The 56,922-nt window shown below is 70.7% G+C and carries 50 protein-coding genes (2 of these 50 running past the window's edge); 22 read left to right on the top strand and 28 right to left on the bottom strand.

The annotated features are described in order from the left end of the window. Both OG966_RS12165 and OG966_RS12160 read left to right on the top strand, forming a co-directional pair. A protein-coding gene (locus OG966_RS12165) for an alkaline phosphatase D family protein (RefSeq protein ID WP_326649581.1) crosses the window boundary here: on the top strand, positions 1–551 show its 3' end. 1,072 nt of this gene lie to the left of the window's left edge; only the last 551 of its 1,623 coding nucleotides appear in the window; its start codon lies off the left edge, out of view; it ends in the stop codon at positions 549–551. A gap of 87 nt (positions 552–638) precedes the next feature. Beyond that, entirely contained in the window at positions 639–1,946 is a 1,308-nt protein-coding gene (locus OG966_RS12160) for a multidrug effflux MFS transporter (RefSeq protein WP_326649580.1), read from the top strand. A 102-nt stretch (positions 1,947–2,048) separates the two neighbouring features. Here the strand turns inward: OG966_RS12160 and OG966_RS12155 are convergent, their stop codons facing one another. Beyond that, entirely contained in the window at positions 2,049–3,371 is a 1,323-nt protein-coding gene (locus tag OG966_RS12155) for a hypothetical protein (protein WP_326649579.1), read from the bottom strand. Positions 3,372–3,547: 176 nt separating this feature from the next. Here OG966_RS12155 and OG966_RS12150 point away from each other — a divergent pair, with 176 nt between their 5' ends. Next, positions 3,548–4,582 carry a small ribosomal subunit Rsm22 family protein gene (locus tag OG966_RS12150; protein ID WP_326649578.1) on the top strand — a complete coding sequence of 345 codons (1,035 nt, stop codon included), beginning with the start codon at positions 3,548–3,550 and terminating at the stop codon, positions 4,580–4,582. 298 nt (positions 4,583–4,880) lie between these two features. Beyond that, positions 4,881–5,633 carry a bifunctional DNA primase/polymerase gene (locus tag OG966_RS12145; protein ID WP_326649577.1) on the top strand — a complete coding sequence of 251 codons (753 nt, stop codon included), beginning with the start codon at positions 4,881–4,883 and terminating at the stop codon, positions 5,631–5,633. 183 nt (positions 5,634–5,816) lie between these two features. On the opposite strand, the gene OG966_RS12140 is transcribed toward OG966_RS12145, so the two are convergent. From OG966_RS12140 to efeO, 4 genes are read right to left on the bottom strand one after another with little or no spacing between them, the layout of a single operon-like run. Then, positions 5,817–6,770: a hypothetical protein gene (locus tag OG966_RS12140; RefSeq protein ID WP_326655168.1), complete on the bottom strand. Its 954-nt coding sequence runs from the start codon at positions 6,768–6,770 to the stop codon at positions 5,817–5,819. Continuing rightward, positions 6,688–7,647, bottom strand: coding sequence for an iron uptake transporter permease EfeU (gene efeU, locus OG966_RS12135; protein WP_326649575.1), 960 nt, complete (start codon positions 7,645–7,647; stop codon positions 6,688–6,690). The genes OG966_RS12140 and efeU overlap by 83 nt, the downstream gene beginning before the upstream one ends. Before the next feature lie 15 nt (positions 7,648–7,662). Further along, positions 7,663–8,910: an iron uptake transporter deferrochelatase/peroxidase subunit gene (gene efeB / locus OG966_RS12130; protein ID WP_326649574.1), complete on the bottom strand. Its 1,248-nt coding sequence runs from the start codon at positions 8,908–8,910 to the stop codon at positions 7,663–7,665. Positions 8,911–8,925: 15 nt separating this feature from the next. Next, on the bottom strand, positions 8,926–10,065 hold the full coding sequence (efeO, locus tag OG966_RS12125; protein ID WP_326649573.1) for an iron uptake system protein EfeO: 1,140 nt from the start codon (positions 10,063–10,065) through the stop codon (positions 8,926–8,928). Between the two features lie 289 nt (positions 10,066–10,354). Here efeO and OG966_RS12120 point away from each other — a divergent pair, with 289 nt between their 5' ends. Next, positions 10,355–11,026: a PhzF family phenazine biosynthesis protein gene (locus tag OG966_RS12120; protein ID WP_326649572.1), complete on the top strand. Its 672-nt coding sequence runs from the start codon at positions 10,355–10,357 to the stop codon at positions 11,024–11,026. Here the strand turns inward: OG966_RS12120 and OG966_RS12115 are convergent. Both OG966_RS12115 and map read right to left on the bottom strand, forming a co-directional pair. After that, complete coding sequence (locus OG966_RS12115; protein WP_442806686.1) at positions 11,016–11,759, bottom strand: heme oxygenase (biliverdin-producing); 744 nt, start codon at positions 11,757–11,759, stop codon at positions 11,016–11,018. The two genes, OG966_RS12120 and OG966_RS12115, sit on opposite strands and share 11 nt — an antisense overlap. Before the next feature lie 77 nt (positions 11,760–11,836). Further along, positions 11,837–12,694, bottom strand: coding sequence for a type I methionyl aminopeptidase (gene map, locus OG966_RS12110; protein WP_326649570.1), 858 nt, complete (start codon positions 12,692–12,694; stop codon positions 11,837–11,839). A gap of 58 nt (positions 12,695–12,752) precedes the next feature. Between map and OG966_RS12105 the strand changes: the two genes are divergently transcribed. Beyond that, positions 12,753–12,986, top strand: a complete 234-nt coding sequence (locus OG966_RS12105) for a hypothetical protein (RefSeq protein ID WP_326649569.1) — start codon at positions 12,753–12,755, stop codon at positions 12,984–12,986. Positions 12,987–13,253: 267 nt separating this feature from the next. Here the strand turns inward: OG966_RS12105 and OG966_RS12100 are convergent, their stop codons facing one another. Further along, positions 13,254–13,859, bottom strand: coding sequence for a hypothetical protein (locus OG966_RS12100; RefSeq protein ID WP_326649568.1), 606 nt, complete (start codon positions 13,857–13,859; stop codon positions 13,254–13,256). A gap of 95 nt (positions 13,860–13,954) precedes the next feature. On the opposite strand from OG966_RS12100, the gene npdG reads away from it, so the two are divergent. Then, a complete protein-coding gene (gene npdG / locus OG966_RS12095) occupies positions 13,955–14,668 on the top strand; it encodes an NADPH-dependent F420 reductase (RefSeq protein WP_326649567.1) in 714 nt (237 codons plus the stop codon). 72 nt (positions 14,669–14,740) lie between these two features. Continuing rightward, positions 14,741–14,965: a hypothetical protein gene (locus tag OG966_RS12090; RefSeq protein ID WP_326649566.1), complete on the top strand. Its 225-nt coding sequence runs from the start codon at positions 14,741–14,743 to the stop codon at positions 14,963–14,965. Here OG966_RS12090 and OG966_RS12085 read toward each other — a convergent pair. After that, positions 14,955–15,761, bottom strand: a complete 807-nt coding sequence (locus OG966_RS12085) for a site-2 protease family protein (protein WP_326649565.1) — start codon at positions 15,759–15,761, stop codon at positions 14,955–14,957. The two genes, OG966_RS12090 and OG966_RS12085, sit on opposite strands and share 11 nt — an antisense overlap. 127 nt (positions 15,762–15,888) lie before the next feature. Here OG966_RS12085 and OG966_RS12080 point away from each other — a divergent pair, with 127 nt between their 5' ends. Continuing rightward, positions 15,889–19,299 (top strand): AfsR/SARP family transcriptional regulator, encoded by a 3,411-nt coding sequence (locus tag OG966_RS12080; protein WP_326649564.1) that lies wholly within the window; start codon positions 15,889–15,891, stop codon positions 19,297–19,299. 13 nt (positions 19,300–19,312) lie between these two features. On the opposite strand, the gene OG966_RS12075 is transcribed toward OG966_RS12080, so the two are convergent. The 3 genes from OG966_RS12075 to panB all read right to left on the bottom strand — a co-directional run bounded on the left by OG966_RS12075 (position 19,313) and on the right by panB (position 22,240). Next, on the bottom strand, positions 19,313–20,164 hold the full coding sequence (locus OG966_RS12075; protein ID WP_326649563.1) for an ABC transporter permease: 852 nt from the start codon (positions 20,162–20,164) through the stop codon (positions 19,313–19,315). Further along, a complete protein-coding gene (locus OG966_RS12070; RefSeq protein WP_326649562.1) occupies positions 20,161–21,183 on the bottom strand; it encodes an ATP-binding cassette domain-containing protein in 1,023 nt (340 codons plus the stop codon). The genes OG966_RS12075 and OG966_RS12070 overlap by 4 nt, the downstream gene beginning before the upstream one ends. Before the next feature lie 196 nt (positions 21,184–21,379). Beyond that, positions 21,380–22,240, bottom strand: coding sequence for a 3-methyl-2-oxobutanoate hydroxymethyltransferase (gene panB, locus OG966_RS12065; RefSeq protein ID WP_326649561.1), 861 nt, complete (start codon positions 22,238–22,240; stop codon positions 21,380–21,382). 162 nt (positions 22,241–22,402) lie between these two features. On the opposite strand from panB, the gene OG966_RS12060 reads away from it, so the two are divergent. From OG966_RS12060 to OG966_RS12045, 4 genes are all read left to right on the top strand, one after another. Beyond that, complete coding sequence (locus OG966_RS12060; RefSeq protein WP_326649560.1) at positions 22,403–24,010, top strand: DHA2 family efflux MFS transporter permease subunit; 1,608 nt, start codon at positions 22,403–22,405, stop codon at positions 24,008–24,010. A gap of 191 nt (positions 24,011–24,201) precedes the next feature. After that, the gene (locus tag OG966_RS12055; RefSeq protein ID WP_326655166.1) at positions 24,202–24,828 is read left to right on the top strand and encodes a TetR/AcrR family transcriptional regulator; all 627 of its coding nucleotides are present in this window, start codon (positions 24,202–24,204) and stop codon (positions 24,826–24,828) included. Between the two features lie 205 nt (positions 24,829–25,033). Beyond that, positions 25,034–26,056 (top strand): endonuclease/exonuclease/phosphatase family protein, encoded by a 1,023-nt coding sequence (locus OG966_RS12050; RefSeq protein ID WP_326649559.1) that lies wholly within the window; start codon positions 25,034–25,036, stop codon positions 26,054–26,056. Between the two features lie 151 nt (positions 26,057–26,207). Next, on the top strand, positions 26,208–27,470 hold the full coding sequence (locus OG966_RS12045) for an MFS transporter (protein WP_326649558.1): 1,263 nt from the start codon (positions 26,208–26,210) through the stop codon (positions 27,468–27,470). Here the strand turns inward: OG966_RS12045 and OG966_RS12040 are convergent. From OG966_RS12040 to OG966_RS12030, 3 genes are all read right to left on the bottom strand, one after another. Then, positions 27,436–29,193 carry an NAD+ synthase gene (locus OG966_RS12040; RefSeq protein WP_326649557.1) on the bottom strand — a complete coding sequence of 586 codons (1,758 nt, stop codon included), beginning with the start codon at positions 29,191–29,193 and terminating at the stop codon, positions 27,436–27,438. The genes OG966_RS12045 and OG966_RS12040 overlap by 35 nt on opposite strands. 161 nt (positions 29,194–29,354) lie before the next feature. Continuing rightward, a complete protein-coding gene (locus tag OG966_RS12035; protein WP_326649556.1) occupies positions 29,355–30,959 on the bottom strand; it encodes a multicopper oxidase family protein in 1,605 nt (534 codons plus the stop codon). A gap of 105 nt (positions 30,960–31,064) precedes the next feature. Further along, on the bottom strand, positions 31,065–31,508 hold the full coding sequence (locus OG966_RS12030) for a hypothetical protein (protein ID WP_326649555.1): 444 nt from the start codon (positions 31,506–31,508) through the stop codon (positions 31,065–31,067). Positions 31,509–31,604: 96 nt separating this feature from the next. On the opposite strand from OG966_RS12030, the gene OG966_RS12025 reads away from it, so the two are divergent. The 3 genes from OG966_RS12025 (at position 31,605) to OG966_RS12015 (ending at position 32,923) form a co-directional block, all read left to right on the top strand. Then, positions 31,605–31,802: a hypothetical protein gene (locus tag OG966_RS12025; RefSeq protein ID WP_326649554.1), complete on the top strand. Its 198-nt coding sequence runs from the start codon at positions 31,605–31,607 to the stop codon at positions 31,800–31,802. Then, positions 31,799–32,683 (top strand): alpha/beta fold hydrolase, encoded by an 885-nt coding sequence (locus OG966_RS12020; protein ID WP_326649553.1) that lies wholly within the window; start codon positions 31,799–31,801, stop codon positions 32,681–32,683. The genes OG966_RS12025 and OG966_RS12020 overlap by 4 nt, the downstream gene beginning before the upstream one ends. Before the next feature lie 90 nt (positions 32,684–32,773). After that, positions 32,774–32,923, top strand: coding sequence for a hypothetical protein (locus OG966_RS12015; RefSeq protein ID WP_326649551.1), 150 nt, complete (start codon positions 32,774–32,776; stop codon positions 32,921–32,923). A gap of 71 nt (positions 32,924–32,994) precedes the next feature. On the opposite strand, the gene OG966_RS12010 is transcribed toward OG966_RS12015, so the two are convergent. The 3 genes from OG966_RS12010 to OG966_RS12000 are packed head-to-tail and all read right to left on the bottom strand — an operon-like array spanning position 32,995 to position 34,720. Next, positions 32,995–33,657, bottom strand: coding sequence for a DUF305 domain-containing protein (locus OG966_RS12010; protein WP_326649550.1), 663 nt, complete (start codon positions 33,655–33,657; stop codon positions 32,995–32,997). A 5-nt stretch (positions 33,658–33,662) separates the two neighbouring features. Then, positions 33,663–34,304 (bottom strand): DUF3105 domain-containing protein, encoded by a 642-nt coding sequence (locus tag OG966_RS12005; RefSeq protein ID WP_326649549.1) that lies wholly within the window; start codon positions 34,302–34,304, stop codon positions 33,663–33,665. A 59-nt stretch (positions 34,305–34,363) separates the two neighbouring features. Continuing rightward, on the bottom strand, positions 34,364–34,720 hold the full coding sequence (locus OG966_RS12000; protein WP_326649547.1) for a hypothetical protein: 357 nt from the start codon (positions 34,718–34,720) through the stop codon (positions 34,364–34,366). Positions 34,721–34,985: 265 nt separating this feature from the next. Between OG966_RS12000 and glnA the strand changes: the two genes are divergently transcribed. Further along, positions 34,986–36,347, top strand: coding sequence for a type I glutamate--ammonia ligase (gene glnA, locus OG966_RS11995; RefSeq protein ID WP_326649546.1), 1,362 nt, complete (start codon positions 34,986–34,988; stop codon positions 36,345–36,347). A 332-nt stretch (positions 36,348–36,679) separates the two neighbouring features. Here the strand turns inward: glnA and OG966_RS11990 are convergent, their stop codons facing one another. The 3 genes from OG966_RS11990 to OG966_RS11980 form a co-directional block, all read right to left on the bottom strand. Further along, complete coding sequence (locus tag OG966_RS11990; protein ID WP_326649545.1) at positions 36,680–37,234, bottom strand: NUDIX hydrolase; 555 nt, start codon at positions 37,232–37,234, stop codon at positions 36,680–36,682. Beyond that, complete coding sequence (locus OG966_RS11985) at positions 37,234–38,595, bottom strand: hypothetical protein (RefSeq protein WP_326649543.1); 1,362 nt, start codon at positions 38,593–38,595, stop codon at positions 37,234–37,236. The genes OG966_RS11990 and OG966_RS11985 overlap by 1 nt, the downstream gene beginning before the upstream one ends. A gap of 311 nt (positions 38,596–38,906) precedes the next feature. Beyond that, the gene (locus OG966_RS11980) at positions 38,907–39,476 is read right to left on the bottom strand and encodes a hypothetical protein (RefSeq protein ID WP_326649541.1); all 570 of its coding nucleotides are present in this window, start codon (positions 39,474–39,476) and stop codon (positions 38,907–38,909) included. A 351-nt stretch (positions 39,477–39,827) separates the two neighbouring features. On the opposite strand from OG966_RS11980, the gene OG966_RS11975 reads away from it, so the two are divergent. Together OG966_RS11975 and OG966_RS11970 are read left to right on the top strand one after the other, a co-directional pair. Further along, positions 39,828–40,169, top strand: a complete 342-nt coding sequence (locus OG966_RS11975; RefSeq protein WP_326649540.1) for a hypothetical protein — start codon at positions 39,828–39,830, stop codon at positions 40,167–40,169. A gap of 113 nt (positions 40,170–40,282) precedes the next feature. After that, on the top strand, positions 40,283–41,602 hold the full coding sequence (locus OG966_RS11970; protein WP_326649538.1) for an aldehyde dehydrogenase family protein: 1,320 nt from the start codon (positions 40,283–40,285) through the stop codon (positions 41,600–41,602). Positions 41,603–41,987: 385 nt separating this feature from the next. On the opposite strand, the gene OG966_RS11965 is transcribed toward OG966_RS11970, so the two are convergent. Beyond that, the gene (locus OG966_RS11965; RefSeq protein WP_326649537.1) at positions 41,988–43,262 is read right to left on the bottom strand and encodes a UDP binding domain-containing protein; all 1,275 of its coding nucleotides are present in this window, start codon (positions 43,260–43,262) and stop codon (positions 41,988–41,990) included. 338 nt (positions 43,263–43,600) lie between these two features. Here OG966_RS11965 and OG966_RS11960 point away from each other — a divergent pair, with 338 nt between their 5' ends. Further along, a complete protein-coding gene (locus OG966_RS11960) occupies positions 43,601–44,998 on the top strand; it encodes a sporulation protein (RefSeq protein ID WP_326649536.1) in 1,398 nt (465 codons plus the stop codon). A 332-nt stretch (positions 44,999–45,330) separates the two neighbouring features. Here the strand turns inward: OG966_RS11960 and OG966_RS11955 are convergent, their stop codons facing one another. The 3 genes from OG966_RS11955 to OG966_RS11945 all read right to left on the bottom strand — a co-directional run bounded on the left by OG966_RS11955 (position 45,331) and on the right by OG966_RS11945 (position 48,598). After that, positions 45,331–45,762 (bottom strand): VOC family protein, encoded by a 432-nt coding sequence (locus OG966_RS11955; RefSeq protein ID WP_326649535.1) that lies wholly within the window; start codon positions 45,760–45,762, stop codon positions 45,331–45,333. 48 nt (positions 45,763–45,810) lie between these two features. Beyond that, a complete protein-coding gene (locus OG966_RS11950) occupies positions 45,811–46,362 on the bottom strand; it encodes a pyridoxamine 5'-phosphate oxidase family protein (protein WP_326649534.1) in 552 nt (183 codons plus the stop codon). A gap of 67 nt (positions 46,363–46,429) precedes the next feature. Then, positions 46,430–48,598: a PIG-L family deacetylase gene (locus OG966_RS11945; RefSeq protein ID WP_326649533.1), complete on the bottom strand. Its 2,169-nt coding sequence runs from the start codon at positions 48,596–48,598 to the stop codon at positions 46,430–46,432. 393 nt (positions 48,599–48,991) lie between these two features. On the opposite strand from OG966_RS11945, the gene OG966_RS11940 reads away from it, so the two are divergent. Further along, the gene (locus tag OG966_RS11940) at positions 48,992–51,979 is read left to right on the top strand and encodes a bifunctional [glutamine synthetase] adenylyltransferase/[glutamine synthetase]-adenylyl-L-tyrosine phosphorylase (protein ID WP_326649532.1); all 2,988 of its coding nucleotides are present in this window, start codon (positions 48,992–48,994) and stop codon (positions 51,977–51,979) included. Positions 51,980–52,030: 51 nt separating this feature from the next. On the opposite strand, the gene OG966_RS11935 is transcribed toward OG966_RS11940, so the two are convergent. The 3 genes from OG966_RS11935 to OG966_RS11925 form a co-directional block, all read right to left on the bottom strand. Beyond that, on the bottom strand, positions 52,031–52,915 hold the full coding sequence (locus tag OG966_RS11935; protein WP_326649531.1) for a phosphatase PAP2 family protein: 885 nt from the start codon (positions 52,913–52,915) through the stop codon (positions 52,031–52,033). Positions 52,916–53,000: 85 nt separating this feature from the next. Beyond that, positions 53,001–54,032, bottom strand: a complete 1,032-nt coding sequence (locus OG966_RS11930; RefSeq protein WP_326649530.1) for a LacI family DNA-binding transcriptional regulator — start codon at positions 54,030–54,032, stop codon at positions 53,001–53,003. A gap of 25 nt (positions 54,033–54,057) precedes the next feature. Further along, a complete protein-coding gene (locus OG966_RS11925) occupies positions 54,058–55,695 on the bottom strand; it encodes a glycoside hydrolase family 13 protein (RefSeq protein WP_326649529.1) in 1,638 nt (545 codons plus the stop codon). A 368-nt stretch (positions 55,696–56,063) separates the two neighbouring features. Between OG966_RS11925 and OG966_RS11920 the strand changes: the two genes are divergently transcribed. Further along, positions 56,064–56,922 carry the 5' portion of an extracellular solute-binding protein gene (locus OG966_RS11920; protein ID WP_326649527.1) on the top strand. It continues 413 nt past the right edge of the window, so 859 of the gene's 1,272 nt are visible here — the first part of the coding sequence; its start codon is at positions 56,064–56,066; its stop codon lies beyond the right edge, outside the window.

The following is a 56,922-nucleotide window of genomic DNA, read 5'->3' as shown; positions in this document are numbered from 1 at the left end:
TCACCGGCGCCGAGCAGGAGCGCTGGCTGCTCGACGGGTGGAAGGCCTCGCAAGCACGCTGGAACGTCGTGCCGCAGCAGGTCACCTTCGCGCAACGGCGCGATGTCCCCACCGGCACCTTCAAGTTGAGCATGGACTCCTGGGACGGCTACCCGGCCTCCCGCGACCGCGTCCTGGCCGGCGCGCAGGCGGCCGGTATCGAGAACCTGATGGTCCTCACCGGCGATGTGCACGTCGGATACGGCCTCGATCTGAAGAAGGACTTCAACGACCCCGCGTCCCGCACCGTCGGCACCGAGATCGTCGCCACCTCCGTCAGCAGCGGAAAGAACGGCGCCGAGAAGCCCGCGAACTGGGACAACCTCACCAGGGCCAACCCGCACATGAAGTTCTACAACGGCCGCCGCGGCTATGTGACCGTCACCCTCGGGGAGCAGCGGGCGCGCGCCGACTTCCGGACCGTCGCCTCCGTCACCACACCTGGCGCGCCCGTCACCACGGCCGCGTCCTTCGTGACGGAGGCCGGCGACCCCGGGCTCAAGCCCGTCTAGCTCATCCCGGTCCCGCCCTCAAAAAGGTCTCGACCAGTCCGGACGAGCTGAGAGCATAGGTGCGGATACCAGGAACAGGAGCTGTTGATGGCGGAGAGCGGCCAGAGCACACAAGGACACATACCCTCCGCCGACCCGGCGCCCGCACCGACAGCACCCGTACCCGCGGCTGCCCCCGTCGCCGCGGCCCGCCGCGCCGGCCTCCTGGTCACCCTCGTCCTCGGCGGTCTCACCGCGCTGCCGCCGCTCTCCATGGACATGTACCTTCCGGCGCTGCCCGCCGTCACCGATTCGCTGCGCGCCCCCGCCGCGACAATCCAGCTCACGCTCACCGCCTGCCTCGCGGGCATGGCGTTCGGCCAGCTCGTCGTCGGCCCGATGAGCGACAGGTGGGGGCGCCGCCGCCCGCTGCTCATCGGCATGGTCGTGTACGTCGTCGCCACCGCGATCTGCGCACTGGCGCCGACCGCCGAGCTGCTGACCGGCTTCCGGCTGCTGCAGGGACTGGCGGGCGCGGCCGGCATCGTCATCGCGCGGGCCGTGGTGCGCGATCTCTACGACGGCGTGGAGATGGCCCGGTTCTTCTCCACCCTGATGCTGATCTCCGGTGTCGCGCCGATCATCGCGCCGCTGATCGGCGGCCAGGTGCTGCGGATCACCGACTGGCGCGGCATCTTCGTCGTCCTCACCGCCATCGGCATTCTGCTCACCCTCGTCGTGCTGAAGTGGCTGCACGAGACCCTGCCGCGGGAGAAGCGGCACAGCGGCGGCGTCGGCCAGGCCCTGCGCACCATGCGCGGACTGCTCGCCGACCGGGTCTTCACCGGCTACATGCTCACCGGCGGCCTCGCCTTCGCCGCGCTCTTCGCGTACATCTCCGCCTCGCCGTTCGTGGTGCAGGAGATCTACGGCGCGTCCCCGCAGACCTTCAGCCTGCTCTTCGGCGTCAACTCCGTAGGTCTGATCGCCGTCGGCCAGATCAACGGCAAGGTGCTGGTGGGCCGGGTCAGCCTGGACAAGGCGCTCGGCTTCGGCCTGGCCGTGATCACACTGGCCGCCACCGCGCTGCTGCTGATGACCTCGGGAGTCTTCGGAAAGGTGGGCCTGCTCCCGGTCGCGGCCGGACTCTTCGTACTGATGTCGGCGATGGGTCTGGCGATGCCCAACACCAACGCCCTGGCCCTGATGCGTACCCCGCACGCCGCGGGCTCCGCGTCCGCGCTGATCGGCACGGCGGCCTTCCTGATCGGCGCCGTCGCGTCCCCGCTCGTCGGGATCGCGGGCGAGGCGACGGCGGTGCCGATGGCCGTGGTCCAACTGGCTTCCGCGCTGGCCGCGCTGGGCTGCTTCCTGGTCCTGTGCCGGCCGTGGCAGCGGCGCGCCGAGGCCGTCTGACCGGGGCCGTCCGAGCGGGGGCGTCCGGGCTGGGCCGTCCGGCGCAGCCCGGGGGTCGGCCCTTGAAGCCCGGTGTCACCGCTCGCCGCCCGGGGTCCGGGGTCAGCCCTCGCGGCGCGGGTACCCGATCAGATGCAGCCGGTCCTTCGTGTCCGTCCAGCTGAAGACGCCGACGCCCGCGGTCTCCGCACCCGGCAGCCGGACATTGGGCGAGAGCGCCCTGGGCACCGCGGTGGCCAGGTCCAGCTCGATCGGCGCGCCGCCGCCGGCCAGCGCGTCCGCCGGGCTGCGGGCGCTCGTCGCGCCGTACGCCGTGCCCGAATCGGTCACGGTGGTCAGCGTCAGCGGCTTGGAGCCGTCCGACTCCTCGAAGCAGTACGCCTTGCGCCGCTCCAGGCCGAACGCGAGATTCCCGGCGACGAGATAGCCGCCGTCCGGCGAGAGCATCGCCCGCGGATACTCGCCCGGCTCGATCGCCGGCTTGTGGCACCGCACCTGGACCAGCGGTTTCCCTGCCGTCACCTCATGCACCGCCCAGATGTCGTACGTGCCCGCGTCCTTGCTGCCCTTCGCCGGCTGCCACTTGGCCAGTACATACCCGGGGGCCACCGAGGTCGGCACTCCGGAGGCGGGATCGGTGCGGGCCGGGGCCACGTTCCGGCTGGACCAGCCGCCGCGGACCCAGAAACCGGGGTCCCCGCTCAGCAGCAGCCCCTTCGGGGTCACTCCGCGCACCTCGGTCAGCCGGCGGCAGCCCGTACAGCCCTTGGGGTAGCCGAGCGTGTTCCGCGGGACCCGGGTCACCTCGCCGGAGACCGGGTCGACGACCGCGCTGGCTGTGCCTCCGTCGGAGATGAGGATCCCGGGGCCGGTGCCGGAGACGGTCGGCGCGGTGGGCCACGGGATCTCGACCCGCTGCCGGGCGCCGTCCGCCACGTCGTACAGATCGAGCGCGACAAAGGTGCCGGCCGTGTTCAGCGCGTCCTCGCCCGCCGCACCGAAGGACCAGGTCACGAAGTACTCCCGGCCGTCCTTGGCGACGGAGAGCAGCCGGGGGAACTGGTCCGCGGAGGCCGGCGGATGCCAGGGAGGCCCGGTCCACCCCGGCCTGCCGGTCGCGGCGTCGAGAGTGCGCAGCCGGAACCGGGACTTCTCGACCCGCTCCAGATAGGCGATACGGCCGCTGTCCTGCGCGATGGCGTACTCGGGCGAGACGTTGGAGATCTCCCAGCCCTGCCCGGTGTCGTACGCGGAGGGGACGGTGAGCCGGGTCAGCGGGCCGGCGCTGTGCCGCACGGGCTTGCCGGGCTGGTCGCCGGCGGCCTTGCCCGAGCCCTCACCTCCGCCGCACATGCTCAGCAGGATCAGCAGCGTCAGGACGATCAGCCCGGCCACCAGGGTCACGCGAACGACCCTCTGTCTCATGGTCCCCCCGTGAGCGGTGCGGCACGTAGCGTGTGCGGCGACGGTCGTCAGGGTAGCAACTGCCTTTGTGCCCCCAGCAGTTCGATTTCGTCGCTGTTCCGTGCCGGTGCCCTTCCCGCCGCCGGGGACGACGGCGGGAAGGGCACCGGCACGGCCGGCATGCCTAGAATCTCTCGGTGAACGACACCCTCCCCACCGCGGAAGCCCTGCGCAGCGCCCTCGCCGGGCTACTGGACGGGCTGCCGCCCACGCAGGCGGCGCAGGCCGTCGAGCGGCTGATCGTCAACTACCGGGGGACCACCCCGACCGACGCTCCTGTGCTCCGCGACCGTTCCGATGTCGCCGCGTACGCCGCGTACCGGATGCCCGCGACCTTCGAGGCCGTACGCTCCGCGCTCGCCGCTCTCCGCGCCGCGGCACCCGACTGGTCACCGGCCACGCACACCGACATCGGCGGTGGGACGGGAGCGGCGAGCTGGGCCGTCGCCGAGGCCTGGGAGGAGGACGGTCCGCGCACCACCGTCCTCGACTGGGCCGAGCCCGCCCTCGAGCTGGGCCGCGAGCTGGCCGTCGCGTCCAAAGTGCCCGCGCTGCGCGCCGCCGAGTGGCGGCGCTCGCGGATCAGCGCGGCGCTGCGTATCGAGAGCACTGATCTCGTCACGGTCTCGTACGTGCTCAAGGAGCTCACCGCCGAGGACCGGGCCGCCGTCGTGACCGAGGCCGCCCGCGCGGCCCAGGCAGTCGTGATCGTCGAGCCGGGTACCCCGGACGGCTACGCCCGGATCATCGAGGCCCGCGACCGGCTGATCGAGGCCGGCCTTGAGATCGCCGCGCCCTGCCCGCACAGTGCCGCCTGCCCGATCACCGCGCTCAATGAAGCGGGCGGCTCGGACTGGTGCCATTTCGCCGCGCGGGTCAGCCGCTCCTCGCTGCACCGCCAGGTGAAGGGCGGCTCACTGCCGTACGAGGACGAGAAGTTCAGCTATGTCGCGGCGGTGCGCTTCCCGGCCGCACCGGTGGCCGCACGCGTCACCCGCAAGCCCCAGATCCGCAAGGGCCTGGTCCTGCTGGACCTGTGCACCGAGGAGGAGGAGCTGCGCCGTGAGACGGTCACCAAGCGCCAGGGAACGCTGTACCGCGCGGCGCGCGATGTGGCATGGGGCGACGAATGGCCGCCGCCCCACAGCACCCACGGCGCGTCAGACGCGTAGCGCCTGGGGACAGCACATGCCGGCCGGTCGCCGACGGCAAGAGGCACGCGGTCTGCGTGGGCCCGTGCGACCCGCGGAGCCCGCGCGCTGTGAACCGATCGGGTGGTTCATCCTCCAAGCAGACGATTCACCGCCGGTGACCTCCGGCACCGCCGTCCTCCCCTGCGCCATTCCGCCCGCGGCGGACACGGGAAGGTACCGACCGTTACCCCGGTTGGGAACTGTGTCCACCCGGGGAGCAGGATGGTGGGACGATGGCAGAGTCCGCCGGTGGCGAGCGTGAGGTGTGAGGAGATAGATGGGCGACGGTATCGGCCGCTACCGCGGCACGGAGAACAGGCTCCCCCGGGAGAGCAGGCTGCCCCAGTGGCTGCGCCGGCGCCCGAAGAACACCGACGCCGAGGACTCCCGCCGCGAGACCCTGCTGCTGGCCGCCGCTGCCGCGGGACTGCCGCTGGCACCCGCCGCGTACCCCGTCGCCTACCGGTGTTCCTGTGAGCGCATCGGCTGTCCCACCCCGGGCAGGCACCCGGTCTCCTTCGCCTGGCAGACACAGTCCACGACCGACCCCGGCCAGATCGGGCGCTGGGCCCTGGGCCAGCCGGAGGCCAACTTCATCACCGCGACCGGCATGGTCCACGACGTGCTCGACGTTCCGATGGAAGCCGGCCGCAGCGCTCTTGCGCGGCTGCTCGAGCTGAACATCGACGTCGGCCCGGTGGCCGAGTCCGGCGAGGACCGGATGCTGTTCTTCACCGCCACCCGCGGCACCCCCGAGGACGAGGACGAGTGGTGGCCCTGCGAGCTGGACTGCCATCCCGAGACGATGGACGAGCATCCCGGGCTGCGCTGGCACTGCCGCGGCAGCTACGTCCTCGTACCGCCGGCGCGGCTCCCGGGCGATCTTGAGGTGACCTGGCTGCGTGGGCCGGAGCATCCGCTGCCCGATCCGCTGACGCTGCTGGAGACGCTGACCGACGCGTGTGCGCGGTACGCGGGCGAGAACGAACAACTGGACCAGCACGAGGTGGCCTGGCCGCTCGGCCGCTGACCGGGCGGCCCGGGCCGGCCGACGGACCCCTGGGCCCGCCGACCCGGCCGTCCTGCGGGATGCGCCAATTCCCGTACGGGCACCGCCGATTCGCTCGTAGCGCCACTACGGGACTCGACAGGGCCACGGGACTCCCGTACGGCTGCGCTCCCGTACCGCTACGGGACTCCTGTACCCGTGCCGCTACGAGCCCTTGGCCGCCGTCAGACCCGTCAACCGGCCCAGCACATCGACCTTCCCGGCGTCCGCGCCGCCGCCCGGCGGCACCACGACCGCCTGGCTGGAGACCCGCTCCTTGGTGACCGTGGACTTCACATCCCCCGTCAGCAGCGCCTTGACATCAGGGTGGACCTTCAGCCGCAGCCCCTTGGCGGCCGTCTGCCGCTCGTAGTTGCGCACGGCGAAGAAGACCAGCGCGCCGCCGTCCTCGGTGGTCAGCCCGAGCGGCGCGAAGTCGTCGCTGTCCAGCGGCTGGTCGATGTACTGCGTCGACATCCCCGGCAGATTCGCGTCCTTCTTGCGGGAATCGCGCCAGCCCGAGGTGTGCGGCCCGTCCTTGAAGTGCTCCGGCTTCCCGTTCTGCATGTACGAGGCGTACTCCTCGCTCAGATTGCGGGGAGCGACGGCCAGCGCCGCGCTGTCCGGGGCGACGGGCTCGGCCCAGCCGTCCTTGTCGGTCTTGAACGCCGGAATCCTGCTGGGGGAGAGGATCGTCAGATATGCCGCCTCCCACACCTGGTCCACGCCGTTGCGTACGAAGACCAGCACCCAGCGGTTGTCCAGATTGCCGTTGTCCCGGTCGCGGTTGGAGTCGACATCGGCGACGAACCAGCGCGGCCAGCCGGCCTTCTTCGGGATGGTGTACTTCGCGTCCGTCAGCTCCAGCGGCACATGCTGCGGATTGCCGTCCGGGTAGTTGACGCTGCGCGCCTTCAGCCCGACCTGGTTGATGGCACCGAGGGCACCGGTGACCCGGCCCGCGTCGAGGGCCGGGTCATAGGCCTTGTCGGCCGCGTTGTACGCCTCGGCGAATTCCTTGAGCGCCTGTGCGGCCTCAGCTTTTGTCGCCGACGGAACGACTTCCCGTTCCCCGTGCACCGTCACGCACCCGCTCGCCGTCAGCGACAGCACCGTCATCGCCGCGAGCCCCGCCGTCGCCCGACCCAGCCTTCTCATCGGTTGCCTTCTGCTCCTCGACCCCCACTGACCGTCCGAACCCTACCGGGGCCAGGAACAGCCCGAGCGTCGGGATCAGATACAGCGCCCACACCGTGACCTGGATGACGGTGGGGTCGGGCTGGAAGTTGAAGACACCCTTCAGCAGCGTGCCGTACCAGCTGTCCGGCGGGATCGTCGCGCTGATGTCGAAGGCCTTGTCCGCCAGACCGCCGAGGAAGCGCGCCTCCTGGAGGTCATGGACGCCGTACGCCAGGACGCCTGCCGCCACGATCACCAGCATGCCGCCGGTCCAGGTGAAGAACTTCGCCAGGTTGATCCGCAGCGCGCCCCGGTAGAACAGCCAGCCCAGCACCATCGCGGTGGCGATACCGAGCAGCACACCGGTCAGCGGCCCGGACGAACCGTCGCTGCTGGCCCGAACCGACGCCCAGACGAACAGCGCCGTCTCAAGTCCCTCGCGGCCCACCGCCAGGAAGGCGGTCGCGACGAGCGCGGCCGTGCCCATCTGCAGCGCGGCGTCCAGCTTGCCGTGCAGGTCGGACTTCAGATGCCGCGCGGTGCGCCGCATCCAGAAGACCATCCAGGTCACCAGGCCCACGGCAACGATCGACAGCGAGCCGCCGAGCATCTCCTTCGCCTCGAACGTCAGCTCCTGCGAGCCGAATTCGAGCGCGAAGCCGAAGCCCAGCGAGATGGCGACCGCGACCCCGATGCCGGTCCAGATCGGACGCAGCGCATCGCGCCGCTCCGTCTTGACCAGATACGCGATCAGGATGCAGACGACCAGGCTGGCCTCGAGGCCTTCGCGCAGGCCGATCAGGTAGTTGCCGAACACGTCGGTCCCTTCAGGTCAGGAGAACAGCGCCCGGCCCCACCAGTCGTCCTTGTCCCGGACGCCCGGCGGGACGGCGAACAGCGCCGAACCCACGTGCTGGATGTACTCGTTGAGGGCGTCGTTCGCCGCCAGCGAGCGCTGCACGGGGATGAAGCCCTTGTGGATGTCCCGCTGGTACGCGAGGAAGAACAGGCCCGCGTCCAGGCGGCCCAGGCCGTCCGTGCCGTCCGTGAAGGAGTAGCCGCGGCGAAGGATCTTCGCGCCGCCGTTGGTGTCCGGGTGCGCGAGCCGCACATGCGCGGTCGGCAGCATCGCCTTGAGGAACGGCTCGTCACGCTCCTTGGCCTTGCCGACCGGCGCGCCCTCGCCCTTGTCGCGGCCGAAGATGTCCTCCTGCTCGCTGAGCGGAGTGCGGTCCCAGGTCTCGATGTTCATCCGGATCCGGCGCGCGACCAGATACGAGCCGCCGGCCAGCCAGCCCGAGCCGTCCTTCTCGGACACCCAGACGTGCTTGTCGAGTGCGGCCGAGTCCGTCCCGGCAACGTTCCGGGTGCCGTCCTTGAAGCCCATCATGTTGCGCGGGGTCTGGGCGTCCGGCGTTGTCGACGAGGTCTTTCCGAAGCCGAGCTGCGACCAGCGGACCGCGACCTTGCCGAAGCCGATGCGGGCGAGATTGCGGATCGCGTGCACCGCGACCTGCGGGTCGTCCGCGCATGCCTGCACACACAGATCGCCGTCGCTGCGCGCCGGGTCGAGGTTGTCGCCGGGGAACGCCGGCAGCTCCACCAGGGCCGCCGGGCGCTTGCCCTCAAGTCCGAAGCGGCCCTTGGCGAACAGGGAGGGGCCGAAGCCGATGGTGAGTGTGAGCCGGGACGGCTTGAGGCCGAGCGCCTCGCCGGTGTCGTCCGGCGGCGACTCGGCGAGACCGCCGAACGCGCCTTCGCCGACTGCCTGCCCGGCCGTCATCCGCTCCGCGGCCCGCGTCCAGTCCTTGAGCAGCTGGACCAGCTCGGCGCGGTCCTTCGTCTTCACGTCGAAGGTCGCGAAGTGCAGCCGGTCCTGCACGGCGCTGGCTATGCCGGCCTGGTGCGCGCCGTGGAACGGCACGGCCGCGCCGCTCGCGGCGGCGGGCACGGCGGTGTCCCCGCCGGTCAGGGCGACAGCCGCGCCGCCGGCCGCGGCGGCGCCGAGCGCGAGGCCCGCACCGCCCCAGCCGAGCAGTGAACGACGGGACGGAGCCTGGGCGTCAGTTTCCTCGGACATGTATCGATCCCCCTGTTACTTGACGACCGCGGCCGCGAGCTTGGAGAGGGGCTCGGCGAGCGCGTTGACCGCGTCGGAGAGCTCCTTGCGCTCCGCCTTGCCAACCTTGTCGTACGAGGTGAACTCGTAGGAGGCCGGGCTCTTGCGGTACTTGTCGAGCAGCTTGTTCAGCGCCGCGAACTGCTTGTCCAGCTCGGCGACGAGCTTCGGGTCGTTCTTCGAGGCGACCGGCTTGAGCAGCTCATACGACTTCTGCGCACCCTCGACGTTCGCCTTGAAGTCCACCAGGTCGGTGTGGCTGTAGCGCTCCTCCTCACCGGTGACCTTGCCGGTGGCGACCTCGTCGAGCAGCTCCTTGGCGCCGTTGGCCATGGAGGTCGGGGTGATGTCCGCCTTGCCGACCTTCTTCTGCCAGGCGGTCAGGTCGGTGATGAGGGTGGTGGCGAGGGTCTTCTCCTCGGCGCCGATCTTCTTGTCCTGCCACAGCGCCTTCTCGAGCGTGTGCCAGCCGGTCCACTTCTGGCCCTTCTCCACGCCGTCCTCGCGGAGGTCGACCTTCGGGTCGATGTCCCCGAAGGACTCGGCGACCGGCTCGGTGCGCTCCCAGCCGATACGGGAGTCGGCGTACGCCTTCTTCGCGGCCTCGATGTCGCCCGCCTGCACGGCGTCCGTGAAGGCCTTGACCTTGGGCATGGTCTCGTCGGCCTGCGCCTGCACGTATGTGCGGTACTCGGCGACGGCCTTGTCCATCGCGGGGCTGCGCTTGACGGCCTTGCCGCCGGTGACGGTGACCGTCTGACGGATGCCCTCGCCCTTCATGCCGGGCTTGCAGGCGATCTCGTACGTACCGGCCTTCACCTCGGCGGTGAGTTTGCGCTTCAGGCCGGGGCCGATGTTCTCGAGCTCGGACACGATGCGGTCGTCCGGGAAGAGGAGGTAGACCTCGGTGACCTTGGAGCCCTTGTTCTCGATGTCGAGCTGGACATGCCCGGCCGGGAACTCCTTCTTCGACACCTCGCAGGAGTCATCCTTCGCGGTGACCCGGACGGCGCCGTCGCCACCCTTGGCATCGCTCTTCTCGGCGCAGCCCGTGACGGCGGTCAGGGCTGCCACGGTCGCGGCGGCGGTGACGACGGAGAGACGGACGGGTCGCATACGGACTCCACGATGGAAGAGTTACGGGTGACGGACAGCCGGCCCGGGGGCCGGTGAGGCAGACCTAACTTAACCGAGGCTTACCTGACCGATACCCACCTGTCCAGTGATTCAGCTCTCACCCGCGCGGAGAAACACGGCGAGATCACGGGGTGCTCACGGCACTGGCACGGGGGGGTCAAGTAATGGTCAAGTGGCCTGTTTTGATCGGTGGAGTCGCCGAAGAGGAGCTCGGCGGGCTCGGCGACGGTACGGGCACTCTCGGGGGCTCTGATGCTTGAATGCCGGAGTGAACGAACTCGACGTGCTCGACGTACTCCACGTCTTCTGCGGCGCCGACGGCCGCCACGGCAACGCGCTGGGTGTCGTACGCGACCCCCGCCGCTACCCCGACCAGGCGTCCCGGCAGGCATTCGCCGCCGAACTCGGCTTCAGCGAGACCGTCTTCGTCGACGACCCGGAGCGCGGTGTGGTCGACATCTACACCCCGGGCCTCCGGCTGCCCTTCGCCGGGCATCCCCTCGTCGGTGCCGCCTGGCTGCTGGACCTCGAGGCCGTGAATCCGCCCGCCGGTGAGGTGTGGGTCCGCCAGGACGGGGAGTTCACCTGGATCACCGCGCGCGCCGAGTGGGCGCCGCCGCGCACGCTGCGGCAGTACGGATCGGCTGCCGAGGTCGACGCGCTGGAGGTGCCGCCGCCCGGGGAGTGGATCTACGCCTGGGGGTGGCAGGACGAGGCCGCGGGCCGGGTACGGGCGCGGGCGTTCCCCGGACGTGACGACGGCATCGACGAGGACGAGGCGACCGGGGCCGCGGCCCTGCTGCTCACCGACCGGCTCGGCCGTGCACTGAACATCACGCAGGGCCGGGGGTCGCAGATCCTGACCGCCCCGGGCCCCGACGGCACGATCGAGATCGGCGGCCGCGTACGCCTCGCCATTCCCGTTCCTGCTATGCGCTGAGCGGGAACTCCGCTCCCAGCTCCCGGAACACCGCCCCGTTGAAGTCGAACGCCCGCTTGCACTCGTCGATGATCCGCTGCTTCTCCAGATCGTCCGCGTCCACCGCGTCCAGCAGCGCGCGGTAACGCCGCTTGAACGCCGCCGGGTTGGTGATCTCCTCGAAGACGTAGAACCGCACCCCGTCGCCTCTGCGCGCGAAACCCCACGTCTTCTCCGCCGTGTCGCGGATGACCTGGCCGCCGGAGAGGTCCCCGAGGTAGCGGGTGTAGTGATGCGCGACGTATCCGGGGGGCCAGCTCCGCGCGCATTCCGCGATCCGCTCGGCATACGCGGCGGTGGCGGGCAGCGGGGTGAGCCCGGCGCGCCAGTCGGTCCCCCGCAGATGCGCCAGATCGCGCTCCAGCTCCGCGGTGCGCATCAGCTCCGGCCGGATGAACGGCCCGGCGACCGGGTCGCCCTTCAGTGTCCCCGCCGCCTCCTCCAGCGCCCGGTACACGAACCACAGCTGCTCGGTGTAGCGCGCGAACGCGGCCACGCCCAGCCGGCCGCCGAGCAGATCGCTCATGAAGGCCGAGGTCTCCGCCTCGGTGTGCCGCTCGTGCGAGGCGACACGGATGAGCGTCGAGAAGGGCGTTCCATTGGCGGTGCCGGCGGCGGTGGCGTCCAAGGCGGGCCTCCAGGGACCGGTGGGGACGGGAAAGGAGGCGATGACGGCGGAGACGGTTGCCGGCATCGGTCTTCCTGCTCAGGCTTGCCTGAGCCAATGTGTTCCCGACGTCCTGTCGGTAAAAACCCTACGCCTTGTGACGATCACGGCAAGGTGAGAATTTCCGCCCCGGTCTCCGTCACCACCAGCGTGTGCTCGAACTGCGCCGTGCGCTTGCGGTCCTTCGTCACCACGGTCCAGCCGTCGTCCCACATGTCGTACTCGTGCGTGCCGAGCGTGAGCATCGGCTCGATCGTGAAGGTCATCCCGGGCTGGATGACGGTCGTCGCGTGCGCGGCGTCGTAGTGCGGGATGATCAGCCCGGAGTGGAAGGACGAGTTGATCCCGTGCCCGGTGAAGTCACGGACGACGCCGTAGCCGAAGCGCTTGGCGTACGACTCGATGACCCTGCCGATGACATTGACCTGGCGCCCCGGCTTGACCGCCTTGATGGCGCGGTTGAGGGACTCCCGGGTCCGCTCCACCAGCAGGCGTGACTCCTCGTCCACGTCGCCACAGAGGTAGGTGGCGTTGTTGTCGCCGTGCACGCCGTTGATGTACGCGGTGACGTCGAGGTTCACGATGTCACCGTCGCGCAGCACGGTGGAGTCCGGGATGCCGTGACAGATCACCTCGTTGACCGAGGAGCAGAGCGACTTGGGGAAGCCGCGGTAGCCGAGCGTGGACGGGTAGGCGCCGTGGTCGCACATGAACTCGTGCGCGACCCGGTCCAGTTCGTCCGTGGTCACGCCGGGCGAGATGTGCTTGGCGGCCTCCTCCATCGCCTGCGCGGCGATGCGACCCGCGATGCGCATCCGCTCGACGGTGTCGGGGTCCTGGACCTCCGGCCCGGCGTACGGCGTCGGCGAGGGCTTTCCGACGTACTCGGGGCGCCGGATGTTTCCGGGGACGGAGCGGGTGGGAGAGAGCTCCCCTGGTACGAGCAGCGACTGGCCAGACATGCCAGCGAGTCTAACCAGGGGTGATGGGGCAGCATGGCCCCAGAGGAAGGAGCCGACAATGGCCCTGTTCAAGAAGCGCACGGTCGGAAAGCCGGGCGAGTGGTACTACTGCCTGGAGCACAAGAAGGTCGAAGAGGGCCCGGAGTGCCCGGCGAAGGACCGCTTCGGGCCGTACGCCTCCCGCGAGGAGGCGGAGCACGCGATGGAGAGTGCGCGTGAGCGCAATCTCGAGTGGGAGAACGACCCGAGGTGGCATGACAAGTCCGCGACGTCCGGCGACGACCCCGCGTAGGGGGCGACCGGCCGTCCGGTGCGGCGACGACCCGGCCCAGGGCCCCGGTCCTGGGGCGCGGGCCGCCCGCGATGCTTCCCCCGCCCGCCCGCCCGCCCCGTCCCTGAACCGGGGGCGGGCCCCCGCGTCCACGGACGCCGTCCGGACGAGGCCCCGGGCGCCGGACGGCCATGACGTCAGTCCTCCGGTGTCCGAGGAGCGGTGGTGTCCGAGGACCGGCAGTGTCCGCGGCGCGGGCCGGCCGTGACCGGCTCCGGCGTACCGGCTCTACCAGCGGGCCGGCGGCGGCGCGGTCAGCTGGTCGGCGAGGCGCGAGAGCCGGTCACGGAACCTGCGCCGGCCACGCGGCGCGGGCAGGCTGTTCTCCCCGGTCGCCGCGCTGACCAGGTGCTGCACGGTGTCGATGTCGACCTCGTCGGCCTGGGCGGTCACCGTCAGCACCTCGTGCGCCAGACCGTGCACCTCCGGGTCCCCGCCGTCCAGCGCCAGCACCGTCGCCCCGGCCCGCCGTGCGTCGTGCACCCGCTCGAGCAGCCCGGCGTCCGGCCGTGCGGGCGCCACCACCAGCAGGGTCTCGCCCCGTCGCGCCGCCTCCAGCCTGCCGAGCCCGACGGCCAGCTGCGCCGGGTCCCCGGGCCGCACCCGGTGCCGTACGAGCGTCGGCGCCAGCTCCGGCTGCCCGGACCACGCCGCCTCGTCCACCAGATGGGCGGACAGATGCCACGGCTCGTACTCCTCGGTCCCCACCAGCAGCAGCCCGCCGCCCTGCGGCACCACGGAGGACCGCAGCACTCCCGCGAACCTCCGGGTCGCCGCCGGCCAGTGCGTACCTGCCAGGACTTCGCGCAGCAGCGCGACGCGTACGGCATCCATGCCCCGGCATCCTGCCCCACGGCCCCACCCGGCGGGCCCCGTTTGGCAATGCCTCACCCGATCGGGAGCCGATACCGGCAAGTAAAGTCGGGCCCATGACTTCTACTGACAGTGCAGGCACCGCGCCGAAGGCCCCGGCCAAGGACCCCTGGGACCTTCCCGACGTGTCCGGCCTGGTCGTCGGCGTCCTCGGCGGCACCGGTGACCAGGGGCGCGGGCTCGCGTACCGGCTGGCCAGGGCCGGGCAGAAGGTGATCATCGGGTCCCGGGTCGTGGAGCGCGCCGAGACGGCGGCCACGGAGCTCGGACTCGGCATCGAGGGCGCCGACAACGCCGAGTGCGCGCGGCGCAGCGATGTCGTGATCGTGGCGGTGCCGTGGGACGGGCACGCCAAGACTCTTGAGGCGCTGCAGAAGGAGCTCGCCGGCAAGCTCGTCGTCGACTGTGTCAACCCGCTCGGCTTCGACAAGAAGGGCGCATACGCGCTGAAGCCGGAGGAGGGCAGCGCCGCCGAGCAGGCCGCCGCCCTGCTGCCGGACTCGCGGGTCACCGCGGCCTTCCACCATCTGTCCGCCGTACTGCTCCAGGACGCGTCGATCGAGGAGATCGACACCGATGTGATGGTGCTGGGCGAGACGCGCGCCGACACCGACATCGTGCAGGCGCTGGCGGGCCGTATCCCGGGCATGCGCGGAGTCTTCGCGGGCCGGCTGCGCGGCGCCCACCAGGTGGAGTCGCTGGTCGCCAATCTGATCTCGGTGAACCGCCGCTACAGGGCACACGCGGGTCTGCGCGTCACCGACGTGTAGGCGTCGCCGGGCACGGCGGGGCATGGGGGACACTGGTCGGGACGCACAGCATCCCGACAGGAGCCGTACCCCATGCCCCGCCTCGCTCTGTACTCCCTCATCGTCTGCACCCTCGCCGTGGTCGCGGCCGTGGTGTCCTTCGTGCAGGGCAGCCGGCTCGGGATCGTGTGGGTGCTCGTCGCCGGGCTCGCCTCGAACATGGCCTGGTACTACCTGCGCCGGGCGAGGGCCGGGCGCGCGGCCACCGACCGGAGCTCCGGCGGACCGGGCCGCAGGGCCGACGGGCCTACTGGCTGACGATCGAGGCGCAGACCGGGTTCCGCTCGCTCCAGAAGCGGTAGAAGTCCTGACCGCAGTACGTCTCCGCCTGGCCGACCCCCAGCCCCCGCAGGATCGCGTCGATCGCGTCGAAGAACGCGTGATTCACCTCGGGGATGAACAGGACGCCGAAGACGGCGAGCAGCCCGAAGGGCGCGTACGGCTCGACCTGGCGACGGATCTTGTACGAGAGCCACGGCTCGATCACGCCGTAGCCGTCGAGGCCCGGCACCGGCAGGAAGTTCAGGATCGCGGCGGTGAGCTGCAGCAGCGCGAGGAACGCGAGCGCGAAGCGGAAGACCAGCGGCACCCCGTCCAGTGCGCCCAGCCAGAACGGCGCGGTGCAGACGACCGCGAACAGCGCGTTCGTCAGGGGGCCAGCCGCCGAGATCACACTGTGCTTCCAACGCCCCTTGATCCTGCCGCGCTCGATGAAGACCGCGCCGCCCGGGAGGCCGATACCGCCCATGATCACGAACAGTACGGGCAGCACGATGCTCAGCAACGCATGCGTGTACTTGAGCGGGTTGAGGGTCAGGTAGCCCTTCGTGCCGATGGTGATGTCACCGCCGTGCAGCGCGGTGCGGGCGTGCGCGTACTCGTGCAGACAGAGCGAGACGACCCACGCCGAGGTGACGAAGAGGAAGACGGCCAGACCGGGGCTCGACGCGAAGTCCGTCCACACCGCCCAGCCCGTCACCGCCATCACGGCGACGATCCCGAGGAAGACGGGACTGATCCGCCGGTCGCTGTGGCGGGAGGTGGCGGTGGTCATGGGCGCGGCTCCTGGGGATGTGGCGGGCATGCGGACCGACCGTACCGGTGGCCTGGGGAGAACGACCCGCGCATGCATCCGGGTTCCTGCTGCGCGGACATTGCCGCGCAGCGGTGACAATGGGCGGGTGCATTATCGGGTTCTCGGTACCACTCAGGCACTTCACGACGACGGCACGCCCGTCGCGCTCGGTGGCGCGCGGCTGCGTGCGCTGCTGGCCGTGCTGGCGTTGCGGCCCGGGCGTACGGTCCCGGTCGGCCTCCTGGTCGACGAGGTGTGGGACGGCGACCCGCCGGCCGACGCGGTGGGCGCGGTGCAGGCGCTCGTCGGGCGGCTGCGGCGGGCGCTGGGGCACGCGGCGGTGGCCTCGGCGGAGGGCGGCGGCTACCGGCTGTGCGCGCACGGCGAGGATGTGGACCTGCACCGTTTCGACCGGCTCGCGGGGGAGGGGGCGCGGGCGCTGGAGGAGGGCGACGCGGTGAAGGCGGCGACGCTCCTCGACGACGCGCTCGCTCTCTGGCAGGGGCCGGTGCTCGCCGACCTGCCGGACCGCTCGGCGCAGGCGGCGCGTTGGGAGGCCCGCCGGCTGGACGCCCGCCGCTCGCGTCTGGCGGCCGCGCTCGCACTGGGCCGGGCGGAGGAGGCGCTGCCCGAGCTGGTCGCGCTGTGCGAGGCCCATCCGATGGACGAGCCGCTGCAGGCGCTGCGGATCCGGGCACTGCGGGACGCCGGCCGCGCCGCCGAGGCGCTCGCGGCGTACGAGGGGGTGCGCGCGGATCTCGCGGACAGCCTCGGCGCGGACCCGGGCAGTGAACTGCGGGCGCTGCACGCGGAGTTGCTGCGACCGGATCTTTCCGTAGCCGCGGCGGGGACGTCCTCGCGGCGCGGTCCCTCCCCGGCGCCGCCCCTTCCGGGAACCGGAGCTGCGACCGCCCCGCTCCGGACGCGGCCCGGGACCCCGCCGCTCCGCGAGGACGCGTCCTCGGCCGTCGAGCGGGGGCAGGCCCGTCCCGGCAATCTGCGTGCCCGGCTCACCTCCTTCGTCGGGCGCGAGGCCGATATCGACACCATCCACGGAGACCTCGGCCGCGCCCGCCTCGTCACCCTGCTCGGGCCCGGCGGTGCCGGGAAGACCCGGCTCTCGCAGGAGGCCGCCGAACGGGTCGCGGCCGATGCGCAAAGCCCGTGGCCGGACGGGGTCTGGCTCGCCGAACTCGCGCCCGTGGACGACCCGGAGAACGTCCCCGAGGCCGTCCTCACCGCGCTCGGCGCTCGCGAGACCGTGCTGCGTGGCGCCGGCGCGGAGGAGATGCGGGCCGCCGAGAGGTACGCCGACGACGCCCTCGTACGGCTGGCAGAGCACTGCTCACGCCGGCGCATGCTGCTGCTCCTCGACAACTGCGAGCACGTCGTCGGAGCCGCCGCCACCCTGGCCGAGCGGCTGCTGGAGACCTGCCCCGGCCTCACCGTACTGGCCACCAGCCGGGAACCGCTGGGCGTGCCCGGCGAGTTGGTGCGACCGGTGGACCCGCTGCCCGACCCGATGGCGCTGCGGCTGCTTGCCGAGCGGGGCGCGGCCGCCAGGCCCGGTTTCCGTATCGACGCCGACGAGGCCACCGCCGCCGCGGCCGCCGAGATCTGCCGCCGCCTCGACGGACTCCCGCTCGCGATCGAACTCGCCGCCGCCCGGCTGCGGATGCTCACCCCGCGCCAGATCGCCGACCGCCTGGACGACCGCTTCCGCCTGCTGACCAGCGGCAGCCGCACCGTACTGCCGCGTCAGCAGACACTCCGTGCCGTCGTCGACTGGTCCTGGGACCTCCTGGAGGACCCCGAACGCGCCGTCCTGCGACGGCTGTCGGTCTTCGCGGGCGGCAGCGACCTCCCGGCCGCCGAGGCCGTGTGCGCGGACCCGGGCGGGCTCGACGTCGCCGACGCCCTCGGCTCACTCATCGACAAGTCCCTCGTCGTCGCAGCCCCCGCCCCCGACGGCGAGATGCGCTACCGGCTTCTGGAGACCGTCGGCGAGTACGCCGCCGAACGCCTCGACGAGGCCGGCGAGCGCCCCGCCGTCGAGCGGCAACACCTCGTCCACTACCGGGAGTTCGCCCGCAGAACCGACCCCCTCCTGCGCGGCCACGGGCAGCGCGCCGCCGTCGACCGCTTCCAGCTCGAGTACGAGAACCTGCGCTCCGCGCTCCGCCGCGCCGTCGCCGCCCGCGACGAGCACGAGGCGCTCTGCCTCACCCTCTGCCTGTCCTGGTACTGGCAGATGCGGGACCTGCGCACCGAGGGCCGGCACTGGGCCACGGCCGCGGGCGAGCTCGGCCCCGACCCCTTCGAGCAGCCCGTCGAGCCCGCCCCGCCGATCACCGAACGGTTCACGGACGCGCCGCCGCCCATGTCGCCCGAACTGCTTCAGGAGGCCCGGCGCGGCGCGGCGATGATCCGGATGATCTTCATGGACTACGACATGGACGAATGGACCTCGCCCCAGAAGCTGGACCGGCTGCGCGCGGTCACCCAGGTCTACCGGCCGGGGCTGCCGCAGACCTGCCGGCCTCCGGGCTCGCTCTGGTTCTTCGCCGTTCTGCTGACCGGGGACGGGGATCAGCTCAAGGCCCTGCTCGACGAGACCATCGAGGCCTGCCGCGGGTACGGATACGAGTGGGAGCTCGCCGCAACCCTCCAGGCACGGGCCAATGTCCTCGCCAACCGCAGCGACTGGGCGGCCGAGGCGTCCCGCGACGCGGAAGAGGCCCTGGAGATCTTCACCCGGCTCGGCGATCTCTGGGGCGCTGCAGAGGCCCTGTCCGCGCGTGGTGAGGCGCGGGAGCGCATCGGCGCCTACCCGCTCGCGGCAGAGGACTTCACGGCCGCCATCGAGTACGCGGAGCAGATCGGAGCGCAGGCCCAGACGGCGGTGCTCCGCTCCCGCCTCGCCGGCGTCCTGATGGAAATGGGGGAGGGCGAGCGGGGCGAGGCGCTCGTCCGCGAGGTGCTGGCCGACCACGGGGCCGCGAACAACGAGTCGTCGGCTGTGGCCCGGATGTTCCTCGCCCTGTGGCTGGGCCGCAACGGTCGCGTCCAGGAGGCCCGCGCCGAGATCGAGCTGTTGATGGTGCAGTTCCGTTCCAGAACCCTCGCGATCTTCGAGGGTATGGTGACCGGTTTCCTCGGCTGGCTGGACCTGCTCGACGGCGAGTACGAGCTGGCGCTGGAGAGGGCGCGCTTCGCGCTGGCCAAGGCGCAGGACCCGCTGACCCTGATGGTCGCTCCGCAGATGCGCTCGATTCAGATGGTGACAGTGGCCCAGGCACTGGCCCTGGGCCGGCCGGAGCGCGCGCGCGACGCGGCCCGGATCATCGGGGCGTCCGACGCCCTGGTGCCGCCCGGCCATTTCGCGCCGCGGCACGAGCGGGAGACCCGGGCCGACGCCGAGGCGGCCGTGCGCGCCGTCCTCGGGGACGCGGCGTACGAGTCCGCCTATGCCGAAGGCGGCCGCCTCACCGTCGATGAGGCAGCCGCCCTCGTGTGACCCCATGGCGGGATCAGGTCTTCTTGCGGAATTTGGCGACCGCGAGCGGCGCCGTGACCAGGGTGATCAGCGCCGCCCAGCCGAGCGTCATCCACACGGCGTGGGCGACCGGACCGCCGTTGATCAGACTCCGGGCCGCGTCGGCGAGGTTGGAAAGCGGGTTGTAGTCGGTGAAGCTCTGCAGCCAGCCGGGCATCGTGGTCGGCGGTGCGAAGATCGACGAGCCGAACTGCAGCGGCATCAGTACGAGCATGGCCACTCCTTGGACGGCCTGGGCCGTCTTCATGGTGAGACCGAGCAGGATGAAGATCCACATCAGCGAGGCGCCGAAGACCATGGACAGGCCGACCGCCGCGAACAGTTCGAGGACCGAGGTGTGGATCTCCAGGCCGAGCAGGAAGCCCATGCCGAGCAGAATGGTCGTGGCCACCAGCATCCGGCCGACCTCGACCACGATCTTCGCGATGAGGACGGAGGAGCGGGCGATAGGCATGGACCGGAAACGGTCCATCACGCCCTTCTTGAAGTCGTCGTTGACGCCGGTGCCTACGGCCATGGCGATGTTCATGCCCTGCATCGCCATCAGACCCGGGATCACATAGTTGACGTACTCCTGCTGGTTGCCCTTGCCGGAGATCGCGCCGCCGAAGACGTACACGAACAGCAGCGTGAAGACGATCGGCATCAGTACGGCGTCGAACATCGACTCCGGGTCCTGCTTGATCTGCAGGGCGTTGCGGCGCACCAGCGCGCCGATGTGCCGGAGATTGGCCCGCAGGCCGATCCTGCCCTCGCCGGCCGGCGCGCTCTTCACCGGGGCGGGCGCGGGCGACTGGGCGGTGGTGGTGGCAGTCGCCGTACTCATGCGGCGGCCTCCTCGGGAATCGTGTCGGAGCCCGCTGACAATGGGGCCTTCTCGCCGGTGATGGCCAGGAACACTTCGTCCAGGCTGGGCAGATGCGTGCCGATGTGCGCGATACCGAAGCCGCGCGTGCCCAGCAGTCCGACCACCGCGGTCAGTTGCTCATCGCTGAGGATCGGTACGTACAGCAGGCCGTCGTCGGGCACGACCGTCGCACCGGCGATCCCGTCGAGCCCTGACTCGCCCAGCGCACGGGCCATCGCGGGCAGCTGGGCCGGATCGCTCGGCCGGATCTGCAGGGTGCGGCCGCCGACCTTCGCCTTGAGCTCGTCCACCTTGCCGTTGGCGATGACCCGCCCGCGGTCGATGACGGTGAGCTCGCTCGCGAGCTGCTCGGCCTCTTCCATGTACTGGGTGGTGAGCAGCACGGTCGCCCCCTCCGCGACCATCCGCTGCACCTCGTCCCAGACCTCGTTACGGGTACGGGGGTCGAGGCCCGTCGTCGGCTCGTCCAGATAGAGCACGGCCGGCTGCCCGATCATCGAGGCGGCCAGGTCGAGCCGGCGGCGCATACCGCCGGAGTACTGCAGTGCGGGCCGCTTCGCGGCCTCGGTGAGCGAGAAGCGCTCCAGCATCTCGTCGGCGCGCCTGCGGGCGTCCTTGCGGGACAGATCGAGCAGCCGCCCGATCATGTAGAGGTTCTCCCAGCCCGAGAGCTTCTCGTCGACCGAGGCGTACTGGCCGGTGAGGCCGATGGTGCGGCGCAGCTGCCGCGGCTGCTTCACCACGTCGAAGCCGGCGACCGTGGCATGGCCGGCGTCGGGGGCGACGAGCGTGGAGAGGCAGCGTACGAGAGTGGTCTTGCCGGCGCCGTTGGGGCCGAGGACACCGAGCACGGTGCCTTCGCGCACGTCCAGGTCCACGCCGTCCAGCGCTTTGGTCTCGCCGTAGTGCTTGACCAGCCCCCGCACCTCGACGGCGTTGCCCGTGCCGCCGTCTGGGTTCTTGTCGATTCGCGTCATGCCGTCAACGGTGCCCGGCCTCGCCGACAGGCCGCCGACAAGCTGCCGACGAACCGCCGACACATGGTCGACAAGCCCGCGATGCCTCAGCGGAGGCAGGTCGGAGCCGCGAGCCCGTACGGGGGCGCTGGGGGACTCATGCCGACAGCCCGCCGACGGGGGATGATCGGCGGGCTGTCGTCTGTACCGGAGGTGGTCAGTGGAAGGTGTGCTCCTCCTGCGGGAACGCCCCGCCGGCGACATCCTCGGCGAACTCGCGGGCGGCGTCGCCGAGCGTCCGGCGGAGGTCGGCGTACTGCTTGGTGAAACGCGGCACCTTCCCGCCCGTAAGGCCGGCCATGTCGGTCCAGACGAGGACCTGGGCGTCCGTGTCGGGTCCCGCGCCGATGCCGATGGTCGGGATGTGCAGACTGCGGGTGACCTCGGCGGCCAGCTCGGCCGGTACGAGTTCCAGGACGACCGCGAAGGCGCCCGCGTCCTGTGCCGCCTTGGCGTCACGGAGCAGCCGGTGCGCATCCTCGTCGGCGCGACCCTGCACCCGGTAGCCCATGGTGTTGACGGACTGCGGAGTCAGGCCGAGGTGCGACATGACCGGGATACCGGCCTGCACCAGCAGCTCGGTCTGGCCGAGTGAGCGTTCGCCGCCCTCGAGCTTGACCGCGCCGACGCCCGCGTCCTTGACCAGCCGGGTGGCGTTGCGCAGGGCCTGGACGGGCCCTTCCTGGTACGAGCCGAACGGGAGGTCGCCGACGACGAGGGCGCGCTTGGTGCCCCGTACGACGGCGGCGGACAGGAGGGTCATCTCGTCCATCGTGACAGGCACGGTGGTCTCGTAGCCGAGATGGCAGTTGCCCATGGAATCGCCGACGAGCACGACCGGGATACCGGCCTCGTCGAAGACGGACGCGATCATCGCGTCGTAGGCGGTGAGCATGGGCCACTTCTCACCGCGCTCCTTGGCGGCGGCGATGTCGTGGACGGTGATACGGCGAGTGCCCTTGCCGCCGTACAGCGCCTTGCTGCTGTCGGAGGGCTTCGGGGCAGCCTGAAGCGTCATGGCTCAACGGCTCCTTCGTCATCTCGAGGCGCCCTGACGGCGTCCCCGGATCCCCTACATGGTGGCACCTCGTGCCGCTCCGGCGGAAGAGGACCCGTCCGTTCGGTACTGTGTTTCCTATACGAGACGGTCTCGTATCGGAAAAGGTTCAGGCTGAGGTACATGTCGACAGCGTCCGCCGCACCTGCCGTACCCCGCATACCCGAGGCCGTCCACCGGCGCCGATGGGCGATCCTCACGGTCCTGATGTTCAGCCTGCTCATCGTCGTGCTGGACAACTCGATCCTGAATGTGGCCGTCAAGACGATCGCCGGCCCCGCGCCCACCGGCATCGGCGCCACCCAGAGCCAGCTGGAGTGGGCGATCAACTCCTACACGCTCGTCTTCGCCGGACTTCTCTTCACCGCGGGTCTCCTCGGCGACCGCATCGGCCGCAAGAAGGTGCTGCTCTTCGGCGTCGCCGTCTTCGGCATCGGCTCGGCCTTCGCGGCGTTCTCCGGCTCGCCCGACGAGCTCATCGCGTACCGCGCGGTGATGGGCTTCGGCGGGGCCTTCGTGATGCCGGCGACCCTCGCCGTGGTGATGGACGTGTTCGAGCGCCACGAGCAGCCCAGGGCCATCGGCATCTGGGCGGGCAGCGTCGGCGTCGGCATGGCCATCGGCCCGATCACCGGCGGGCTGCTCATCGAGCACTTCTGGTGGGGCTCGATCTTCCTGATCAACGTGCCGGTCGTGGTCGTCGCGCTGATCGCGATGACGCTGCTCCTGCCGGACTCCCGAGACCCGAACCCCGGGCGTATGGACCCGCTCGGCGTAGTGCTGTCCGTCATCGGGCTGATCCTGCTGGTGTACGGAATCATCCGCGGCGGCGAGCTGGCGGACTTCTCGGCGCCGTCCGTGCTGCTGCCGATGCTGGGCGGTCTGGTGGTACTCGTCTGCTTCGTACTCCACGAGTGGCGCAGCGACCATCCGGCCATCGACATCACGTACTTCAAGAGGCCGGCCTTCGCGGCGGCGGTCACCGCGATCGCGCTGGTCTTCTTCGCGCTGACGGGTGTGACCTTCTTCTCCGCGTTCTATCTGCAGAGCGTGCGCGGCTACGGCCCGCTGGAAGCGGGCCTGCTCATTCTGCCGATGGCCGTGGCGCAGATGGTCGTAGCGCTGCGCGCACGGCTGATCGTCGGCCGGTTCGGGGCGCGGAAGGTGTGCACGGTCGGCATGCTGCTGGTCGCCACGGTGCTGGGCGCTTTCGTGATGTTCGATGCCTCGACCCCGCTGTGGGGGATCGAAGCGGTCCTCCTGGTGCAGGGCACGGCGATGGCGCTCATCACGCCGCCTGTGACGGTCTCGGTGATGCAGTCGCTGCCCCGCGAGAAGGCGGGGTCCGGCTCGGCGGTCAGCAACACCTTCCGCCAGGTCGGTGGGGCACTGGGTGTCGCGGTGCTCGGTTCGCTGCTGTCCACGCAGTACCGGGGGGCGATCGAGGGGCACCTCTCGGCAGTCCCGGGCAGTGCCCGCCATGCCGCGGCCGAATCGATCGAGGCGACGCTCGCGGCAGCGGAGAGACTCGGCCCGGCCGGAAAGGCGCTGATCGTCCCGGCGAACGAGGCGTTCCTGCACGCGATGCATCTGACGGCGCTGGTCTCGACGGGTGTGGCGCTGATCGGCGCGCTGGTGGTGGCGGTCTTCCTGCCGGACGGAGAACCCGAGCCTGAACGGGAGAGCCCCGAAGGCGCTCCGGGGCGGGCGCTGCCCGTCAGCGGACGATGACGAGACGGACGATGACGATGACGAGAGGCGGACCGGACGTGCCGGTGAGCGACCATCAGGACAACCGCGGCCGCAATGCCGGTCCCGCCGCCCGCCGCGAGAGCCCGCCCCGCGGCGCGGGGCGGGCCGCGGCGGCTTCGGCTTCCGGGGTGGCCCCGGTGCCGGGCGTCTCCGGCGCGGCGTCCGCCGCCCTGTCCGGGCCCGGGTCAACCGGCTCCGCCGCATCCTCCGCCGCGGGGCGGCGCGGACGGCCCCGCAGCGAGGCCGCCGAGCGCTCGATCGTCGAGGCCGTCGTGCGCCTCCTCGAAGAGGGCGTACCCCTCTCGGAACTCTCCATCGAGCGCATAGCCCGCACCGCCGGAGTCGGCAAGGCCACCATCTACCGCCGCTGGGAGGGCAAGGAGGCCCTCTTTGTCGATGTCGTCCGCTCGATGGAACCGGTGGACCCGCCGCTGCCCGGCACCTCGGTCCGCGACGATCTCGTCGCGATGCTCGAGATGCTGCGGCAGCGCGGGCTCGCCAAACGCTCCTCGGCCCTGCTGCACAACGTCTTCGCGCAGATGCAGAGTTATCCCAAACTGTGGGACATGTACCACCGCACTTCGGTACTCCCGCGTCGGCAGCGGATGGACGAAGTGCTGCGGCGCGGGATCGCGAACGGCGAAATCCGGGCCGACATCGACTTCGATCTGCTCGGCGATCTCTTCGTCGGCCCGATGCTGGTACGGACCGTGCTGCGGCCGGACGGAACGCCCGGCGAGGGGGCCGCGGAGCGGATCGTCGACGCCGTGCTGGACGGTGTGCGCCCGCCCCTCTGAACAGCCCTTCCGCGCTCTTTTCCCCGCGGTGGGAAGTGTGCGTGTTCTGTCACAGCGTCCCTGCCTGGCCCGTGAGCCGGAACCCCGCGTGCCGCCCTGTCGTCATCGAGGCAGGACGGCCGTCCGGCGACGGCAGGAAAACGCCCGTCATCGCCTAGGGTCAACGGCGAGGGCGGCGTGACGGCAAGGCAGTGAGGACGGCTCCATGGCGCAGGCGGAAATGACGGAAACCGGGAACGGCGGCCCGGCGAACCGGCCTACCGGATCCCGGGTCCGGAGCCTGCTCGACCGCTGGCGCGGCGATCCCGGCATCTGGCGGCGCGGTATCGCCCTCGCGGCCGTCGCCGTACTGCTCGCCCTGCTGATGAGCCTGCACGCGCAGATCCCGAACCGGATCGGCAACCTGGGCAGCCTCACCGAGACGTTTCTGCCGTGGCTGGGGATCTTCATCCCCGTCATCCTCGTCGTGGCGCTGATGCGGCGCTCGGCCACCGCGCTGATCGCGCTGCTGGTGCCGGCCGTCATCTGGCTCAATCTCTTCGGCGGGCTGCACACCGACAAGTCGGGCGGCGGCGGCGATCTGACCGTCGCCACGCACAACGTCAACGCCGACAACCCGGACCCCCAGGGCACGGCCAAGGATGTCGCGGCCTCGGGCGCGGACGTACTCGCGCTGCAGGAACTGCCGGCAGGTCAGGTCTCCACGTATGAAGAGGCCTTGGCCGGGACGTACAAGTACCACTCGGTACAGGGCACGGTCGGGCTGTGGAGCAAGTACCCGATGAGCGACACCCAGCCCGTGAACATCCGGCTGGGCTGGACCCGCGCCATGCGCTCCACGGTGACGACGCCCGTAGGTGAGGTAGAGGTGTACGTGGCCCATATGCCGTCCGTACGCGTCAAGCTCAACTCCGGCTTCACCGCCAACCAGCGGGACAACAGCGCGGACGCGCTCGGCGAGGCGATCGCCCACGAGCAGCACAGCAAGGTCGTGCTGCTCGGTGACCTCAACGGCACGATGAACGACCGCTCGCTGAACGCCGTCACCTCCCAGATGCGCTCCACCCAGGGCGCCGCGGGCAATGGCTTCGGCTTCAGCTGGCCCGCGGCGTTCCCGATGGCGCGCATTGACCAGATCATGGTGAAGGGCATCGAGCCGGTCTCCTCCTGGACCCTGCCGCGAACCGACAGCGACCACTTGCCGATCGCGGCGCGCATCAAGATGTGACCGCCCCGAATTCCGGGCTCACCGGCTTCCTGGCGCGGGGGTCCGGGGGCGCGGCCCCCGGCTATGTGACGGCAACCACCTGTTCATCCGTGGGAACAATCGGCGTGCGAGCATTTGTTTCGAAGGAGAACTAACCTCGGAAGGGCACTCCATGCCGCTCGCGCTGCTCGCGCTCGCCGTATCCGCCTTCGGTATCGGCACCACCGAGTTCGTGATGATGGGCCTGCTGCCCAATGTCGCGGACGACCTCAACACCACCGTCCCCACGGCGGGTTACCTCGTTTCCGCGTACGCGATCGGCGTCGTCATCGGCGCACCGCTGCTCACCGCCCTCGGCTCCCGCATCCCGCGCAAGCGGATGCTCCTGCTGCTGATGGCGCTCTTCGTCGTCGGCAACCTCGCCTCGGCGCTCGCGCCCGGCTTCGGCTGGCTGATCGCCGGTCGCGTGCTCGCCGGGCTGCCGCACGGCGCGTTCTTCGGCGTCGGCGCGGTCGTCGCCGCGCGGCTCGTCGCGGACGGGCGGCAGGCGCGGGCCGTGGCAACGATGTTCCTCGGCCTCACGGTCGCCAATATCGTCGGCGTACCCGCGGCCACCCTGCTCGGCCAGAATCTCGGCTGGCGCGCCACCTTCCTGGTCGTCACCGTGATCGGCCTGGTCGCGATGGCCGCGCTCGCCCGCCTCGTTCCGTACGTACCCGTCGACGCGCACCAGAGCGTGGGCCGCGAGCTGCGCGCACTGGGCAACCGGCAGGTGCTGCTCGGACTGCTCACCGCGGTCTTCGGCTTCGCCGGCGTGTTCGCGGTGTACTCCTACCTCGCCTCGATGACGACCGAGGTGATGGGCTTCGGCGAGTCCTCGGTGACGCTGGTGCTCGCTCTCTTCGGCATCGGCATGACGCTCGGCGCGCTGGCCGCGGGACCGCTGACCGACCGGGCGCTGCGTCCCACGCTGTACGGCTCGCTGACCGCCCTCGCGCTCGTGCTGGTTGCCTTCCGCTTCACCATGCACATCCAGTGGGCTGCCCTGGTCACGGTGGTGGTGCTGGGCGCGGTCGGCTTCATGACCACCACACCGCTGCAGATGCTGGTCATGAAGAAGGCGCAGGACGCGCCGACGCTCGCCTCCGCCTCCAACCACTCGGCGTTCAACCTGGCCAACGCGGGCGGCGCCTGGCTCGGCGGCGCGGCCATCGCGGCGGGCTGGGGCTGGACCTCACCGGCCGTCGTCGGCGCGGTACTCGCCGCCGCCGGTCTGGCGATCGCTGTGACGGCGGGCCTTCTCGACCGGGGCGGCCGGGGTGGCCGGGGCGGCCGGGCCACGACAGAGGGGGCCTCCCGCGTGATCGCCGCAGGAAGCCCCCGTACCGCGGAGCCGGAACTCAGCCGCTCGTCGTCTCCCGCCAGCGGTTCGTGATCGGCAGCCGCCGGTCCTTGCCGAAGCCCTTCGCCGAGATCTTGGTGCCCGGCGGGTACTGGCGCCGCTTGTACTCCGCCGTGTCCACCATCCGCAGCGTCTTCGCCACCAGCTCCTCGTCGAAGCCGGCCGCGACGATCGCGTCCTTGCCCTGGTCCCGGTCGACGTACAGCTCCAGGATCCGGTCCAGTACGTCGTAGTCCGGCAGGGAGTCGGTGTCGACCTGGCCGGGGCGCAGCTCCGCGCTCGGCGGCTTGGTGATGGAGGCCTCCGGGATCGGCGGGGTCTGGCCGCGCTCCTGCGCCGCCCGGTTCCGCCACTTCGCGAGCCGGAAGACCGTCGTCTTGTAGACGTCCTTGATCGGCCCGTACGCGCCGACCGAATCGCCGTACAGCGTCGAATAGCCGACCGCCAGCTCGGACTTGTTGCCCGGTGCGAGCACGATGTGGCCCTCCTGGTTGGAGACGGCCATCAGCATCGTGCCCCGCAGCCGCGACTGGAGGTTCTCCTCGGCGAGACCGGTCAGATGGAGCGCGCCCATGTACGCGTCGAACATCGGCTCGATCGGTACGGTGCGGAAGTTGAGCCCGGTGCGGCGGGCCAGCTCGGCCGCGTCGCCCTTGGAGTGGTCGGACGAGTACTTCGAGGGCATGGAGATGCCGTAGACGTTCTGCGCGCCGAGCGCGTCGCAGGCGATCGCCGCCACCAGCGCCGAGTCGATACCGCCGGACAGCCCGATCAGTACCGACCGGAAGCCGTTCTTGGCCGTGTACGCGCGCAGGCCGACGACCAGCGCGGAGTACACCTCCTCGTCGTCGTCGAGCCGGTCGGCGTAACCGCCGGCGAGCTCCGCCTCGTACGCAGGCAGCGGCTCCTCGGAGAGCACGACATGCTCGATCCGCAGCCCGTCGTCGACCACGCCCGCAGGTATGGCACCGGCGGCGGGCAGCTCCAGATCGAGGACTACGCTGCCCTCCGCGAACTGCGGGGCGCGGGCGACGACTTCGCCGTCCGCGTCGACGACGATCGAGTCGCCGTCGAAGACCAGCTCGTCCTGCCCGCCGATCATGGCGAGATACGCGGTGGTGCAGCCGGCCTCCTGGGCGCGCTTGCGCACCAGCTCGAGCCGGGTGTCGTCCTTGTTCTGCTCGTACGGTGAGGCGTTGACGGAGATCAGCAGCCCGGCCCCGGCGGACCGGGTGGCAGGGACGCGGCCGCCGTCCTGCCAGAGGTCCTCGCAGATCGCGAGCGCCACATCGATGCCGTGCACGCGGATCACCGGCATGGTGTCGCCGGGCACGAAGTAGCGGAACTCGTCGAAGACGCCGTAGTTGGGCAGATGGTGCTTGGCGAAGCTGAGCACGACCTCACCGCGGTGCAGCACGGCGGCCGCGTTCTGCGGTGACCCGGCGGGCTGGCCGTAGCGGGGCTGGGCCCGCTCGGAACGGTCGAGGTAGCCGAGGATGACCGGCAGCTCACCGAAGCCTTCGTCGTCCAGGCGTGCGGCGAGCGCGCGAAGGGCGGCTCGGGACGCTTCGACGAAGGACGACCGCAGGGCCAGGTCCTCGACGGGATAGCCGGTCAGCACCATCTCGGGGAAGGCGACGAGATGCGCCCCCTGCTCGGCGGAGTGCCGGGTCCAGTGCACGACCGCCTCGGCATTGCCGGCGAGATCACCGACGGTCGAGTCGATCTGATTCAGAGCGAGGCGTAGTTGAGGCACGCGGACCAGTGTAATCGTCTTTCTGACGCGATGTCCTGTCGTGTGGTGATTGCCACCCCACGCCCCGCTGCGAGGGTGCCCGGGGGGACCGGGCGCGCCCGGTCCCCCGGGGAGGGGGTCGGGGAGGGGGCCCGGGGAAGGACCCGCCCCTCGCTCCAGGGCTACGCGCGGTAGGCGACGGTCGTCATCATCCCGGACTCCGAGTGGTAGATGTTGTGGCAGTGCAGCATCCACAGGCCCGGATTGTCGGCGTCGAAGTCCACGGTCACTTTGCGGTGCGGCAGAACCGCCGCCGTGTCCTTGCGGGCGCCGGCACCGTTGATGCCCGCCAGGGCGAAGGTGTGGCCGTGCAGATGGATGGGATGCCACATGTCCGTGGCGTTGATGAACACCATGCGGACCCGCTCGCCGGATCGAACCGCATAGAGCCGGTCCGGGGAGTAGGGCTTGTCGTCGAAGGCCCAGTCGTACTTCTCCATGCCTCCGGTCAGCTTGATCCGCATGATGCGGTCCGGCTTGCGCCGGGGCAGTGCCACCGACTCGGCGGGTTCGAGGTCAGCGGCCGACTTCAGCACCACCCCGTCGAGCTCCGCCGGACGCACGGACGGCGCGGGGCGCGCCCCGCCGCCGGTGCGCAGGACGGCCATCGACGAGGCCTTCTTGCCTTCGGCGAGGGCGGTGAGCGGAAAGACCCCGTCCTTGGCGGTGACCAGCACGTCGTACCGCTCGCCCATGCCCACCAGCAGGGCTTCGGTCCTGGTGGGCTGGACGGGGAAGCCGTCGGTGTGGGTGACCGTCAGCGTGTGGCCGCCGAGCGCCACCCGGAAGGCCGTCTCACCGCCGGCGTTGATGATGCGCAGCCGGATGCGGTCGCCGGGCCTGGCGGTGAACTGTGCAGGGTCGTCCGCCGTACGCCCGTTGATCAGGTAGTGCGGGTAGGCGACATCGCCCGCCTCGCCGCCGAGCAGCCGGCTGGTGCCTTTCCTGACCCGCGACGGGCCTTGCGCCTTCCCGGTCGGGGACACCATGGACGGCATGTCCGCGCCCGAGTGCCCGGCCCTGCCGTGGTTCAGCTCCGCCAGGACCGCGTCCGGTGTGGAGCCGTCGACCCCGTCCACCCAGTCGTCCAGGAGGACGACCCACTCCTTGTCGTACGACAGCGGCTCCTTCGGGTCCTCCACGATCAGCGGGGCGTACATACCGCGGTCCAGCTGCACACCCGAGTGCGGATGGAACCAGTACGTCCCCGGGTGGGCGACCACGAAGCGGTACGTGAACTCCGCACCGGGGCGGATCGGCTGCTGTGTCACACCCGGCACCCCGTCCATGTCATTGCGCATCGAGATGCCGTGACAGTGCAGCGAGGTGTCCTGCGGCAGGTTGTTGGCGAGGGAGAGTGAGAGGGTCTCGCCGGCCGTGACACGCACCTCCTTGCCCGGCAGCCGGTCCCCGTACGCCCACGACCTGACCGTCCGGCCACCGCCCAGCTCCAGCCGGGTGGCCGTGGCGGTCAGCTTGAAGGTGCGGACGGCCCCGGAGCCTCGTTCCTTCTCCCGACTGAGGACCTCCGCGCCATTGGCGGTGACATAGCCCTCCGGGGCTTCGGGGGCGACATAGCCCTGCCGCGTCGGCGTCGGAGCGCTGCCCCCGTGGTTCATCGGTCCGTGGCCGGTGCCCGACGAGTCGGAGCAGGCGGCCAGAACTCCCGCACCGGCGGCGGCGATTGCTGCGCCGAGCACGGCACGGCGAGTTTGGTGAGCGCGCATGACTGAGTGCACCTCGTGGTGTGTGGTGATGTGGCAGATGGTCGCGTCTGCTGCTTCTGGTACACCGCTCGGAGCGCGGAGGTTCCCAGGCAGCCGGGCGGACTTCTAGATCCGCAGCACCGACAGCCTGGCGAGGAGGGTCTTGCGGGGAGGCGGGTTGGGCCACAGCGCACGCAGTATCCGGGCGTGCCATGCAGCGAGCAGAGCGACGCGGTCGGTCCGCAACAGCCCCGCGGTCAGCAGGACGAGGGTGAAGGTGTCCAGCACGGCGAGGCACAGGGTCATCAGATCCACGCCTATGCCCGGGAATGCCGGTCCGGCATTCGGCAGGGCCACGGGACCGGCGGTCTGGTGGCGCCCGGCGGGCGTCACGCCCACCGCCGGGGACGAGGCGGTGTACCCCACCGCCGAGGTGGCGACCGTGTGCTCCCGCGCACCGCCGTCCTGCCCCGGCATCGGGCGTCCCACGGTGTGCATCGTGGCGATTCCGAACAGCAGCGCCACGAACAGCAGTAGCTGTCCGAACCGCCCACGCCGACCGATCGCCATGGCCGCACCCTACCCCCACCCGGTATACGTCAACATGCGACCCGCCCTCTCCCCCTCGACTATTAGCCCATAATGTCCGGAAATATTCCGGTGGTTATGTCCATTAGTGTCCTGGTCGTCCTGGCGGGAGCGCTCACCACCGTCCGGACCCGGCCGCCGTCGCCGCCCTCCATGGGGGCCAAGGGGGCCGGGTCCACCGGGGCCTGGCAACGGCTCCACATGCTCTTCGTGGCAGGCTGGCCATCGGTGCCCGCGCTGTCCCTGGCGCGGGAGGGGGCGAAGGAGCGACGGTGACCTTTGTACAGGTGGGAGGCGTGCCGCACCATGTGGTCGTCGAAGGCAGCGGCCCGGTCTGCGTACTGAGCGCGGGTCTCGCGATGAGCTGGTTCGACTGGGACCCGGTCGTGCCGCTGCTCGCACCGCACCGCACCGTCGTCCGTTTCGACCGGCCCGGACACGGGCTGAGCGGCCCGGCCGCCGTGCCGCCGTCCGCCGCCGGTGAGGCTCATCGCATCGCGGGCATCCTTGACGCGCTCGTCCTGGACGGGCCCGGTCAGGACGGACCCGCCACGGTCGTGGGGCACTCGATCGCAGGGTTCCACGCCGAGGCTTTTGCCCGCCTCCACCCCGCCCGTACCGCGGCCGTTGTCCTCGTCGACTCCAGTGTCGAGGAGGACGCGCGCGTGCCGGCCGCGCCCGCGCTGCGCACCGCCGCAGCCCGTACGCTCGGCACCGTGCTCAGCGCCGCCGGAGTGCCCGCGGCCCTCGGACCGCTGACCCGCCGCGCCACGGTCCGCCTCTCCCGCACCGGCGGTGGCGACCCGGCCCCCGCCGCTCTCGTACGCCGCTGCTACGCCACCTCCCGGGTGCTGCAAGGCGCTCTGCTGGAGAACACGCACTACCGAGCCGTGGCCGCCGAACTCCTCGCCCTGCGCGGGCGCCACGCCCTGCCGGACGTCCCGGTCACCGTCCTCGCCGCGACGGACAACGCGACGGCCGGTGGGGCGCGCTGGGTGGAGCGGCAGCGCGCACTGGCCCAGCGGCTCGGTGCCCGCTTCGAGGCGGTCGGACCGGCGGGCCATCTGATGATGCTGGACCGCCCGGACGCGGTGGCCCGGGCCGTACTGGACGGTTACGGTCCGCGTGTACGCGACCTCTGCAGGTCGAACGGGTGAAATGGGACCTCAGGCAGGGCACGGCCGACCCTGCGTATTGAGGGCCATGAGCTGCCCGGCAGTGCCTGCGGCGTATAACGCCACATCCATGTGGGCACACAGCGCGGCCGGGATCCCGACCAGTTGGTGTCCGCCGGCGCGGCCGAGGCGGTCTTCGAGATCCCCGTCGAGGCCGTCACCGCGCCCGATGCCGTCCGTCCGCCCCGGATCGCCCGGCGGCTGCCCGGGACGGACGGCTGAGCACGGCCTGCCGAGCGCACTGCCCGGGCACTCAGGTCTGGCTCCGGGCCCTCAGGTCTCGGCCCGGACCCTCAGGTACGGACTTCGGCACCCCGCTTGTGCAGCAGATCGACCATCAGTCCGACCTCCGAGCGCTGGGCGTCCACCATTCCCTGGGCGAGATTCCGCTCCGTATCCACGGTGCAGAGCTTCACGCAGCCCTCGGCCATCGAGATGCCGCCGTTGTGGTGGATGATCATCAGCTGGAGATACTCGATCTCGGCCTGCTTGCCGCCGGCCCTGCCGAGCCGCCCCAGGTCCGTGTTGGTCGCCATGCCCGGCATCAGCGAGCCGTCCTTGGCCTGATGTCCGGAGTGCGTGGCGTGAGCGCCCTTCATGTCCGGCATCATCCACGCCATCGGCTCGCTGTCCGTGGAGACCTTCGGCAGTCCCCACAGATCCAGCCAGCCCAGCATCATCCCCCGCTGGTTGGCCTGGGTGTTGGCGATGTCGTACGCGAGGCGGCGCACCTCGTCGTCCTTCGTACGGTCCCGGACGATGAAGGACATCTCCACCGCCTGCTGATGATGGACCGACATATCGCGCGCGAATCCGGCGTCCGCAGAAGTCGCCGCCGGTGTACGCAAGTTGGCGCCGTCATTGCCGCTGCCGCCCGCGGAGGCCACCGTGGCGGCCCCCGCGAAGAGCAGCGCGAGCACGACCGCCGTGATGGCCGCCCAGTGCGTACGGGTCATGCGGGTCACTTGGCGCCCAGACCGTTGGTGCACGCCGCGCCCGGCTCGGGCGTCTGCGCGCCCTGGACGTACTTGGTGAAGAACTTGTTCACGCGCGGGTCGTCGGCGCTGTCCACGGTGACCTGCTTGCCCCAGGCGCTGAGCATGATCGCACCGGACTGGTCCTTGACCGGGCTCATCAGCGTGTAAGGGGTCTTCTTGACCTTCTCGCCGAGCTTGGTCACATCGGCCGCGGGAGCCTTGTCGTTGTACGTCACCCAGACCGCGCCGTGCTCCAGCGAGTGCACGGCGTTCATGTCCGGGATCGCCTCCTTGTAGACGTCACCGTTGCAGTTCATCCACACCTGGTTGTGGTCGCCGCCGACCGGCGGCTTCATCGGGTAGGTGACCGTCTTGGTGACATGGGTGCGGCCGAGCTTCTTGGCGTCCCAGGACTTCTCACCGGTGATCGGAGACTTGGCCTCGGCGACCTTCTGCTCCTTCTTGTCCGACTCCTTGTTGAGCGCGAAGACGCCGAAGCCGACGAGACCGGCGACGACGACAGCGCTGACGCTGATCGTGATGATGCGGTTACGGCGCTCGCGGGCCTGCTCGGCGCGGCGCATCTCTTCTATCCGGGTCCGGCGGTCGCTGTTGCGGGAAGCCATGGTGGTGTCGTCCTTCGTGAAGTCTGCGGTGATCAAGGGGCTGGGGGCGGCGGGGCCTGTTACGTCCGCAGCACTTGAAGGACGTGAAGGTCCGGGGCGCGCGGGAGCGCCCCGGACCGGGGCAGCCGGCCGGTGGGAGCCGGCAGGTCGAGATGCGGGGGCTGCGCGCCGGCCTCGAGCGGGGCGGCCGGCGGCGGCGCGGTGAGCACGGCCGGGCCGGCCAGCGGCAGCAGACCGCAGGCGCCGTCGTCGTACGGGCAGGTGTACGCGGTCGGGACGGCCGGCAGGGCATTGTTGTGGTGGGGTGCCGACGGGCTCAGACAGATGAAGAGCGCGCCGAGGAGCGTCGTCACGGCACTCAGCAGTGCCATGGGACGCGCGGTGCGCGCGATGTGGTTGAGCCGTGAACCCCCCATGGCCGCAGATGGTAGTGGGCAGCGGCGCTCCGCACCTCATACGGGGCTGGTAAACAGCCATCCCCACCCGCCGGGAAGGAGCGAAGGGAATCTCAGGGTCGTCGGTGGCCACGTCCTGACCCACAATGGGCTCGGACCCACAATGGGCTCAGTCGGTACAGCGGGCATCGGCGCGCTGCCAGTGGACGGGTCCGCAACGCGCCTGAAACTCTTCGATGGCATGCTCGTGCGGAGCAGGCGGCTTGACCAGCAAGGATGGGTGAAAATGGATAAGCAGCAGGAATTCGTGCTCCGTACGCTCGAGGAGCGCGACATTCGCTTCGTGCGCCTGTGGTTCACCGATGTGCTCGGCTTCCTGAAGTCGGTCGCGGTGGCTCCCGCCGAGCTCGAGCAGGCCTTTGACGAGGGCATCGGCTTCGACGGCTCCGCGATCGAGGGTTTCGCGCGGGTCTACGAGTCCGACATGATCGCCAAGCCGGATCCGAGCACCTTCCAGATCCTGCCGTGGCGCGCCGAGGCCCCCGGCACGGCGCGGATGTTCTGCGACATCCTGATGCCGGACGGCTCCCCGTCCTTCGCCGACCCCCGCTACGTACTGAAACGCATCCTCGCCAAGACCTCCGACCTGGGCTTCACCTTCTACACCCACCCGGAGATCGAGTTCTTCCTGCTGAAGAACAAGCCGCTCGACGGCACCCGCCCCACCCCCGCCGACAACTCCGGCTACTTCGACCACACCCCGCAGAACGTGGGCATGGACTTCCGCCGGCAGGCGATCACCATGCTCGAGTCCATGGGCATCTCGGTGGAGTTCAGCCACCACGAGGGCGCGCCGGGCCAGCAGGAGATCGACCTGCGGTACGCGGACGCGCTGTCCACCGCGGACAACATCATGACCTTCCGCCTGGTCATGAAGCAGGTCGCGCTGGAGCAGGGCGTGCAGGCGACCTTCATGCCGAAGCCGTTCAGCGAGTACCCGGGCTCGGGCATGCACACCCACCTCTCGCTCTTCGAGGGCGACCGGAACGCTTTCTACGAGTCCGGCTCGGAGTACCAGCTCTCCAAGGTCGGCCGCTCCTTCATCGCGGGCCTGCTCAAGCACGCGGCGGAGATCTCGGCCGTGACCAACCAGTGGGTGAATTCCTACAAGCGCATCTGGGGCGGCTCGGCCCGCAGCGCCGGCGCGGGCGGCGAGGCCCCTTCGTACATCTGCTGGGGCCACAACAACCGCTCGGCGCTGATCCGCGTCCCGATGTACAAGCCGGGCAAGACCGGCTCGGCCCGGGTGGAGGTCCGCTCGATCGACTCGGGCGCGAACCCCTATCTGACGTACGCGGTCCTGCTGGCTGCGGGCCTCAAGGGCATCGAGGAGGGCTACGAACTCCCGGCCGGCGCGGACGACGACGTGTGGGCGCTCTCCGACGCGGAGCGCCGGGCGATGGGCATCGAGCCGCTGCCGCAGAACCTCGGCGAGGCGATCACGCTGATGGAGCGCAGCGAGCTGGTCGCCGAGACGCTGGGCGAGCATGTTTTCGACTTCTTCCTGCGCAACAAGAAGCAGGAGTGGGAGGAGTACCGCTCCGAGGTCACGGCCTTCGAGCTGCGCAAGAACCTGCCGGTGCTGTAGCCGCAGGTCAGCGGCGCTCAGCCGACAGAGCAACGATCCGGGCCGGAGGCGTACCGCCGCCGGCCCGGAGCCGTCTCATTCGCTCTGGGCCGTCCGTGGGCCGTAGGACGCGTGAGAGCACGGCCCAGCACGTGTGGATACCAGCACGATGTGAAAAAACGCGGGCGATGCGGAGCCATCCCGAGGCATGGCCCACTGCCTCGTCCGGCACGCCGAAAAGATCTCTCCCCGGCGCGGGCCGCAGCCCTCTCCCGTGTCGGGGACGCAGGGCGCAGGGCGTCGGGTGCCGGTGGCTCGTGGGGGCTCCCCATCGAGGTCCGCCGGACACGTTCCTAGCCCCGGGTCGCGCTGAACGCGCCGAACGCGGCGAGCGTGAAGCCGTCCCGCAGCTCTCCCGCGCGGATCGCCTTCGCGATGTCGTCCGGGCTCCACCACCGCGCGTCGGCGACCTCGCCGCCGCCGGCCGCGTCGGGGTGCAGCGGGGCGTCGGCAGGAACAGTGACCTCGACGACGGCAACCTCGCTCTCCAGCATGCCGGAGTCGACGTCCAGGTACGCCACTACAGCCGCTGCGGACGCCGCCAGTCCCGCTTCCTCGACCAGTTCGCGCAGCGCGTCCGAGACGGGATCGGTCTCGCCGAAGCCGCGCGGCAGTTCCCAGGCCCACCGGCCGATGGCGGGTCGCCACTGGCGGACCATCAGTACGTCGTCACCTCGTCGGGCCAGCACCACGACTCCCGGACGGCTGCCGCCGACGCGGATGCGGTGCCGGACGGCCTCGGTGCCGGACGGCAAGCGGTAGGTGTCGAGGTACACCTCGCACCACCGCCCGCCATCAGCGTCGGTGTAGGCCTTGCGGGTGTGCGTGCGCGGCGCCTGGGTGTCCATCAGACCCTCCTTGTCAGCGCCTCGGGGAGCTCCATCACGTCATACCGCCCCCGGTAGTCGGTCAGGCGGGGCAGCCCGGCGGCCACGGCCGCGACGACGACCGGCGCCAGCGCCCCGCCCGCGCCGGCCGCGAGTGCCGCAGGCGCCCCCTCCCCGAACATATCGGCGGCCAGGCTCAGTCCGCCGCCCGCGGCCATCTGGGCGGTGATCCCGCGCGCGGCCCGTACGACCCGCTGGATCCGGGTGACCGGCACCGCGTCCACGCCACCGGCCGGTGGCTCCTTCGTACGACCCCCGAGCAGGTCGCCCACCTCCTGCAGCGCGGCGAGGTCGTGGCGCTGCCACCAGTTGGCGAGAGCGTCGGCAGCGTCGTCGGTGAAACGCCGCCACTGCTCCCCGCTCATCAGGCCGAGCCGCAGCTCGAACCAGGTCGGGTAGGTCACGACCGGTGTCCGCTCCGCCTGCACCGCTGCCTCCCGGCGGCGGACGCCGCGCCGGGGTGCGGCCAGCCCGAGCAGGCAGCCCTCGCCCGCGGCGATGGCTCGGTAGTACGTCTCGTCGAAGGACTCGCGCAGCGTCTGCGCGTCCGCCCGCGCCGCGGGGTCGGCGGAGCGCAGCAGGGGGGCAAGGCTCTCGTACAGGCGGCTACGGTTGGGCCGGCCGCGTACGTCGAAGTCCCCGCCGGTCCAGGCGGCGAGCACCGCCCGGCCCTGGTCGCCGGCCACGTCCTCAGGCCGCGGCGGGGGCCGCACCGCGTACGCGGTCTCGAAGTCGGCCGGTACCAGGGGGCTGACCTCCAGGAGGCCGCGCTCGGCGGCCTCCAGCCAGTCACCCCAACGGGCGACTGTGCGCCGCCGCAGCGGAGGGTCGAGGACACCGGTCGCTGCCAGCAGCCTGTCCGCCATGACGACCGGCCCCTCTGCGGCGAGGGCCGCGACCGCAGCCTCGCCGTCCGCGCGGGCGGCCAACTCCCGCTGGAGTTCCAGGCATTGTTCGTCGGGGATCGGGAGGGAAGAGAAGAGGAAACCGCTCGAGAGCATCGCGATCAGCTGCCCGGCCAGGTCCGCGCCCTGGGAGTTCACCCGGATCGGCAGCATCGCGCCACCACCGATCGTCCGGATCGCCAACTCGTCGAGGAGTGCGGCGGGCCGGAGCACGGCGAAGGCGGCGCCGTCGAGCAGTTGCGGATAGGACAGGAACAGGGAGCCGCCCTGGATGACCTCCCAGCGCAGCCGCCCGAGTAACTCTGCCCGCCCGAGCGCGGTCAGCCGCTCCACCGGGGTGGCGGCCCCGGCTGCGTGGGTGCTGAGCGTGGCCCGCTGCCGCACGCTGTCCCACCCCGTGCTGAGCACCGCAGTCATGTGCCCGCCCCTTCCTTGGCCCCGTACGGGGCCAGTCCAGCATGTGCCCGTGGGCGGGACAAGAGAGAGCGTGGATCTTGATACGTAGGCGGTCGGTCCCCAGACGGCCACGAGCGCCTCGCCGATCAAGCCGCGTGCGAATCCCGGCCACGGCGCCGAGTTGTGCCCGGGGCTCGATCGCAGCGGCCGGCACATGGTGATCGTCGGGACCGGGACCGGGACCGGGTGACTGCGGCACCCTCTCGAGCGGGGCAGCCGGCCCCGGGCCGGCGGCTGTGTGCCGCGCGGCCCGGGGCCGGATCACCGGACCTCTAGCACGGGGTGACGTGCCAGACCGGGGCCCAGTTGTAGTTGCCGTTGTTGGCGTACGCGCCGGGCGTGGTGTAGATGGTGTTGTAGCCGCGGTCCAGGAACCTGGCCCTGGTGCCCGGGGTCTGGTTGTTGCTCCAGGATCCGGGGCCGTTCCAGTTCGAAAGGTCGTACGTCTGGCACTTCCACAGGTTGAACTGGGTGCCGGTGAAGCTGGTACCGGTCCACATGCAGAAGTTCTCGTACGGACAGGCTGCCTTCGGGCCCGCCGCGCCGGACAGGTCGCGGGCGTAGCGCTCTCCGGGGACGGCGACGACGATCTCGCCCCTGCCCGCCAGTTCGATCTTGTTGGCGGCGACCTGCTTGCCGCCCGCCGTGGTGAGGTAGCCGTCCACCGTGGTCTGGAGTTGTTTCGCCTGGGCGCCGGTCAGCCCCGCATGCTTCGCCTGGGCTGCGAATTCCTGGTGGCTGTTACCGCTTGCGGCGGAGGCCGTACCCGTGAGTCCGATCATTGCTGCGGCGATCAGTGTCATCACCGCGACCACCGGTGTGGTCAGCTTGCGTAACGCCATGTGTGACTCCCCCTACTGGTTGTCGAGCTGCATGCCCGCGCTCTTGCGGCGGGCATGCCAATGAGTCTCTCGGGGGACCGGAGTGGCGGACAACCGTTTTCTATGTGGATGTCCAGAAGACGCCACTCATACTATTGATCACCCAACGGGCTGGAATATGGCCTTGTGTTGGCGTGGCGCTCCGGTGTTCCGGCCGCGGCGGCGCGGCACATCGCTCAGCTGTCCCGGCGGCGGCCCGTGCCGCGGCCTCGGTGGCGTCGTAGCCCGGCCGGCGGCTCACCGGATGCCGCCCGGCCCGGAAACCGGCAGGGTGGCTCCATCAGGACTCTCCCGCACAGACGAGGACCGCCCATGTCCGTGACCGATCACCGGCGTCTCGGCGTCGCCGCCGGGGCCGTGCTCCTGACTGTCGCGGTCACGGGCTGCTCCGCCCTCGGCCGCAACGCGGTGGGCACCATCTCCTACAGCACGGAGAAGGACGCCCTTGTGACGGTGTCGAATCCCCTGGTCACGGGTTGCCACCGGCTGGGGCCCGCCGGTGCGGTCAGGGTCATCAACAACACCATGGTGGACATGATCCTTTATCCGGGCGGGAACTGCTCCGGCGGTACGTCGACGTATGTGGCGACCACGTTGTCCGACAACATCGCCCCCGTGGCCAAGCCGTGGCGGAGCTACTCCCTTGTCCACTGAGGCGCGACGCCACGGGTGCCGAGTCGGCGAGAGCTGCCGAAACACGGCGACGAGGGAAGTGCGGGCCCGTGCCGCATTGCTGGTAGATACACCTACATCCGTATCGAGGAGCCATGGTGCACTCAAACGCTGAACAGCCCGCCGATGTCGTCGCCCGGCTGCGTGCCACCTTCCGCAGCGGGCGTACCAGGCCGCTCTCCTGGCGCAGGGAGCAGCTGACCGGCCTGCGGACCATGCTGACCGAGCGCAGTCAGGAGTTCGTCGCCGCGCTCCGTGCGGACCTCGGCAAGAGTGAGCGCGAGGTGTTCCGTACCGAGATCGGCTCCACCTTGGGCGAGATCGACAACACCCTGGAACACCTGGAGGAGTGGCTGCGGCCCGAGCCCGCCGAGGTTCCCGAACGTCTCCGTACGGCGACCGCGTGGACGGTGCGTGACCCGTTGGGTGTCGTACTGGTCATCGCGCCGTGGAACTATCCGGCGCACCTGCTGCTCGCGCCGGTGGTCGGAGCGCTCGCCGCGGGCAACTGCGTCGTCGCCAAGCCGAGCGAGCTGGCTCCGGCCACCTCCCGGGTCCTCGGCGAGCTGCTGCCGCAGTTCGTCGACACCGATGCGCTGGCCGTGGTGGAAGGTGCCGTCCCGGAGACCACCGCCCTGCTGGAGCAGCACTTCGACCACATCTTCTACACCGGCAACGGAACCGTGGGCCGCATCGTGATGCGCGCGGCCGCCGAGCACCTCACCCCGGTGACTCTGGAACTCGGCGGGAAGTCGCCCGCGTTCGTCGACCAGGGAACGGACCTGCAGACGGTGGCGTCCCGGCTCGTGGCCACGAAGTTCCTCAACGTGGGGCAGACCTGCGTAGCCCCGGACTATGTGCTCACCGACCCGGTGACCGCGAGCAAGCTCGAGGACGCCCTGGAGACGGCGGTGCAGCAGGCGTACGGCGACGATCCGGCCGCCTCGCCCGAATACGGCCGGATCGTCAACGAACGGCACTTCGACCGGCTGACCGGCCTCCTCGGCTCGGGCCGTCCGGTCGTCGGGGGCGAGCACGACCGCGCGATCCGCTACTTCGCCCCGACCGTACTGGCGGGAGTGGCGCCGGACTCCCCGGTCATGTCCGAGGAGATCTTCGGCCCGATCCTGCCGATCGTGGAGGTCGCCGGCCTCGACGAGGCCATCGCGTTCATCAACGAGCGGGACAAGCCGTTGGCGCTGTACGCGTTCACGGAATCAACCACGACCCGCGACCGGCTGCTGGCGGAGACCTCCTCGGGCGGCGTCGGGTTCGGCCTCCCGCTGGCGCATCTCACGGTGTCCGATCTGCCCTTCGGAGGTGTCGGCGAGAGCGGCATGGGCAACTACCACGGCCGCTACTCCCTGGAGACCTTCAGCCACCGAAAGGCCGTGCTGGACATGCCGCTCGGCTGAATCGCCCGGAGCCTGACCGGAGTTCGGCCGCTGCCCGCGCCAGTCGCGGGGGCGCAGCGATGAATGGGTTAGGCGTGAGGTGCAGCTGAACGAGGTCGCTCCCGGCAGCTGGCCGGCTGCCGGGAGCGGTGTGGGGTGTCGCTAGTTGTAAGGCTTGAAGAAACGGGTTGATGCGTAGACCCACTGGGGTGCCGTGTAGGACCAACTGGCCAGCGCCCCGTTGAATTTGGCGTCCTCTGCCCGCGCGGTCCGGGTCCACATCTTCACGGCGCCGTCAGGCTGGTGGTACATGGCGCCGATGTCGTCGAGTCCGTCGCCGTTGTAGTCGCCGATGACGAGCTGGCTGTGTTTGATGTCCCAGCTGTCGGCGTTGTGGGCCTTGGGATCAGGGGCGGCCGAGGGCCCGGTAGGTCCAACCGGCCTGGCGCCAGGTGTCGGGGTTGAGGGCGCCGCGGCCGTCGATGACCAGGGGCTGAGTCGGGCGGTGGGCGAGGCGGTGCGGGTCGATGTGACCGAACTCTGCCCATTCGGTCAGGTGCAGCAGCAGGTCGGCGTCCTGGACGGCGGCGATCGGGTCCTCGACGTAGTCGAGTTCGGGATGGAGTTTGCGGGCGTTGTCCAAGGCCTTGGGGTCGGTGACGGTGACGGTGGCGCCGAGTTCGTGGAGTTTCTGGGCGACGGCGAGGGCGGGCGAGTCGCGGATGTCGTCGGTGTTGGGTTTGAAGGCGGCGCCCCAGACGGTGATCCGCTTGCCCATGAGGTCGCCGCCGAGCTGTTCGCGGGCGAGGTCAATCATGGCCTCGCGGCGGCGGGTGTTGACCGCGTCGGCTTCGCGGAGGATGCCGGTGGCTGCTTCGGCGCCGAGGGCCACGGCCTGGGCGATGAAACCGCGGATGTCCTTGGGCAGGCAGCCGCCGCCGAACCCGAGGCCGGGGCGCATGCCACGCCGGCCGATCCGGGGGTCGTGCCCGAGGACCTCGCCGGCGAACGGCAGCCGGTTCTCCAGCTGCCACCAGGTGTGCTGGTCGAGCGAGCCTGTCACGACGTCGAAGGTCAGCAGGGTGGCGGGGGCCAGCAGCTGGATGCCCTGGAACGGGGTGTCGACGCCGACGGGGGTCTCGATCGCCAGCATCTCCGGGCGGACGATCAGTGGCGCCTGGCCGTATCCGGTCAGGGTGGTGACCTCGGAGGCGAACGTGAGCCGGCCGCCGTCCAGGCGCCAGTAGAGCGGCTTCTCACCGAGCCGGTCGCGGGTCAGGAACAGCTTGCCGCCGCGTGGGTCGTAGACCGCGAGGGCGAACATGCCGTCCAGCCCGTCCAGGCAGGACGGCCCGAGCTTCGTCCATGCCTTGAGGACCAGGTGGGCGTCGGTCTCTTTCTCGCCGAGTTCGATGCCCCAGGCGGCGGCCTGCTGCTGGTAGTTGTAGATCTCGCCGTTGAAGGCCAGCAGCACTCCCGTGGTGCGGTCGAGGTAAGGGCCGGGATGGGCGAGCGGGTCGACGATCAGCAGCGTGTTCATGGCCAGCACCGCCCGCCCGTCGCTGGACGCGGCGTGCGTGGTGCCGTCCGGTCCGCGGTAGTGCTGGGCGGTGCCCATGGCCTTCACCGTCGTCTGGTGCCACTGAGCGTCCGGTCCAGCCAGTCCTGCGATTCCGCACATCTGGTTCACCCCCGAGAGTGAGTGGTGGTGCCCTGTCGGCGGCCACCGCCGGAAGGAGCCTCGTCCAGCTCCGGCGGTGGCCTGGGCCTTCATCACAGCGGTCGGGGACAGGACCGGGGAGGGCTCGCAGGGGGGCTCACAACTCGCGTGCGCGGTTCACTGGGAGCCCGGAAGGCAATACCCTCGGTGACCCAACACACGTAGCGTGTACGACTCTTCGTGCCCAGCGAGGGGTTCGCGTACGACTGAAAATCCTCAGCTCGTCCGCGTGCCACTTTCTGTGCCCAGTCGAGTACGACCTCGTGCGCATCGCTCCAGTACTGGTCAAGGGGGACGTCGTGGCATCGAGCGTCCGTCGGACCCGTCCGCCCAATACGGACCTGGCCCGGCTGATCGAAGCCTCTGGCGCAAGCCACAAGTCCCTGGCTCTGCGCGTGAACCAGCTCGCCCACCAGGCCGGGACAGAGACCGACTACTCGCATACGTCCGTGGCGAACTGGTGCCGGCGCGGGATGATCCCGAAGCCGCCGGTGCCCCGGCTGCTGGCCCAGGCGATCGGGGAACGGCTGGGGCGGCCCGTCAATCTCGCGGAAATCGGTATGGGCGAGGCGGAGACAATCGACGCTTCGGTGGGGTTGGATTTCTCGCGAGATCCCGCCGACGCTGTCCGCGTCGCCACTTCGTTCTGGAGCTCCGTGAACCGCCGCGACTTCCTCAAGGAGACCGGGTCCGGCTTCGCCGTGTCCGCGTTCACCCTCCCCGTCACCCGCTGGCTGGTCAGCCCCGCCGACGAGACCGCCGACCACCGGGGCGGCCAGCAAGTCGGCCGCTCAGACCTGGACGAACTGCGCGAGGCCGCCGACCACGCCCGTCACTGGGACTCGAAGTATGGCGGCGGGAACTGGAAGTCCAGCTCCGTCACCGATTGCCTTGAGCACCGGGCGGCCCCGCTCCTGCAGGGCACCTTCTCCGACGACGTTGGCCGTGAACTCTTCAGCGTGACCGCCGAGTTGTCGCGGCTTGCCGGGTGGACGGCGTTCGACGTCGGGCAGCACGATGCCGCCCAGCGGCACTTCATCCAGGCTCTCCGCCTGGCCCGCGCGGGCGGGGATGTGCAGCTGGGCTGCTATGTCCTGACCACGATGGCCATGCAGTCCCTGATGCGGGGCTTCTCCTCCGAGGCCGTGGACATGGCCCAGGGAGCCTTCGAACGCGCCAAGGGGCAGGCGGCGCCGAGGGTGCTGGCGTTCACCAAGCTGATCGAGGCCCGCGCTCACGCCCGCGAGAACGACCCCCGGGCCGCCTCCCGGGCCCTGGCGGCCTCCGAGGATCTGCTGGTCCGGGCCAAGGCCGACAGCGGCGACGAGCCCGGATGGATCGACTTCTATCACCACGCCCGCCTCTCGGCGGACGCCGCCGAGGTCTTCCGCGACCTGAAGAACCCCAAGGCTGCCCTCGCCTGGAACAAGCAGGCCGTCGCGATGCCGACCGGGGTGTTCACCCGCTCTGTCGGGATGCGGCTCGCGATCGTTGGGACCGCCCATCTGCAGGCCCGCGACCTCGACCACGGTCTCGAGCTCGGCAACCGCTCCGTCGACATCCTCGCCCGCGTTCAGTCCAGCCGGGCCAAGGACTACGTCCGCGAGTTCAACGCGGCCCTGGCGCCCTGGCGGCGCGAGCCAGCCGTCTGCGAGTTCGTCCACCGCACCCGCTCCGAACTCGGCGTCGCCGCCTGAGCAGTGCCCAGCCTGCGCGCCCACGCCCCCCGGCTCCTGCTCTGGCGCGGGACGTCCGCCGCCTCGCCCCTGCCGTGTCCGCCTGGCTGGAACGCGGCATCGAGCCCGGCGCCGTACCCTCACCGCGGCGCTGCCCGCCGACCCGATCCACCACCCGGCGGCCCTCGTCGCCCACCGACTGACGGCGATGCTGCCCCCGCCGCTTCCCGCCGTCGCGGTCACACCCCGCCCCGACCCGCTCCAGAACTGCGACCGCTGCGACCGCGCCTTCCGCGCTCCTGAACCGGGATGCTGCCCCGGCTGCGCCGCACGCGGAGACCCGGCCGACCGAGTCAGCGTTCCGAGAGTGGTGCCGGTGCCTCCTGGACCACCCAGCCGTTGCCGTCCGGGTCCTTGAAGAACATGAACGAGTTCCATTCCTCGCCCGGGCCGTCCTCCCAGCCCCCTCGGCCCACGTGCTGGATCGCGCTGACGGGCACGGACCGTCCGGTCAACGCCGCGTGGGCCGCGGCGATGTCCGTCACGCACAGCTGGAGGCCCTGGAGCGAGCCCGGGGTCATGGCCTGTTGGTCCGGGCGGTCGGGCATGCCGCTGCTCAGCGCGATCGAGCAGCGGGAGCCCGGCGGGGTCAGCTGGATGATGCGGATACCGGGGGCCACCTCCTGGTCGAGGTCGACCTTGAAGCCGCAGCCGTCCTCGTAGAACGTCTTCGACCGGTCGAGATCGGAGGACGGGACCATGATCACTTCAAGCGTCAGTTCCATCGGTGGTGTTCCCCTCGCCGAGATCGGTTGAGTGGAGATCGATTGAGTTCACTGGGCGAACTGCCAGCGGGTCTGGCCGAACGGGTCGCCCTTGCTGAAGCCGAACGCCGTGCGCGGCGCGACCCGGAACACCAGCGCCGGGCCGCCGTCGCCGACGAAGGCGCCGTCGCGGACGTCGAACTTCCAGTCCTCGCCGTACTTGTCGACATACACCGCGGCCAGCGCGCGAAGTCGCGTCTCGTCGCTCACCCGTACCGCCCGGCCCTCGACCACCAGGTCGTAGCCCTCGCTCAGGACGTTGGCGCCGGTGGTGAGGACGACCTCCTGATTGTGGCGGAGGTTCTTGGCTTTGCGCTCGTCCGCGCCGGTGCAGAAATGCAGCCCGCCGTCGTGCCACACGGCGATCAGCGGGGTGACGTGCGGACGGCCGTCGGGCCGCACGGTCGACAGCCAGAAAATCTCGGCGGCGCTCAGGCGCTCGACCGCCCGGGACCAGTCGGCGGTGGTGGCCTTCTCGTCGCTGTAGCGGGCGTCCAGTTCGGCCTGGGGTTCGTCGTCGGGGGCGTTCCCGGGGCTGTTCAGAGGGTCGTTCTCGGGCATGGCGCGGTCCTCTCGCATTCGGGGGTCACCGAATGTGTAGACCGCGCCCGGCGCCTGTATTCATCGGTCAGCCGACCGGGGTCCAGGAAGCCGGCGAACCGCGGGCGTCCGCCTGTGCCCAGTACAGGCGCCCGTCGAGGCCCACCGCGGCCAGACCCGCGCCTTTCGCCCCGCTCGGTACGCCCGCCGGCGCGCCCGCGAACAGCGAACCGGCCGCGCGCCACTGGGCCCGCCCGGTCCGCGCAGACCTACCTGCCGCGCCTGCCTCGCCGGTTCCCGCGACGGCCGGTGCGAGCAGCGCCGTGCCGGGTGTCCCGGTCCTGGAGCGGACCGCGAGCAGGGTGCTGTCCGGACCCGAGACGCCGACCGGACCGAAGCCCGCCGGGCCACCCAGCTCCGTCACCGGTGAGACGCCGGTGCCGGAGAACCGGACCGTTCGGACGTCGCCCGAGCCGGGCTTGCGGAACCAGAGCCGTACGCCGTCGCCGTCACGGCCCGCGCTCAGCGTGAGTGTCGTCGGCGGCACTCCGGTCGCGGTCGGGCCCGTCAGCGGCGCGCCGGGCGCCGGCTGGATGAAGGAGACGACCGAGCGAGCCGTGCCGACGAACACGTACTGGCGGCCCTTCGCGTCCGTCGCGGCGACCGGGTCGCCGTGCACATCCCGGCCGCCCCGCCCCTGCCACGGCGTCCAGGAGCCGTCCGGCCGCCGGGCGGTGGAGCTGAGCGAGTGGCTGCCGTCGCGCAGATAGACAGTCATCAGGCCGGCGCGGTCCACGGTCACCGCCGGGGCGCTGATGTCGGAGGTCCCGGAGGCGTCGTCGCGCTCGGGGGTGCCCAGCGAGCGCCACGGTCCGAACGCGCCGTCCGGCGTGCGCTGCACGGTCGTGACGACGTCCCTGCGATAGTCCTCCGGGCCGTCGCCGAGCGTCGTACGAGTACCGAACACGGCGATCCGCCCATCAGGCAGCTTCACCGAGGTCACTCCGCTGTCGATGCCCTCGCCCGCCAGCAGCCTCGGACCGCTCCACGCGCCGGCCGCGCCGGCGGACCCGGCGGACCCGGTGGCCCCGGCCGCCCTGTGCCAGACCGCCAGCCGAGTGTCGAGCACTGAGAACGCCCACAGCCCGCCGTCCCTGCCCGGCTGCACCCAGGAAGTGGACTCGCCGCGCGTGTAGCGGACGGACTGCGCCCAGCCGTGCCCTCCGGGGCGGGCGGCCACCTTGCGGTCGCCGCAGCCGGCCTCGTCTCCGCAGTGGTTCTCGCCGTCCATCCAGGCGTACGTCTTCAGCGTGCGCAGCTTGGCCGCGGCGGTGGCGGGGTCGAGGGTGCGCGGCAGCCGGCTGGTGAAGTAGCCCAGGTAGTTCTGGACGCTGAAGGCGGGACGGCCCGTTGAGCCCGCGTATCGCGTGAGCGCGGCCTGCACGAACCGTGCGCCGTACATGTGGTCCTGGTGGTCGGTGACCTTGCCCGAGGTGCCGGTCCGGCCCGGCGTCGGGTCCTGCATCCGGACGTGGGTCGGGCGGAACCGCTCGAGGAGGCCGGCGACCGTGTCGACGACCTGCTCCTTGGTGTACGAGAAGCCCTTGGTGACCGGGCTGGAGGAGGCGAGCTGCGAGCCGAGCGTGTCCACCCGGCCGTCCCACAGGCCGTGCAGGCTCTTCGGCCGGTCGCCGGCTATCGACCCGGCCTCGTGCAGCTGCACCCACACCAGGTTGACCTCGGGCCGCGCCTTGAGAGTGTCGAGCTCGGCCGTGCCGCCGCCCGCGGTGGGGATCGTGACGCGCTGCCAGGGGCTGGTGCGGTTGCCGGTGGCCATCTCCGCGTAGGCCGCGCGAATGCCGTTCTGCCTGGCCTCCGCGTAGCGGCCCTTGTCGGCGGCGGGCAGCTCGGCGAGCGCGTCCGCGGACAGCGGGCCGCCGCCCGGAGCGGTCTTGGACGCGTTCACCCCGTCCGCCTCGCCCGCCGTGAGGTACACCGACGTCAGAGCGCGGCCGGAGCCGACCGACTGGCTGGTGTCCGGGTTCATGAAGAACAGATCGTCGTCCGGATGGGCGACGATCTGCATCACGGAAGCGCCCGCGGGACGTGCCGCCGGGATCACGTTCTCCTGGGCGTCGGAGGTGGCTTCCCCGGCGCCGGAGAGGCAGGCGATGCCGACGAGCGGACCCAGGATCAAGGTCGCCGTCAGGCCACGACGGGACAGCGGGGCGAAGCGGCGGGGCCCGGACGACAGCATGCGGTTGAGCCTTCGGTTTTCAAGGGATCAATAGGTCCTGACCAGCAGTGACCGAGAGGGATCAGCGGTGGTCGGCCAAGAAGACGGAAGAATCGCGCACGCGGTTCATTCGCTCCAAAGGTCGAACAACATGGCGTATGTCACGCCATCTGCGACTGTTCGATGGCTCACCGCCCGTCTGCGCGGTGGCTCACCGCTCGTGCGCACGGCGGCTCACCCGTCATCCGCGCGGCGGCTCACCGGAAACGTCCGGAAGGGCCCGCCGATCAGCGGGGTCCCGCGAGCGCCCCTGCGGCTACGCTCGAATCCGGACCTTGATCGGCCGGTACGGGACCGCAGCGCCCGGCCGGAACAGGGCAAGCAGGACAGGCAAGCAGGACGGGAGACGGCGGAATGACGGTGCCGGGGCGCAGGAGCAGTAACTTCACCCGACTGCTGCGGCACGGCTTCACCGATCCCTCCGCCGCCGAACGTCTCCTCGACATCCCCGACATGTCCTCCGCGCGGACGGACCCGGTGCTGCTCGACGCGCTCGGGGCCACCGCCGACCCCGACCTCGCGCTCCGTGGCCTCGTACGGCTGGTGGAGGCGCAGGACCCGGCCGAGCGCCAGAGCCTCCTCGACACCCTGATCACCGCGAAACCGCTCCGTGACCGGTTGCTCGGAGTGCTCGGCGCCTCCGAGGCGCTCGGCGACCACCTGGCCCGCCACCCGCGCGACTGGCAGGCCCTCGTGACGTACGAGGCGACCGATCTGCACCCGGGCGTCGCCGACTTCGAACGCGGCCTCGCCGACGCCACCGACCCGGTCACCCTGCGGGTCGCCTACCGGCGGTGCCTGCTGGCCATAGCCGCCCGCGATGTGTGCGGTACGACCGATGTCGCCGAGACCGCCGCCGAACTGGCCGACCTGGCGACGGCCACACTGCGGGCGGCCCTCGCCATCGCACGCGCCGCCGCGCCCGCCGACGCGGTGCAGTGCCGGCTCGCGGTCGTCGCCATGGGCAAGTGCGGCGGCCATGAACTCAACTACGTCTCCGACGTGGACGTCATCTTCGTCGGTGAACCGGTGGAGGGCGCCGACGAGAGCAAGGCCGTCCAGGCCGCGACCCGGCTGGCCTCCCACCTGATGCGGATCTGCTCCGAGACGACGGTCGAGGGCACCATCTGGCCGGTCGACGCCAATCTGCGGCCCGAGGGGCGCAATGGCCCGCTGGTCCGTACGCTCTCCAGCCATCTCGCGTACTACCAGCGCTGGGCCAAGACCTGGGAGTTCCAGGCGCTGCTCAAGGCCCGTCCGGTCGCCGGTGACCTCGCGCTCGGCGAGGACTACATCGAAGCCGTCGCACCGCTGGTGTGGCAGGCCGCGGAACGCGAGAACTTCGTCGCCGACGTGCAGAAGATGCGCCGTCGCGTCGTCGACAACATCCCGGTCGCCGAGGTGGAGCGCGAGCTCAAGCTCGGCCCCGGAGGCCTGCGGGACGTCGAGTTCGCCGTACAGCTGCTGCAACTGGTGCACGGGCGCAGCGACGCGACGCTGCACAGCGGCACCACACTGGAGGCCCTGCGGGCGCTGGCGCACGGTGGATATGTGGGCCGGGCCGACGCCGCGCAGCTGGACCTGGCGTACCGCTTCCTGCGCGCCATGGAGCACCACATCCAGCTGTACCGGCTGCGGCGTACGCATCTGGTGCCGGAGGACGCGGCCGATCTGCGCCGCCTCGGGCGTTCGCTCGGACTGCGTACGGACCCGGTCGGCGAGCTCAACAAGGAGTGGAAGCGCCACGCGTCTGTGGTGCGACGGCTGCACGAGAAGATCTTCTACCGGCCGCTGCTCGATGCCGTCGCCCAGCTCACCCCCGGCGAGACGCGGCTCAGCCCGAAGGCGGCGCGGCAGCGGCTGGAGGCGCTGGGTTACGCCGATCCCGGCGCCGCCCTGCGCCATCTGGAGGCCCTGTCGTCGGGCGTGACCCGGAAGGCCGCGATCCAGCGCACGCTGCTGCCGGTGCTGCTCGGCTGGTTCGCCGACTCGGCCGACCCGGACGCCGGTCTGCTCGGCTTCCGCAAGGTGTCCGACGCGCTCGGCAAGACACCCTGGTATCTGCGGCTGCTGCGGGACGAGGGCGCGGCCGCGGAGAATCTGGCGCGGGTTCTGTCCGCCGGGCGGCTCGCCCCGGACCTGCTGCTGCGAGCCCCGGAGGCGGTGGCCCTGCTGGGCGACCCGGAGGGTCTCGCACCGCGCTGCAGCGACGCGCTCGAACAGGAGGTTCTGGCAGCCGTCGGACGCGCGGACACGGCGGAGGCCGCGGTCGCCGCGGTCCGTGGCGTACGCCGCCGGGAGCTGTTCCGTACCGCCGCGGCGGATCTGATCGGCTCGTACGGCACCGAGGACAACCCGGCCGAGGCCGACCCGGGCGAGCTCGTGGACCGGGTCGGGAACGCGGTCACGGACCTGAACGCCGCGACGGTCTCGGGCGCGCTGAGGGCCGCCGTGCGCGCGCAGTGGGGCGACACGCTGCCGACGCGGTTCGCGGTCATCGGCATGGGCCGCTTCGGCGGCCGTGAGCAGAGTTACGGCTCCGACGCGGATGTGCTCTTCGTCCACGAACCGCGTGAGGGCGTGGACGAGCAGGAGGCGTCGCGGGCCGCGAACGCGGTCGTCGCGGAGATGCGCAGGCTGCTTCAGCTGCCCACCACGGACCCGCCGCTTCTGATCGACGCGGATCTGCGTCCCGAAGGCAAGAGCGGCCCCGTGGTCCGCACGCTCGCCTCCTACGAGGCCTACTACCGGCGCTGGTCCCTGGTGTGGGAGAGCCAGGCGCTGCTGCGGGCGGAGCCGATGGCCGGCGACGCGGACCTGGGCAGGCGCTTCATCGATCTGATCGACCCCCTGCGCTATCCGGCAGAGGGGCTCGGTGACGACGCGATCCGCGAGATCCGCCGGCTGAAGGCCCGGATGGAGTCCGAACGACTCCCACGCGGCGCGGATCCCACGCTCCACACCAAGCTGGGCCGCGGCGGGCTGAGCGATGTGGAATGGACGGTCCAGCTGTTCCAGATGCGCCACGGCTGGGCGGAACCGGGCCTGCGGACGACCCGCACCCGCGAGGCGCTGGCGGCCACGCACGCGGCGGGCCTCATCTCCACGGAGGACGCGCAGATCCTGGACGAGGCCTGGGTGCTGGCGACCCGGGTGCGCAACGGCGTGATGCTGGTACGCGGCCGGGCAGGTGACACCTTCCCGTCGGACGGCCGCGAACTGGGCGCGGTGGGCCGGTACTTGGGATACGGCCCGGGGCGTGTCGGCGACATGCTGGACGACTACCGCCGGATCACGCGCAGAGCGCGCGCCGTGGTGGAGGAGCTGTTCTACGGCGCGTAGCGGTGCGCAGGCAGCGGGGCGCAGCAGGGTGCGCGCGGCGGCGTCAGGAGGTCAGGACAGCTGCCCGGAGCTGAACCGGGGGAGCGGCCGGCTGGTGCCGTCGCTCTTCTCCACCAGCCGCGGCAGCCGATGCGGCAGCGTCCGGTACCAGGCGTACGAGACGGTGAAGCCGAACGCCAGACACATCATGCCGCCCACCGCGTCCAGCCAGAAGTGGTTCGCCGTGGCCACGATGACGACCAGGGTCGCCGTCGGGTAGAGGATGCCGAGGATCTTCGCCCACGGCGCCGAGGCAACGGCGAAAATGATGAGACCGCACCAGAGCGACCAGCCGATGTGCATCGACGGCATCGCCGCGTACTGGTTCGACATGTTCTTGAGGTTGCCCGAGGCCATGGAACCCCAGGTGTGGTGGACCAGGACCGTGTCGACGAAGTCGTGGCCGTTCATCAACCGGGGCGGTGCGAGCGGGTACAGGTAATAGCCGACCAAAGCCACACCTGTCGTGGCGAAAAGGGCGGAACGGGCAGCCGCGTATCGGCCCGGATGCCACCGGTAGAGCCACACCAGTACGCCGATCGTCACAATGAAGTGCAGGGTGGCGTAGTAGTAGTTCATCGAAACGATCAGCCATGTCACCGAATTCACGGCGTGGTTGACCGTCTGCTCCACCGCGATGCCCAGCCACTGCTCGGCGTCCCAGATCCAGTCGGCGTTGCGCAGTGCCTGCGTCTTCTGCTCCGGCACGGCGTTGCGGACCAGCGAATATGTCCAGTAACTGACCGCGATCAGCAGGACTTCGAACCAGATCCGCGGGCGGCGGGGCGACCGTAGTGTGTGCAGCCGGATGCGCGCGGGCGCGTCGGCGGCCTCGTCCACCGTGGGTGACGGAGCAGCCGTCCGGCTTTCCATGGTCTTCACGGTCGTTTCACCCATAGGACGAGAGTCTGCCAGATGCCGTCCTCCGACCGGTCATCCCAGGGTTGGGTTGCCGACGCATCCGCTACCCCTTGCGGACGACTCACGTACGCCCGGCGGCTCCGGGTCCGGAAGCCGTTGAACCGCGAACCACCAGTTCGGGCATGAAAACGAACTCGCTGTGCGGGGCGGGGGTGCCGCCGATCTCCTCCAGGAGGGTGCGGACGGCCGCCTGACCCATGGCCTGCACCGGCTGCCGGATGGTGGTCAGCGGCGGGTCCGTGAACGCTATGAGCGGAGAGTCGTCGAAGCCCACCACGGATACATCCCGCGGCACCTTCAGACCCAGTCCACGGGCCGCCCGGATCGCGCCGAGCGCCATCATGTCGCTCGCGCAGACCACGGCGGTGCAGCCGAGCCCGATCAGGGCGCTTGCCGCGGCCTGACCGCCTTCCAGCGTGTAGAGGGAGTGCTGTATGAGCTCTTCGGACTCCTCGGGGGCGAGGCCGAGTTGATTCTCCATCGCCTGCTGGAAGCCCTCGATCTTCCGCAGCACGGGAACGAAGCGCTTCGGGCCGACCGCCAGGCCGATCCGGGTGTGGCCGAGCGAGGCGAGATGGGTCACCGCGAGGTGCATCGCGGCCCGGTCGTCGGGCGAGACGAAGGGGGCCTTCACCTTGGACGAGAAGCCGCCCAGCAGGACATAGGGGACACCCTGCCCGCGGAGCTGGTCGTAGCGCTGCATATCGGCCGTGGTGTCGGCGTGCAGGCCCGAGACGAAGATGATTCCGGAGACCCCGCGGTCCACCAGCATTTCGGTGAGCTCGTCCTCGGTGGAGCCGCCCGGGGTCTGGGTGGCCAGGACCGGGGTGTAGCCCTGCCGGGTCAGTGCCTGGCCGATGACCTGGGCGAGTGCCGGGAAGATCGGGTTGTCCAGCTCCGGCGTTATGAGGCCGACCAGGCCGGCGCTGCGCTGCCGCAGGCGCACGGGGCGCTCATATCCGAGCACGTCGAGCGCGGCGAGTACGGATTCGCGGGTTGCCGCGGCCACACCGGGCTTGCCGTTGAGCACGCGGCTGACTGTGGCTTCGCTGACCCCCGCCTGGGCTGCGATGTCGGCAAGCCGTGCGGTCACAGGATTGGACTGTACCGGTCGCACGTCAGATTGCCCACCACGCACAGCAATCAGCCGGAATACGGGCTGTGTCACCCGTCGGCTCCAAGGTCCCTGAGGAGAGCAGCAGCTGTCCCGGCAGGGGCAGTTCGATCACCGATCCGGTGGTGTTGAGGGTGCAGACCAGGCCCGGGCGGGACAGGGCGAGCAGCCCTTCGGGGCCCGGCAGCCACCGCATCGGGCCGCCCGGCAGCTCACGGCGGAGCGCCAGCGCCGAGCGGTAGAGCTCGAGCGTCGAGTGCGGGTCGCCGGTCTGGGCCGCCACGGACAGCTCCCGCCAGCTGTCCGGCTGGGGCAGCCAGCTGGATCCGGGGCCGAACCCGTACGGCGGCTCCTCGCCGGACCAGGGGATCGGTACGCGGCAGCCGTCGCGGAAGCCGTCCTGCCCCGCCGCGCGGAAGAAGGCGGGGTCCTGGCGCACCTCGCTCGGCAGATCGGTGACCTCGGGCAGTCCGAGCTCCTCGCCCTGGTAGATGTACGTCGAACCGGGCAGCGCGAGCATGAGCAGCGCGGCCGCGCGGGCCCGGCGCAGCCCCTGCTTCCCGCCGCCGTAGCGGGTGGTGTGGCGGACCACGTCGTGGTTGGAGAGCACCCAGGTGGTGGTGGCCCCCACCGATGCGGTGGCGGCCAGTGACTCGTCGATCACGCCGCGCATCGCCCCGGGATCCCAAGGGCACCGCAGGAACTGGAAGTTGAAGGCCTGGTGCAGCTCGTCGGGGCGTACGTACAGCGCGAGCCGGTCCGGGCTGGGGGCCCAGGCCTCGGCGACGCCGATCCGGTCGCCGGGGTAGGAGTCGAGGAGCCTGCGCCAGGAGCGGTGGATCTCGTGTACGCCGTCCTGGTCGAAGAAGGGCAGCTTCTGGGCGCCGATCAGCCTGGCCTGTTCCTTGTGGCCGATGTCCGGCAGGCCGGCCGCTTTGACCATGCCGTGCGCGACATCGATACGGAAGCCGTCGACGCCGAGGTCCAGCCAGAAGCGCAGCACCGACTCGAACTCCTTGTGCACCTCCTCGTTGTCCCAGTTGAGGTCGGGCTGCTCGGGTGCGAAGAGGTGGAGGAACCACGCACCGTCCGGAGTGCGGGTCCAGGCGGGGCCGCCGAAGACCGACTCCCAGTCGTTCGGCGGCAGCTCGCCGGCGGCGCCCTTGCCGGGCCGGAAGCAGTAGCGCCCGCGGGCCGCGCCCCCGTCGTGGTCCGCGAGCGCGGCCCGGAACCACGGGTGCTGGTCCGACGTGTGGTTCGGGACGATGTCCACGATCACCTTCAGGCCCAGCGCGTGGGCCGTGCGGACGAGATCGTCGGCGTCGGCGAGATCCCCGAAGAGCGGGTCCACCGCCCGGTAGTCGGCGACGTCGTAGCCGCCGTCGGCCTGTGGCGAGGCGTAGAAGGGCGTGATCCATACGGCGTCGATGCCCAGCTCTGCGAGATGGGGCAGACGCCGGGTGGCCCCGGGCAGATCTCCGACGCCGTCACCGTCACTGTCGGCGAAGGAGCGCACGTACACCTGGTAGATGACGGCATCGCGCCACCAGCCGTCATCCTCCGTGGAAGAGCTTGCAGGGCGCGGCCCCTGGGCTGCCGCGGGGCCGAGGAGGCCGACGGCGGAAGCGGGCTCGTGGGTCATGAAAGTCCCTCTCGTACGGTCCGGGAGCAGGGGGAGGACGTACAACTAACGAGGTCAACGTGGGTGCGGGCGCATGGTGACGGTGCCCGGGGGACAAAAATAACAGCCTTGCAAGAGCTTGCGAGGAGTGTCGCAGGGCTCTGCCCCGGGCGCCCTGGGGCAGCGGAAACAGCCGCCGTCAAGCGATCCAATGGCAACTCTCAGGACACGCGGATGTAACGATCCCCCGCTCTTGCAGAAAATTGCCGCAAGGTCTTTCCGCTCTCTTTCATCCTTGTTACGTTCCTGCCGAACCCGGCGCCGCGAGGGAGCGGTCGGCAGGGGGCCTGGTCGCCTCCGCCATCTCGGGCATCTCTGAAGGAGTTCACATGAGGCGTGGCATAGCGGCCACCGCGCTGGTAGCGGCACTGGCACTGGCAGCGACGGCATGCGGCGGGGACGACGGCGGCGACAAGGCCGCCGGCCCGGTCACCCTCACCTGGTGGGACACGTCGAACGCGACCAACGAGGCGCCGACGTACAAGGCGATGATCGCCGAGTTCGAAAAGGCGAACAAGGACATCAAGGTCAAGTACGTCAACGTCCCGTTCGACCAGGCGCAGAACAAGTTCCAGACCGCGGCCGGCAGCAAGGGTGCCCCCGACATCATCCGCGCCGAGGTCGGCTGGACCGCCTCCTGGGCCAAGTCGCAGTTCCTGGCCCCGCTCGACGGCACGGACGCGCTCAAGAACACCGGGGACATCACTCCCTCGCTCCTCAAGCAGGCTCAGTACCAGGGCAAGACCTACGGTGCCCCCTTCGTCACCGACTCCCTCGGCCTGATGTGGAACAAGGAAGTCCTGAAGAAGGCCGGCTACGACAAGGCGCCGGCCACCTGGGACGAGGTGAAGACCGTCGCCAAGGCGGTCAAGGAGAAGGCCGGCGTCGACGGCTTCACCCTCCGCGCCGACGCCTACTTCGAGCTGCCGTTCCTCTTCGGCGAGGGCACCGACATGGTCGACGCCGCCGGCAAGAAGATCACGGTCAACTCGCCCGAGGCCGTCAAGGCCGTGGACACGAGCAAGGCCCTGCTCGCCGCGCCGGGCGTCTCCAAGCTCGATGTGACCGCCGACTCCTACGCCCACATGATGGACGCGTTCAACACCGGCAAGGTCGCGATGATCGTCCAGGGCCCGTGGGAGCTGACGAACATCTACAAGGGCGCGGCCTTCAAGGACAAGGCCAACC

This window comes from Streptomyces sp. NBC_01750 (genome assembly GCF_035918095.1).
Lineage (GTDB): Bacteria > Actinomycetota > Actinomycetes > Streptomycetales > Streptomycetaceae > Streptomyces.
Note: the sequence above shows the minus strand (reverse complement) of the source record. Positions and strands in the feature narration are given on the sequence as shown.

Coding starts and splice junctions, on each gene's coding strand:
- OG966_RS12075 (WP_326649563.1), bottom strand. CDS start 20,164: ATGAGTACGGCGACTGCCACCACCACCGCCCAGTCGCCCGCGCCCGCC.
- map (WP_326649570.1), bottom strand. CDS start 12,694: ATGTCTGGCCAGTCGCTGCTCGTACCAGGGGAGCTCTCTCCCACCCGC.
- OG966_RS12010 (WP_326649550.1), bottom strand. CDS start 33,657: ATGACCCGTACGCACTGGGCGGCCATCACGGCGGTCGTGCTCGCGCTG.
- OG966_RS11955 (WP_326649535.1), bottom strand. CDS start 45,762: ATGGAACTGACGCTTGAAGTGATCATGGTCCCGTCCTCCGATCTCGAC.
- OG966_RS12060 (WP_326649560.1), top strand. CDS start 22,403: ATGTCGACAGCGTCCGCCGCACCTGCCGTACCCCGCATACCCGAGGCC.
- npdG (WP_326649567.1), top strand. CDS start 13,955: ATGACTTCTACTGACAGTGCAGGCACCGCGCCGAAGGCCCCGGCCAAG.
- efeB (WP_326649574.1), bottom strand. CDS start 8,910: ATGTCCGAGGAAACTGACGCCCAGGCTCCGTCCCGTCGTTCACTGCTC.
- OG966_RS11925 (WP_326649529.1), bottom strand. CDS start 55,695: ATGACCCACGAGCCCGCTTCCGCCGTCGGCCTCCTCGGCCCCGCGGCA.
- glnA (WP_326649546.1), top strand. CDS start 34,986: ATGGATAAGCAGCAGGAATTCGTGCTCCGTACGCTCGAGGAGCGCGAC.
- OG966_RS12045 (WP_326649558.1), top strand. CDS start 26,208: ATGCCGCTCGCGCTGCTCGCGCTCGCCGTATCCGCCTTCGGTATCGGC.
- OG966_RS11950 (WP_326649534.1), bottom strand. CDS start 46,362: ATGCCCGAGAACGACCCTCTGAACAGCCCCGGGAACGCCCCCGACGAC.
- OG966_RS11945 (WP_326649533.1), bottom strand. CDS start 48,598: ATGCTGTCGTCCGGGCCCCGCCGCTTCGCCCCGCTGTCCCGTCGTGGC.
- panB (WP_326649561.1), bottom strand. CDS start 22,240: ATGACGCTTCAGGCTGCCCCGAAGCCCTCCGACAGCAGCAAGGCGCTG.
- OG966_RS11935 (WP_326649531.1), bottom strand. CDS start 52,915: ATGGGTGAAACGACCGTGAAGACCATGGAAAGCCGGACGGCTGCTCCG.
- efeO (WP_326649573.1), bottom strand. CDS start 10,065: ATGCGACCCGTCCGTCTCTCCGTCGTCACCGCCGCCGCGACCGTGGCA.
- OG966_RS12035 (WP_326649556.1), bottom strand. CDS start 30,959: ATGCGCGCTCACCAAACTCGCCGTGCCGTGCTCGGCGCAGCAATCGCC.
- OG966_RS11980 (WP_326649541.1), bottom strand. CDS start 39,476: ATGGCGTTACGCAAGCTGACCACACCGGTGGTCGCGGTGATGACACTG.
- OG966_RS11990 (WP_326649545.1), bottom strand. CDS start 37,234: ATGGACACCCAGGCGCCGCGCACGCACACCCGCAAGGCCTACACCGAC.
- OG966_RS12090 (WP_326649566.1), top strand. CDS start 14,741: ATGCCCCGCCTCGCTCTGTACTCCCTCATCGTCTGCACCCTCGCCGTG.
- OG966_RS12100 (WP_326649568.1), bottom strand. CDS start 13,859: ATGGATGCCGTACGCGTCGCGCTGCTGCGCGAAGTCCTGGCAGGTACG.
- OG966_RS12050 (WP_326649559.1), top strand. CDS start 25,034: ATGGCGCAGGCGGAAATGACGGAAACCGGGAACGGCGGCCCGGCGAAC.
- OG966_RS11965 (WP_326649537.1), bottom strand. CDS start 43,262: ATGTGCGGAATCGCAGGACTGGCTGGACCGGACGCTCAGTGGCACCAG.
- OG966_RS12155 (WP_326649579.1), bottom strand. CDS start 3,371: ATGAGACAGAGGGTCGTTCGCGTGACCCTGGTGGCCGGGCTGATCGTC.
- OG966_RS11970 (WP_326649538.1), top strand. CDS start 40,283: ATGGTGCACTCAAACGCTGAACAGCCCGCCGATGTCGTCGCCCGGCTG.
- OG966_RS12105 (WP_326649569.1), top strand. CDS start 12,753: ATGGCCCTGTTCAAGAAGCGCACGGTCGGAAAGCCGGGCGAGTGGTAC.
- OG966_RS12025 (WP_326649554.1), top strand. CDS start 31,605: ATGTCCATTAGTGTCCTGGTCGTCCTGGCGGGAGCGCTCACCACCGTC.
- OG966_RS11975 (WP_326649540.1), top strand. CDS start 39,828: ATGTCCGTGACCGATCACCGGCGTCTCGGCGTCGCCGCCGGGGCCGTG.
- OG966_RS12085 (WP_326649565.1), bottom strand. CDS start 15,761: ATGACCACCGCCACCTCCCGCCACAGCGACCGGCGGATCAGTCCCGTC.
- OG966_RS12115 (WP_442806686.1), bottom strand. CDS start 11,759: ATGCCGGCAACCGTCTCCGCCGTCATCGCCTCCTTTCCCGTCCCCACC.
- OG966_RS12160 (WP_326649580.1), top strand. CDS start 639: ATGGCGGAGAGCGGCCAGAGCACACAAGGACACATACCCTCCGCCGAC.
- OG966_RS12030 (WP_326649555.1), bottom strand. CDS start 31,508: ATGGCGATCGGTCGGCGTGGGCGGTTCGGACAGCTACTGCTGTTCGTG.
- OG966_RS12005 (WP_326649549.1), bottom strand. CDS start 34,304: ATGGCTTCCCGCAACAGCGACCGCCGGACCCGGATAGAAGAGATGCGC.
- OG966_RS12070 (WP_326649562.1), bottom strand. CDS start 21,183: ATGACGCGAATCGACAAGAACCCAGACGGCGGCACGGGCAACGCCGTC.
- OG966_RS12145 (WP_326649577.1), top strand. CDS start 4,881: ATGGGCGACGGTATCGGCCGCTACCGCGGCACGGAGAACAGGCTCCCC.
- OG966_RS11985 (WP_326649543.1), bottom strand. CDS start 38,595: ATGACTGCGGTGCTCAGCACGGGGTGGGACAGCGTGCGGCAGCGGGCC.
- OG966_RS12140 (WP_326655168.1), bottom strand. CDS start 6,770: ATGACGGTGCTGTCGCTGACGGCGAGCGGGTGCGTGACGGTGCACGGG.
- OG966_RS12000 (WP_326649547.1), bottom strand. CDS start 34,720: ATGGGGGGTTCACGGCTCAACCACATCGCGCGCACCGCGCGTCCCATG.
- OG966_RS11940 (WP_326649532.1), top strand. CDS start 48,992: ATGACGGTGCCGGGGCGCAGGAGCAGTAACTTCACCCGACTGCTGCGG.